A 56,095-nucleotide genomic window follows, 5' to 3' on the forward strand; every position below is an offset into this window, starting at 1 on the left:
CTGGCTACCTCGGGTACGGCACGGCGGCAATAACCACAGCGGTAATCCATGAATTCGACCAGTGTGATATCCCCGTCCGGGTTGCCGCCCACAAAGCTGTAGCCATCGTTGAACAGTTCTTCTTCATTGGCGGCGATCAGTTCCTTGTCGGCCAGCGCTTCGGCTGCGGCATTTCGCTGTTCAAGGATGTTGATCGCTTCGATGATCACTTCGGGGTTTTCAAGCAGATACTCTCGCACCTGCGCGCCGAATTCGGCCTTTTCGGCATCGCTCATTGCGTTCAAATCCAGCGCCTGCGCTGAAGTCGCAGCCATGGAAAGCCCCAGAAGGGCAGGTGCAGCATGTCTGAGGATCATTTCCGTTTCCTTTTACTTTTCTTGAATCGTTCTGACGCAATCAGCACGTCTTGTGCCCTTTGCCAACCCGGCGAGCCTTCGGGCAAGCGGGCCACAGCCCGTTTTGCGTGAATTCCGGCATCATCCAGCCGTCCTTGCAGCGCATATCGCTCTGCCGTCACGGTGGATGCCATTCCGTTGTTGCCAACCTTGGCATAGGCAATGCCCAAATCCTGCATCAGGCGCGCATTGCGAAAATCGCGGGATCGGGCCTTTTCCAACGCGGTCAAGGCTTGATCGGTGTTACCCTGCGCCAGCAGCGCACGACCATATCCTGCAAGGATCAGCGCATTGTTCGGGGCCATTTCCACCGCGCTCTGATACGCTTGAACTGCTTTGTTTATTTGCCTGTTTTCCAACAGAATTTGCCCCTTGAGTTCGTAATAGTAAGGGTCATTCGGGCGAATGGCCAGAGCCTCATCTATGGCGGCGCGAGCGCGGGACAAATCGCGGTTTTGATGATGCGCCGACGCCTCTCGCATCAGGCGAATGTCACGGTCGGTCTCTTCTTTGGCGCGCCGCAAAGTCCAGCTTGGAGACCGCAGAAAGGCGGATAGCTTACCTTTGACGCGGGCGAACCAGTAATCGGCGCTAGGGTTGGGGATAGCCTTGTCACCAAACTCGTCCAGAAAGGCCTCGGCGGCACGCAGACGGTCGCGGCTTGTCGGGTGCGAGCGCATATAGGGGTCCTGATTGGCAACGCTCAGCAGCTCCTGACCGGCGAATTTCCGATGCAGTTCGACCATGCCGCTGGGCGAAATCTGGGCCCATCGCAGATAACTTGCAGCGCTTCGGTCAGCCGAGGCTTCTTCTGCGCGGGTGTGGCCCAGAAAGCTGCGAAGGGCGGCGCCCTGGGTGCCGGCGGCAATACCAAGGGCTGCTTCACCACCACCCGCAGCAGCAGCCAGCAAGGCCAGAGCGGTGCCAAAGCCGGCATTGCGCTGCGCCGCTTTCAGGTTTTCGGCCCGCCGTGCCAGATGGCCATTCGCGATGTGGGCGGCTTCGTGCGCGATCACAGCCTGCAGCATTTCCGGGCTTTCGACGCTCAGGATCAGTCCGTAGTTCACGTAGATCGCGTTGTAGTCGATGACAAAGGCGTTGAACGTGTTGTCGTTGATGACCAGGATTTGAACGCGGTTGGTATTCAAACCGGCCGCGCGCAGGATGGGAAATGCCAGTTCACGCAGCCCATGCTCGATGTCGGGATCTCGGATCAGGCTTTGCGCATGGGCTTGAACCACTGCCGCAAGCCAGACGACAGCTGCAAGCATCAGAGCCGGGATTGACGCCAGCCTGGATACGCGTTCAAAAGCCATGGCTGCAACATGGGAGATGGGCATGAGAAACTCAACCCGGTCCGGGGTCGATCCGTTTATTGTGATGGACGTAATGGAGGCCGCGCGCAAAGCGGAAGAGGCCGGACGCCATATCATCCACATGGAAGTCGGCCAGCCGGGGACAGGGGCCCCCAAGGGCGCGAACGAAGCGCTGGCAAAGGCAATGGAGCAAGGCCCTTTGGGTTATACGGTGGCTTTGGGGTTGCCCGCGCTCAGGCAGCGGATCGCGCGGCTTTACGGCGATTGGTATGATGTTGACTTGAACCCGGATCGAGTGGTCATCACCCCTGGATCCTCAGGCGGGTTTCTGCTGACCTTCACGGCGTTGTTCGACAGCAGGGACCGGGTTGGTATCGGCGCGCCCGGTTATCCGTCCTACCGACAGATCCTTAAAGCGTTGGGGCTGGTGCCCGTCGATCTGCCCACTGCCCCTGAAAACAGGTTGCAGCCTGTTGCCGAGGATATTCAGGGAATGGACCTGAAGGGGCTGATGGTGGCCTCGCCCGCGAACCCAACCGGTACCATGTTGGATCATGCGTCCATGGGCGCGCTGATAGAAGCGGCGCAGGGGCAGGGGGCTTCGTTCATAAGTGACGAAATCTATCACGGGCTGGAATACGAAGCCAAAGCTGTCACCGCGCTGGAGCTGACGGATGAGTGTTATGTGATCAACTCATTCTCCAAATATTTCTCGATGACAGGCTGGCGCGTCGGATGGATGGTGGTGCCAGAAGATCAGGTGCGTGTGGTTGAGCGGATTGCCCAGAACATGTTCATCTGCGCCCCCCATGCCAGCCAGGTTGCAGCGCTGGCCGCGATGGATTGCGAAGACGAGTTGCAGGCCAATCTGGACGTCTATCGCCGAAACCGGGCGCTGATGCTGGACGGGCTGCCCAAGGCCGGGTTCGCGAACATCGCTCCGCCTGATGGCGCGTTTTACGTGTATGCCGACGTGTCTGACCTGACCAATGACAGCCGTGCCTTCGCGGCCGAGGTTCTTGAAAAGGCGGGCGTTGCGGTAACTCCGGGTCTCGACTTCGATCCACAGCGCGGTCACACGACCCTGCGTTTCTCTTACGCAAGGGCCACGGCTGATATCGAAGACGGTCTTGAGCGTTTACGCCTGTTCATGGCCGCGCGTGGCGCGATCAGGGAACAGGCCTGAAGCGTTCACAAAACGCAGCCAGTGGTATAGGCTGCGGGTCAAACGATCTCGGGAAAACTTGAGGCTATGAGCAGGATCTTCTTTTGCATCGCCCTGATTTGGGCGCTGGCGAGTGGTGCAGTTGCGCAGGAGTTCAGCGCGCTGGCGCGTATTCAGCCGGACCAGAGCCGCATAACAGATGTCGGGCGCACTGGCGTGCGAGTGGATATCGGCCTCAGCCAAGGTGTGCCGTACCGGATCTTCACCTTGCAGGATCCTTATCGGATGGTTTTGGATTTTAACGAGGTCGACTGGACAGGGTTGAATTCCTCGGACTTCCTGCAATCTGATCGCATCAGCGGTGTTCAGTTCGGGGCTTATGTTCCGGGCTGGTCGCGTCTGGTGCTGGAACTGGGTGCACCGATGGCGGTCGAGACAGCGCAGTTGTCGATCGCAGAAGACTCGGGCGCGGCTTTGTTGTCCCTGAACCTTAAAGGCACGGATTTCGACACATTCAACGCGACATCAGGTGCGCCACGCAATCCGGGTTGGGATCTGCCAGAACCTGCCAACTTGCCGCAAACAGCACCCCGCAATTCTGATCGACCCCTGCGCGTCATGCTGGACCCAGGCCATGGCGGCATAGATCCGGGGGCCGAGGTTGGTGGGGTTGATGAGAAGACCCTGATGCTGACCTTCGCACGCGAGCTGCGTGAAGTACTTTTGCGTTCCGGCGGATATGAAGTGGTCCTGACGCGGGTTGAGGATCAGTTCGTGTCGCTTGAGCGTCGGATTGCTTTGGCCCACCGGGCGGGTGCAGACCTGTTCATCTCACTGCATGCCGATTCCCTGTCCGAGGGGCAGGCCCATGGTGCGGCGGTCTATACTTTGTCTGATGATGCCTCGGACGTGGCGAGTTCGAAACTGGCGGAACGGCATGATCGCGGCGACCTGCTGTCTGGCGTCGACCTCAGTGGCTCGGATGATCAAGTGGCTGACGTTTTGCTGGACCTGGCACGGCAGGAGACCAAGCCGCGCACGCTGTCCCTCGCCACATCGATTGCCAACGGTATGACGCAGCAGGGCGGTCCCATGAACCGTAAACCCCTGCGCACGGCGTCTTTTTCGGTGCTTAAAGCCGCAGATATTCCTTCGGTTCTGGTCGAGCTTGGGTTTCTTTCCAGTCCTAGAGATCTGAGAAACCTCAAGGATCCAGAATGGCGGTCGAAAATGGCTTTGGGGATTTATCAGGGGCTTGAGGATTGGCGACAGCAGGATGTGATCCGCAAATCCCTGATTGGCCAGTGACCTTGCGGCGCAAACCGGCTAGAATGCGCTTGGTGTTTTGACCCTCAGGCGGTGCATCACTATATAGACGGCACCGCGAGAAAAAGGCAGTAACGTGATCCGGTTCATTCTTTCGTTTTTCGGGGCGATTTTCAGCCTCGTCACTTTGGGTATCTTTATGGTCGCACTGGTAATCGGTGCGGTGTTCTGGATGTATGGCCGCGACCTGCCCAGCCATGAATCTCTGGCCCAGTATAAGCCGCCCACCATCAGTCGGATTTATTCGGGCAAAGGGCAGCTGATTGATGAATTCGCGCAGGAACGACGCCTGTTCACCCCGTCCGAGGACATCCCCGATCTGGTGAAACAGGCTTTCATCTCGGCCGAAGACAAAAACTTTTACACCCATCAGGGGTACGATCCGCGCGGTATTGTTGCAGCCGGTGTTGAGGCAGTGCGCACCAAGGGCGAAACCGTGCGCGGGGCATCGACGATCACGCAGCAGGTAATGAAGAACTTTCTGCTGTCAGGCGACCGCCGAGCTGAACGCAAGATCAAGGAAATCATCCTCGCCACAAGGCTTGAGGATACCTTGGACAAGGAACAGATCCTCGAACTTTACATGAACGAAATCTTTCTTGGCCAGAACTCCTATGGCGTGACCGCTGCGGCGCAGACCTATTTCAACAAGACCTTGCAGGAGTTGGCCCCGCATGAGGCCGCGATGCTGGCTGCGATGCCCAAGGCACCTTCGGATTACCACCCGGTTCGTCAAAAAGAACGCCTGCTCGCCCGCCGCAACTACGTGCTGCGCGAGATGAACCAGAACGGTTACATCGATCAGGCGACCTATGAGACCGAAGTCGAGATGCCGCTGCGTTCGGTGCAGAACGGTGACTTTGAAAGTTTCCGCACCGCTTTGCCGCCGCGTGACTATTTCACCGACGAAATCCGTCGCCAGCTGAGCGAGGATTTTGGCGAAGGTGAGTTCTTTACCGGCGGCTTTACGGTCCGTGCGTCTGTGGACGAAGAAATGCAGATCGAAGCTGCCAAAGCTCTGCGCACGGCGCTGCAGAAATACGACCGATCGCGCGGCAGGTGGCGCGGTACGGGCGAAGTGATCCCGGAAGAAGCGCTGGCGGATGAGGCGCAGTGGCGCGAAGCTCTTTCTATCATGGAAATTCCACGCGATGTGGTGCTGCCGACCCGGTGGTATCCTGCCGTGGTTTTGGGCGTCTCTGACCAGCAACTCACGGTCGGGATCGAAAATGGACCCGCCGATGGCATTATCCCACGCTCGGACATCAAATGGATGCAGGGCGATTTTGCAGCAAACTTCAAACGCGGCGACGTGATCCTTGTGATGGCCGGGGAAGAGGGACAATGGTCTGCCCGTCAGGTGCCCGAAGTGCAGGGCGGCTTTGTTGCGATGGATGTGAACTCGGGCCGTGTTTTGGCGATGCAGGGCGGGTTCTCGTATCAGGACACCGTGTTCAACCGCGCCACGCAGGCGCAGCGTCAGCCCGGATCGTCTTTCAAACCTTTCGTCTATGCCGCCGCACTGGACAGTGGCTATAGCCCCGCAACCATAGTTGTGGACGCCCCGATTGAGGTGAACACGCCACAGGGTCTGTGGCGTCCCAAGAACTCGTCGAACAAGTTCTACGGACCGACGCCGCTGCGCACCGGGATCGAGCAGTCGCGGAACCTGATGACCATCCGTCTGGCGCAAGAGGTCACGATGCCGGTGGTTGCAGGCTATGCGGAACGCTTTGGCGTCTACGACCGGATGGGGGCATTCCTTGCCAACTCGCTGGGATCCGAAGAGACGACGCTTTACAAGATGGTGGCGGCCTATGCGATGTTTGCCAATGGCGGTCAGCGGGTCGAACCCACTCTGGTCGACCGTATTCAGGACCGGTTCGGCAAAACCATCTATCGCCACGACGACCGCCAGTGTCTGGATTGCGATTCCACATGGATGGCCCCTGATGAATCTCCGACCCTTGTGACGGACCGCGCACAGGTGATGGATGCGATCACGGCCTACCAGTTGACCTCAATGATGACAGGCGTGGTGGATCGCGGTACCGCCGCGCGCCATGTAAACTTGCCGGTGCCGACAGCGGGCAAAACCGGCACCACCAACGAATCCAAGGATGCGTGGTTTATTGGGTTTACCTCGAACATCGTTGCTGGCTGTTACATCGGCTACGACCGACCGCGTCCGATGGGGCGGGGGGCTTACGGCGGCACGATGTGTGGCCCTGTGTTCCAAAGCTTCATGGAAAAAGCTGTCGAGAAATACGGCGGCGGCCCGTTCGAGGTGCCGGAAGGTGGTCATTTCATCAAGATCGACCGTTTCAGCGGCGCACGGCTGCCTGACGATGCCAGCGGTGACTATGTTGTTGCTGAATTCTTCCGTGATGGCGTCGATGGCTTCATCGACCGCGTCTATGACGGCGGCTTTGCGATCGGTTCGGATCTGCCCTTGTTCGAGGAAGTGCAGCGCGCAGGCGTGCAGGTTCAGACCTCGACAGGTCAGACGGTCACTGTCGGGCCCAAAGCCACGCAGGGCGACCTGAGCACTGGCGGGCTTTACTGATCAGATAGACACAGAAGCAGATTCAAAAGGTCTGCTTCCGGATCGTTATCGATTGCACCGTCCGATCGCCAGTGGATGGACAAGGCGCATTTGGCGGCGGCCCATTGGGCCAGCCGTTCCTTTGGTACTCTCAGCACCTTGGAGTAGAGCGACAGGCAGGTTTCGATCTGCTGAGGACCACGCACCAAATCTGGCATCCCTTTTGGGTGTCGTAATGCATTTGCCAACTCAAACGCCGGATCTCCGACATACCCTTTGGCATCGAAAACCCGCGGGCCCGTCTCGGTCATGATAATATTGTCAGGGTGAAGATCCCCGTGAAGAGGCACGGACGCTGGCTGGCTATTCAACAGATGCCGGCCCATGGCCATGGCGGACAGTACGTCGTTGGGCAGAAGGGTTGGGCATGTTGGCGCAAAAGCGCAGTTAAACAACGGGGTGAAAACCTGGTCCAGGGGTCTCAAACCCTGAACCCGGACGGTGGGTTTTCCATGCAGACGCGCTGCAGTTTCGGCAAGGAATCTAGTGGTGTCATCGGGGCGTCCCGAACGCGCAATGTCACCCAATGACGGACCATCCAGCCACTCCATCAAAACAGCGTTCCGTTCTTCGTTGAAAATACGAACCGCACCCCGGTCTCGCCACGCATTCAGCAGCGCGCTGCCGGGTGCTTCGTTGCCGCGATCCGGTCTGCGATAGAGTTTCAACGCTGCGGGTCCGTGTTTCGACAACACTTTCCAAACCCGCACCTGACCGGTCTCGGCAACCAGCTCTGGCTGATGCAGGTTCCAATAGTCCAGAAACTCGTCGCATGTGCTTTGCATTCGCGTCCGGCCTGTCTTGTGGTGTCTCGCACCTCTTGCTATCACGCAGGCCTGATTGAGCAAGTTGGGACAAGACCATGCGCGCTGAAACCCAGAACATCGTGGCGGAAATCGAAAAGTCGCTTGAGCTGCTGGCGCAGCGTATGGACTATGAAACCGCACCGCATCGCCTTGAGGAATTCAATGCGCGTGTCGAAGATCCGAACCTGTGGGACAACCCCGAGAACGCGCAGAAGCTGATGCGCGAACGGCAGATGCTGGTCGACGCCATCGAGACCTATGAAACCATCAAGACCGATCTCAGCGACAATATCGAGCTGATCGAATTGGGTGAGATGGAAGAGGATGAAGAGGTCGTGCAGGACGCCGAAGCTGCGATCAAAGCACTACAGGGCAAAGCCGCCAAGAAAGAGCTTGAAGCGCTGCTGGACGGTGAGGCCGACAGCAACGACACGTTCCTTGAAATCAACTCGGGCGCGGGTGGAACCGAAAGTTGTGACTGGGCTTCGATGCTGGCGCGGATGTACGTTCGCTGGGCCGAGAAAAAGGGCTATACGGTCGAGCTTCAATCCGAGACCGCAGGCGAAGAGGCGGGCATTAAATCTGCCGCTTACAAGATTTCGGGCCACAACGCCTATGGCTGGCTGAAATCGGAAAGCGGTGTACACCGGCTTGTGCGGATTTCGCCTTTTGACTCGGCGGCGAAGCGCCATACCTCATTCAGCTCGGTCTGGGTCTATCCAGTGGTGGACGACAATATCGAGATCGAGGTGAACCCGGCCGACATCCGCATCGACACCTACCGGTCCTCCGGCGCAGGTGGTCAGCACGTCAACACCACGGACTCGGCGGTACGGATCACGCATATTCCAACCGGGATTGTGGTGACTTCATCAGAGAAGTCGCAGCACCAGAACCGTGACATTGCCATGAAGGCCCTGAAATCGCGCTTGTATCAACAGGAACTGGACCGTCGGAACGCGGATATCAACGCCGCGCATGAGGCCAAAGGCGATGCAGGCTGGGGTAACCAGATCCGGTCCTACGTCTTGCAGCCGTACCAGATGGTGAAGGATCTGCGCACCAACCACGAAACTTCGGATACCAAGGGCGTGTTGGATGGTGATCTGGACGGGTTCATGGCGGCGACTCTGGCTCTGAACGTTGCAGGCAAAAGCCGGTCCGAGGCGCAGGGCGACAGCTAAGGTGCATAGCCAGATCGCTTTTCTGAACGTGCTGAAAAGGTACTGGCGGCGTATCCTGATTACATGATTGGTCTTTCTTCTTTGCAGCACAACTGTTGTGCGGCAGCTGAAGATTTTGATTCTTTTTCTGAATGAGTTGGCCCATGCCGTTTCAATCCTGTTGACCGGTAGCGAGGTCGAGAAAAGATACATTTAGACAGTGGGTTTAAATGAGCTGAACCGCTCGCTAGGCTGTTGAAGACCAACAACAGAATGGCATGCAATGGACCTGACTCGGATATCGGCCGCAGAGCTTGTGAAACAACTGGCAACCCGACAGGTTTCAGCCACCGATGTAATGCGTGCCACCCTGGATCGCATCGCTAAGGTGAATGGCGATGTGAACGCTATAGTAGCGTTACGGGAAGAGAGTGCGTTGATGGCCGAGGCACAGAGATGCGATAGCGGTCCAATCACTGGCCCGCTGCACGGTCTGCCAATTGCGGTCAAGGATTTGGTCAATGTGGCAGGCGTGGTCTCGTCTCATGGATCGCCTTTGTTCAAGGACGTCGTGCCGGACAGCGACGATTTGATTGCCGCCCGGATGCGGGATGCGGGGGCTATACTTATCGGAAAAACCAACACGCCGGAATTCGGATTGGGATCGCACACATTCAACCCGGTCTATGGTGCGACGCGCAATCCGTATAACGCCGACCATACCTGCGGAGGATCGTCCGGTGGGGCGGCGGTGGCCCTGGCCACGGGAATGGTGGCGCTTGCAGACGGGTCCGACATGATGGGCAGTCTGCGTAACCCAGCGGCCTGGAACAATGTCTACGGCTTTCGCCCAAGCTGGGGCAGGGTGCCGTCTGATCCTGTCGGCGACAGCTTTCTGCATCAACTGTCCACACTTGGCCCCATGGCCCGCAGCCCCGAGGATTTGGGCATCTTGCTTGACGTTATCTCGGGGCCAGACCCGCGCCTGCCCTTGGCCTCTGATAGCGTTCCGGTGTCACCGGTGGAAATTGCAGATTTGCAGGGTCTGCGGATTGGTTGGCTTGGGGATTGGGGCGGGGCGTTCCCGACCGAGCCTGGAATTCTCGACCTGTGCAAAGATGCTTTGACCGTGTTTGAAAGCCTTGGCGCTGATGTGCAAGAAGTTGATCCGCCCTTCGATGCAGAACAACTTTGGACCAGTTGGATCACGCTGCGGTCGTTCAGCGTGGCGGCGGGGCTGGAGCCCTTGGCCTCGCAAAGGGATCATCTGAAAGATACGGCTCAATGGGAACTGGATCGTGGTCTGGCGATGTGTGCAATGGAGGTGCAGCACGCCAGCGTCATCCGCTCGGATTGGTTCCGGCGCGCTGCAGACCTGTTCAAACAGTTTGACGCATTGGTTCTGCCATCCGCGCAGGTCTGGCCCTTTGGGGTCGAGATACCGTACCCGACCAGTATCGCGGGCCGGACAATGGACACCTATCACCGATGGATGCACGTCACGGTGCCTGTCAGTCTGATCGGTTTGCCTTGTCTGGCCGCACCTGCGGGTTTCGGTTCAAACGGACTGCCGATGGGGTTCCAGCTGTTCGGTCCACGGGGCGCGGATCACAAACTATTGTCGGTTGGGGCGGCGTATCACGCCGAAACCAACTGGCCAAACAAGAGACCGGCGAGGTCATAACGCCGGATCGGGAGGAGGAGACAACATGGATAAGCCTTTTGGTGTGCCGGAAATGCGACCGGTGGATACCGCCATGCTGCGCACGGCATTGCAGCGCGCGTGGACTGATTTTCGCCGCGCACCGCTATTCGGGGTGATCTTTGCTGGCTTTTACGTGCTGGCGGGTTGGGCCATGGCGTGGGTGACTGTGCAGACCGGAACAACCTTTTGGCTGGTACTGGCGGCCATCGGGTTTCCGTTGATCGGACCTTTCGCAGCGGTCGGGCTTTATGAGGTCTCGCACCGGCTTGAGCAGGGTGAGCCCTTGGATTTTGGTGCGATCTTTGGCGTGGTACTGCAGCAAAGCCGCAGGCAGTTGCCTTCGATCTGTGCAATCATCGTTGTCGTCTTCCTGTTTTGGTTCTTTCTCGGGCACATGATCTTTGCCCTGTTTCTGGGCCTGGCCACGATGACGAACATATCGACGTCGACAGAGGTGTTCCTGACGTTGAACGGCCTGACCATGCTGGCCGTGGGTACGGTCGTGGGGGCGGTCTTTGCCACCATTTTGTACATGATCACCGTTCTTTCGATCCCATTGCTGCTGGATCGCGAGCTGGATTTCGTGACCGCCATGATCACAAGTTTTTCTTACGTGAAAGAAAATCTGTTTGTGATGCTTGGCTGGGGGGCCTTGGTCGCGATTTTGACATTCATCGCGATGGTGCCCTGGTTTTTGGGGTTGTTGATCGTTTTGCCAGTGCTTGGCCACGCCAGCTGGCATCTTTATCGGCAGATTACCCAGGTCGATGCCGCGCAGACACCCACAACTGCGGCAGGTTAGAACTGCTGTGCAAGATTGTTCGTGGACAGGCGCGCAGCGGCAAAAATAGCTGCAGAGTCGTGCCCCAGGTACTTGAGAACAACCGGTTCCGGGTTGGATGTATCCGCGGAATTAACCACCGATCCGCGCCAATGAACCGCAGTTCCGTTTTGATCGGGTGAGATCAGGTAGACCCGGCTGTTGTGGCCGCCCCGTTGGGATGTCAGCATATAAACGGTATCGCCGCTACAGGCGGCGATACCTTGGATTTCACGGTCTTGCGGTGTGGCATCTGGCATGGCAGTGCGTGATACATAGCCCCGTATCAAAGTGCACTGGGCCAGCGGTCGTGCGTGCAACAAGGTCATGCGGTGTGTATCCGAAAGGCTTTCGATGACGGCATAAAACCCAAGTGAAAAGGCGGACTTCCCGATCGCCTCTGCACCCGAACCCAGAAACTCAGTCAGAGTTTTGGTGGCCGGGTGGTTTTCTGATTTCTCGATCTCGTCCAAGGGCTGGAGAAGAATTCGGGCATCTACGTCGAAAAAGCGACAAATCCGATCCAGAACATCCGGGCGAGGAACGCTTTCGCCAGAAAGATATCTGTTAAACTGCGTGCGGTTCACCCCGAGCTTGCGGCACAGGGCTGAGACCGAGCGATGCTGCTGCGCCAAACGCCGAAGGTTCTCGCTGAACATCGCGCGTAACATTTCAGGGCTGCGGGTATCGTCAGTCATGGCCTTCCACGTATTGCTGTGTCTTCGAATGAAACCCATTGAACACCGAGGCAAAAACCGGCTGCACAAAAAGTAATCGTACAGAATAACCCCAAGCAACGTATCCCCACGCCGCGTTGCAGCTTCGACGCTAGCGCCGCAAAGCTCAATGGCAATAGGCTTTATGCGAAAAAGACTGATCTTTATCTGGAAAAACAAACCCTATGGCAATTATGGCGCAAAAGGCTCGTGTAGGTTGAGAGCGTGCTGCCTGACCAACCAAAGGTGTGCCCCCGCCCGGAAAGACGCTAAAACGTCAGCGGGCGGGGAACAGATTTTAGTCGCCGCGCAGCAAGGCTGCGACACCTGTACGGGCGATCTCGACCAGACCCAATGGGCGCATAAGGTCCGCAAAGGCATCGATCTTGTCCGGTGCACCGGTGATTTCGAAGATGAACGAATTCAGAGTGCTGTCGACCACATTGGCGCGGAAAATATCGGCCAGCCGCAGGGCCTCGACCCGCTTGTCGCCTTCACCCACGACCTTGATGATAGCCAGTTCGCGCTCGACCGAAGGGCCTTCGACAGTAAGGTCATGCACGTCGTGCACGGTTACAATTCGGCCCAGCTGCGCCTTGATCTGCTCAATAACCTGGGGGGTCCCGGTGGTGACGATGGTGATGCGGCTGAGGTGGCCTGTGTGATCAACTTCGGCCACGGTCAGGCTTTCGATGTTATAACCGCGCCCCGAGAACAATCCGATCACACGTGCCAGAACGCCAGGTTCGTTCTCGACCAACACCGCTATCGTGTGACGTTCCTGCACGTCCGAAAAGGTGGGTCGTAGGTTATAGGCCGAATGGCGGGTGGCACCTTTTTTGATATGTAGGGCAGACATTTATGTCCCTTTCATCATCCTTGATATATCGGGCGCGGCAAGGCGCCCGACCAAATCCGTCGAATTTTGTTAAACCAGAACCGAACCTTTGGAATCGATCACGCCCTGCGTTTCTGCTTCGCCCAGAAGCATCTCGTTATGGGCCTTGCCCGATGGGATCATTGGGAAGCAGTTTTCGTGCTTTTCAACCAGACAGTCGAAGATCACCGGACCGTCATAGTTGATCATCTCCATGATCGCGTCGTCCAGATCGGCAGGATCGGAACACAGGATGCCCTTTGCTCCGAACGCTTCGGCGAGTTTAACGAAATCAGGCAGGGCTTCGGACCAGCTGTGTGAATAGCGTTCGCCATGCAGCAGTTCCTGCCACTGACGGACCATGCCAAGGCGTTCATTGTTCAGGATGAACTGCTTCACGGGCAGACGGTATTGCGCGGCGGTGCCCATTTCCTGCATGTTCATCAGCCAAGACGCCTCACCAGCCACGTTGATCACCAATGCATCTGGATGCGCCATCTGCACGCCGATAGAGGCGGGGAAGCCATAGCCCATCGTGCCCAGGCCACCCGAGGTCATCCAGCGGTTGGGGTCTTCGAACCCAAGGTACTGAGCCGCCCACATCTGGTGTTGGCCCACTTCGGTGGTGATGTAGCGATCGTGCTTTTTTGTCAGCTCTTCAAGGCGTTGCAGCGCGTATTGCGGTTTGATGGATTTTTCGCTGTTGGCATATGCAAGGCAGTTGATCTTGCGCCATTCCGCGATCTGGTTTTGCCACTGCTTCACGTTCGCAGCATCCGTCTTGCGACCGCGAGACTTCCAGATCTTCAGAATGTCTTCCAGTACATGCGCCACGTCACCGACAATGGGTATGTCCACACGGATTACCTTGTTGATCGAGGACGGATCGATGTCGATATGCGCCTTTTTCGAGTTCGGCGAAAACGCATCGATGCGGCCGGTGATCCGGTCGTCGAAACGTGCGCCGATATTGATCATCAGATCGCAGTCATGCATCGCCAAATTGGCCTCGTAGAGACCATGCATGCCCAACATTCCAAGCCAGTTCTCGCCCGAGGCTGGGTAAGCGCCCAGACCCATCAGGGTCGAGGTGATCGGGATACCAGTCGCGTCCACCAGTTCACGCAGCAACTGGCTGGCTGCAGGGCCAGAGTTGATGACACCGCCACCGGTATAAAAGACCGGTTTCTTAGCGGTTTCCATGGCGGCAACCAGTTCCGTGATCTCTTCCAGGTCGCCTTTCAAAACCGGTTGGTAATGCGACGTTGAAGGCTTGGGGCTGGTGTACTCGCCCGAGGCAAACTGCACGTCCTTGGGAATGTCGATCAACACAGGACCGGGACGGCCCGAGGTGGCGACGTGAAAGGCTTCGTGCATCGTTTCCGCCAGCGAATCCGTGTCTTTAACCAACCAGTTATGCTTGGTGCAGGGGCGGGTGATGCCAACAGTGTCAGCCTCTTGAAACGCGTCTGAACCGATCATGAAGGTCGGAACCTGACCCGTCAGAACAACCAGCGGGATCGAATCCAACAATGCGTCGGTCAGGCCGGTGACAGCGTTGGTCGCGCCAGGGCCGGACGTTACAAGCGCAACGCCGGGTTTGCCGGTCGACCGGGCATAGCCTTCGGCGGCATGGATTGCACCTTGTTCGTGACGCACCAGAATGTGGCGAATGTCGTTTTGCAGAAAGATCTCATCATAGATCGGTAGGACGGCGCCACCGGGGTATCCGAATACCGTGTCCACGCCCTGATCCTTGAGGGCCTGAACCACCATCTTTGCGCCGGTCATCTCACGTGTCATCTGCTTTGCTCCGTTCGCGACATGTGTCTTGCGTTTTGCCAAAAAAAAGCCCCCGATTTTTCGGAGGCGCATGGGTTCGATTATGGTTTTCCGTTACCGGCCCATGCGCGTTTTTCCTACGATTACGACTAGCGCTTTCATCGCCAGAGGCTCCTTCTTTGCGTGCAGGGACATTATGGTCGGGGGGAAGGGGCGTCAACAGGCAATTGCACCAATTTTCTATCTTGGCGGCGGTTATTTGCGACATTTTATTGCGCAGATTGCCGCATGTTGGGAATTTCCGGGAAAACGATGTTCATTTCACTGGTTTTTTAGACGCATGTGAGGGTCCAAAAGCGTCAGGTCGATGTCTGAAACTGGCATGATCTGCCTATTTGACTGCGTCACGCTGACCCTGTGGGCGCGCATGAAGGAGGCGGAGAATGCTGCAAGACCTGTTGGACCTTGGACGGTATCCGATCGATCGCCCGGATTCGCCCGCGTATGTTCGATTGATCGAAGATTTGAGGCGGGAACTAGATCAAGATGGATGCGCGGTTCTGCCGGGTTTTGTCCATGAAAAGGGCATCGCTCTTTTGACTGAAGAGGCCGATGCCGTTGCGCCCAATGCGCATCGCTCTTTCAGCCGTACGAACCCGTATTTCACCAAGGACGACCCGCGGTTTGGCATCGGTCATCCTATCCGACAGTTCTATGATCGTTCGAATGCCTTTGTTCCAGCGGATAATTTTCCGCAATCGGGGCCTTTGCGGAGTATATATGAGTTTGAACCCTTTCTGCCGTTCGTTCGTGATGCCTTGAATGAGCCTGCAGAGCGTTTTTTCCGTTATGATGACCCGCTGGCCGATGTGATCATTAACGTGGTCGAGGAAGGGCAGGGCTTTCCATGGCATTTCGATACGAACAATTACACGGTGACACTGGCCATTCAGAACGGTGAGGAAGGGGGCGCGTTCGAGTACGCGCCAAATCTTCGCACAACGGAAGACGAAAACTTTGCTGAGGTCGCCGCAGTTTTGAACGGGGATATGACGTGCGTCCATCAGTTAGAGCTTCAGCCCGGTGATTTACAGATTTTCAAGGGGCGATATTCGCTTCACCGGGTAGCGCCGGTGACGGGGCCGCGCCGCCGGTATGTCGGTATCTTTTCATTTGTCGAAACCGAAGGCATGTGCGGCGGTATCGAACGGACTGAGCAACTGTATGGACGGGTTCTGCCACACCATTACGAACGCGCGGGGCTACGCAAAGATCAATTACTGGATTGAGACACCACACCGGTAAACTGAAGGTGCTTCCTTTTCGGAGATTCAGATGCCTGAGATTTTGCAGCTAACGCCGTTTGTGTTGTGTTCGTCTTTGCAGAACCAGATCGATTTCTATTGCAAGCGATTGGGGTTCACATGTGGGTTCAGGCAGGACAACTATGCTTTTCTGTCGCTGGGACCGGTGGCCATGCGCTTATTGGAATGCCCGCCGCGCCCGGATGGCAGGCCGTTGGGCGACGACCAGTCGTTTTACATTGATGTGGACGATGTGGATGGCCTGTATGAAAGCTGGCGCGCCGGGTTAGCCGATTTGCCCAAGGGGCGTGTACGACCGCCGTTTGACCAGCCTTATTTGCAGCGTGAGTTTCACGTTTTGGATGAAGACGGGACACTGGTGTTCTTTGGTCAGGACATTAGGCCCCGAGCGTGAACACTCCCGCCCATCGTCGACACGCCAGCGGCGCGTCTTCTCTGGTTGGGCAGGGCAGCGCGTGCCGCGCTGCGGGAGTATGCAGATCAAAAGCCGACGCCAGTGCCTTGCAGAACGCCGTGTTCCAGTGCATAGCGGGTCAGACCAGCTGTTGAGGAAATGCCAAGCTTGCGCTTGATGTTCTTCCGGTGGGTCTCGACCGTTCGCACTGAAATCTCCAGCTTTTGGGCAACCTCTTTGTTGGACTTGCCCTGTGCAAGTTCCAATAGGATCGTCTGTTCGCGCCCGGTGAGCGCCTCGCGCGCACTATCCTCTTTGGGTTTCAGGGATCCGCTGGCACCGGTGCACAGATATTGCTTGCCCTGCATGACAGCGTCGATGGCCTGCCTGATCTCTTCCGTAGGTACATCCTTGAGTACATAGCCTTTGGCACCGTGGCTGAGCGCGGTTGTGATGTATTCAGGACTGTCATGCATCGACAGGATCAGGATGCGCGTTTCGGGCAGACGTTCGAGGATGATTTCCGTCGCGCTGAGACCGCCCAGGCCAGGCATGTTCAGATCCATCAGGATCACATCAGGGGCCAGATCAACGGCCAGATCCACGGCCGCCTGACCGCTGCCCAGCGTGCCGACGACCTGGATATCTTCATAGCTTTCCAGAATCGACTGGATGCCCTCGGCCACCATCGGGTGGTCGTCAACGATGAGAACCCGGGTTCTGTCAGAGCTCATGTACCAGCCTTTCGGTTCGGAGTTGCGTCTTCCTGCGGTGGCAGAAGGTGGCTCAGCGGCAAGCTGGCTTCGATCACCGTCCCGCCACGCGGTCCGCGTGATGACAGAATCCGCAAGGACCCGTCAAGCTGTTCGATACGTTCCTGCATGTTACGCAGCCCGATGCCTGTGGTTGCTGTTCCGGGCTCAGTGCGCAACCCACGGCCATTGTCGGTGATCCGCATAGTTGCACCTTTCTTATGTCCGCGCAGGTCTATGGTAACATGAGTGGCCCCCGAATGGCGTTCGATATTGGTCAACGCTTCTTGCGCAATTCTATAAAGGGCGATCTTGCTGTCCTGATCCAGCCGGTTTCGGAAGACCACGGTGGAGAATTCGGTCTCGATCCCGGTACGGTCTCGGAAATCGTCGGTCAGGGCCTTCAACGCGGGACCAAGGCCCAGATCGTCCAACACGCCCGGACGCAGGTCACGGCTGATGCGCCGCACCTCGGTAATGGCGGCCCCCAGGTTGTCGATCCCTTTTTCCAGCGGAGCGAGCGCACCTTCGTCATCACCCCGAGTCAGACGCCGCCGCGCGTTGTCCAAAGCATATCGAACGCCGACAAGAATTTGGCTGATCCCGTCATGTAATTCACGTGCGACCCGGCCCCGTTCTTCTTCCTGTGCGTCAAACACACGCTGGGTCAGTTCCTTCAGCTTAGCATCGGCCAACCTGCGCTCGCGAATGTTCAGCAACATGCCCGACGCAAAAACGATGAGGACAGCGGCCAGTACAATCGCGCCGATATACATGAATGTGCGCTGTACGCGGGCTTCGACTTCGGCCCGTGCGTTGGCAACGGTGGCCACGATGTCATCGATGAACACCCCGGTCCCGACGACCCAGCGCCAGTCCTGAAGGCCAACAACATAGGCGATCATCTGCGCTTCTTGCCCCGTTGAGGGCTTCTGCCACATGAAACTGTGCCATCCTGCCCCTTGGCGAGCGAGGCGAATGAACTCGTTGACGATTGGCGTGCCTTCGCTATCCGTCAGACCTTCCCAATTCTGGTTGATGAATTGCGTCTGGCGGGGGCTGACAAGGTTGTTTCCGTCATAGTCATACACAAAGAAGAACCCGTCCTGACCATAGATCATCGCCGACAGGATCTGCGTGACGAGGTTTTTGGCCACTTCATCATTTGGTTCAGCCCGACCATAGATATAGGCAAAACCGTTGCGCGCCTGCGTTACGTAGTTGCGCAGCTCTTCCTTCTTGGCTTCGATCAGACGGCGTTCCAGGGCCTCGATCTCGCGCTCAGCGGTGGCGCGCGCCTGATAGGCGACCAACACGGCAATTGCCGCAACAGCGACGACCAATGGTATGGCCGCAACCAACGACAATTTCTGCGCATAAGTCAGCGAAACCAGGTTTCTAAGTCTGTGCATGGTCGAATCGATACGCAAGTGGCAGCAAAAATGCAAAAAGATTGAACATTTCCATACCCAAAGGACGTCAAAAGCCCGGCTGAACTGGAACTCACCAAGGGTTTTCTCGCTAAAAAAGGTCAGAAACCCGGCTTTCTACGCAGTAGTAGGTATTCCCATTCACAACACTGTCATTAGTCTGACGCGCACTGAATACGACAGGTCCGGCTGTGCCGGATTATGACTATGAAGGGGAGGAACACTCATATGGATCGTCGTTCATTTTTGAAAAAATCCGCGCTGGGCGGATCGGCAGCTGCAGCAACCGCTCTGGCGGCGCCGGCTTATGCTCAGGGCCAGCGTACCCTGACCATGGTGACGTCGTGGGGCCGTGGCTTGGCGGGCGTGTTTGACAGCGCGCAGCGCTGTGCCGACAGCATCAACGCGATGTCGGACGGAAGCCTGAATGTTGAGATCAAGGCCGCTGGTGAGCTGGTTGGCGCGTTTGAGGTTTTTGACGCGGTGTCGTCCGGTCAGGCCGATATGTACCACGCGGCGGACTATTACTTTGTGGGTCAGCACCCGGGCTATGCCTTCTTCACTGCTGTTCCGTTCGGCATGACCGCGCAGGAACTGGTGAACTGGTATTACCACGATGGCGGCATGGAGCTGCATGACGAGCTGGGTTCGATCTTTGGCCTCAAGTCTTTCCTGGCCGGGAACACCGGCGCGCAGGCGGGTGGCTGGTACTCGAAAGAGATCAACAGCCCCGAAGATTTCCAGGGCCTGAAGTTCCGTATGCCGGGCCTGGGTGGCCAGGCGCTGGGTAAGCTGGGCGCGTCGGTTCAGAACATTCCGGGTTCGGAAGTGTATCAGGCGCTGTCTTCGGGTGCGATTGACGGAACCGAGTGGATCGGTCCCTGGGCCGACGAAAAGGCGGGCTTCCAGGAAATCACCAAGACCTACTATACTGCGGGCTTCCATGAGCCAGGCGCGGGTCTGTCGCTGGCCACAAACCGTGACGTCTTTGACGAACTGACACCTGCACAGCAGAAGATCATCGAGATCGCAGCGGCCGAAGCGCACCAGTGGAATCTGGCGCAGTTCCTGGCCAATAACGGTGCAGCCCTGCAGCGTCTGCAGTCGGGCGGCGTGAAGGTCATGGAGTTCCCGGACAGCGTTTGGGATGCATTTGGCCAGGCGTCGCAAGAGGTTCTGGACGAGAACATGGGCGACGAGCTGTTTAAGAAAATCCACGACAGCGCAATGGCGTCTATGGCGGCTTCGTCTGCTTGGATCAACCTGTCGTCGGGTGCCTACACCGCTCAGCGCGACCGCGTTCGCGGCTAAATTCGAGCCAAATGAGCAAACGGTTTCCCCGCATCAGCGGGGAAGCCTTTCCTGTTGCATATGCGCGGACCCATCATGCCGCTATAATCAGCAATGCAACTGACGAGACCCGGGGACAACATGCAGGACGACAACGGTATTTCGTTTTTCGGCGCCCTGTGGAATGGACTGATCTGGTTCATTCAGAACATTGCCGAAGCCTTCTATAATTTCGGATACGCTATCACGCATCCGCAGCTCTGGCTGAACTGGTCCGACAAAGAGGCGATCATGCGCTTTGTCTACTACGGAGGCTCGGTCGAGTTCTTCTTCGTGGTTTTCACCTTCTTTCTGGTTCTGACCGCGATCGGGCTCTACTACCGGAACTTTATGTGGGCCATCGTGCGCGGGCTGGAGGGGTTTGCAAACACCACCGGCCGTTTCTTTGCGTGGGCAGGTCTGCTGATGGTGATCCAGCAGATCGTGATTGTCTTCATGCAGCGGGTGTTTACGCGCCCTGATATGTCGTTCGGCTTGGGGATCCCGTTCCAGATGGACATCAGCTGGTTTGCGGAAGAACTGAAACTTTACAATGCCATGGTGGTTTGTCTGTGCTGTACCTACACATTTGTGCAGGGCGGGCATGTGCGCGTTGACCTGATCTACGCCGGCATCAGCCACCGCGCCAAGCGCGTGGTTGATATGTTAGGCGCGGTGTTGTTCATGATGCCCATGGCTGTGCTGACCTGGATGTATGGTTGGTACTTCATGTGGCGGCACCTGATCGTGCCGAAACCTTCGGCCAGTGACACGCTGGATCGTCTGGTGGCCAAGTCCCGCGCGCTGCGCTGGAATGTGGAGACCATCGGGTTCAGCCCCAATGGCTTTAACGCATACTTCCTGTTCAAGATCCTTCTGGTTGCCTTTGCGGCCATGGTGTTCCTGCATGCCATCGCATTCCTGTACCGGTCGTATCTTGAGTATGTGGAAGGGCCGGAAAGCACCGGAAAATACCTCGACAAGGACAGCCTTGGTGAGGGTGAAGAAGCCTATGAAGGCGCGCATTAAGGACGGAGAACCAGACAATGCTATTCGGACTTGATGGCGTCGAGATAGGCCTCATTATCGTATTCTTCTGCCTCTTCGGAGGCATTCTTTCCGGGTTTCCGGTGGCTTTTGCCATCGGTGGGGCCGGGGTCATTTCTTTCGGGATCATCGCTGCGCTCGACAGTGCGGGTCTGTTGATCCACCAGGCGATAGACACGGGCTCGCAAGCCTATCGGGATATCGTGAACTCGGGGGTGAAACCCGACACGATATCCGTGTTCCGATACCCTGATTTGCCAAGGATCGCCGAACCGGTCTTTGTGCAAGGCTGGGAAACGGCGCTGGATCGCAACGTCTCCTTCATCGTGAACCGAATGAACGAACGCGTTCTGGCGGGTCAGTCCATCGAGACGCTGTTGGCCGTGCTGATGTTCGTTCTAATGGGTATTACGCTGGAACGCTCAAAGATTGCCAACGACCTGCTGACCACGATGGCGCGTGTCTTTGGCCCGCTGCCGGGCGGTCTGGCCGTATCGATCGTGGTTGTGGGTGCTTTCCTTGCCGCGTCGACCGGGATTGTGGGCGCGACGGTTGTGACCATGGGCCTTTTGGCACTGCCGACCATGCTGCGAAACAACTATGCGCCCGAACTGGCAACCGGTGTCATCGCTGCATCGGGTACGCTGGGGCAGATCATCCCACCGTCGATTGTAATTGTTTTGCTGGGTACTCTGGCCGGGGACTTGTATTCGACCGCACAGGAAACGCGCGCAATTGAGGCGGGGTGTACTGATGCTTTGACCTTCCTGGGCGAGCCTGCTGTTGTTTCTGTCGGGACGCTCTTCCAAGCGGCCTTGTTGCCGGGGATCATGCTGGCCTTGCTCTATGCGCTTTATGCCTTTGGCTATGCGTTACTGAACCCGCACAAAGCACCGGCGGTGGAAATTTCAGGCGGGTCAGGCGAGACAATCACCCGGTCCGAGGGACTGACCTGGCTGCTGGGCGCTCCGGCTGCTCTGATTGTCGGGGCAGTTCTTCTGGGCAATGTCGGCGTGATTGGAAGTCAGAACATTGCGGTCTCAGCCTTCTCGGACGTTGGACAGAGTGCCTCGCTGCGCACGAACGTGTCAGAAGAATGCAAAGCCTCGATGATCGAGCTGCACGGTCAGTCAGCCTGGGATCAGGCTGTTGTCGAGCAGGAAGCAATCGATGCCGCAGGAGGTGTTGCGGATGCTCAACGCCTGAGTGAAGAGGAACTGGCGGCCGCACAGCAAGAGAAGATCGCCGCAGCGGCCCCGATTGGAACGGGCGTGGCAGTGACCATTGTTCTTTTGGGGCTGACACTGGTTCTGGGCCGCGGGATCGCGCCTTCGCGTTCACCGCAGCCGCTGATCCTGGGGGCAATTGGCCTGTTGCTTATGGCTTTGGTCGATATCCTTTTGATTTCGCCGACAACCTCTTCGGGGGCCACTTTCCTTCTGCTGGCTTTGCCATTTGCACTCGCCATCTACGGCTGCAAGGAAGCTGCCGCACGATGCGCCACCAACGATCTGATCCGCGTTGTGTTTCCTCCGTTGGTTCTGATCATCGCGGTGCTGGGGTCGATCTTGGGGGGCGTGACCAACCCGACACCGGCGGCTGCGCTGGGCGCGGGTGGTGCGATCATGCTGGCGGCGTATCGCAAACTTCAGGATCAGGGCCGGTCGGGCAAGGTGATCATCTGGGCAACCTTTGCCGTGATCATTGCCTTGCTGATGGGGGTTAACTTTGATCTGCGCATTTCGCAGGGCAGTGTTTCATTTGAAACTTGGGTTGCGTTTATCGTCGCTTACGGCGCTTACCTTTTTGCCCTGTTCGGCTTGATTTACGGCTGTTGGGTGCTGTTTTCGAGCGGTGTTCTGACGCCTGTTGTTCGCGAGACAGCCAAAGTAACCTCGATGGTCTTCACCATTCTGATCGGATCACAGTTACTGAACCTTGTGGTGATCTCGTTTGGAGGTGAGCACTATATCCAGCAGTTCCTGAAGAGCTTTGACAACGAGTTCACGGTCTTCCTGATCGTGATGCTGGTGCTGTTCATTCTGGGTTTTGTACTGGATTTCCTCGAGATCATCTACATCGTGATCCCCATTGTGGGGCCGGTGATTTATGGTGGATCTTTCGATCCGAAATGGGTGACGATCATGGTGGCTGTGAACCTGCAGACCTCGTTCCTGACGCCGCCCTTTGGCTTTGCGTTGTTCTACCTGAGGGGGGTCGCGCCAAAAGAGGTCACGACGGGTCATATCTATCGCGGGATCATACCGTTTGTGTTGATCCAGGTGGTCGGCATTGCGATCTTGTGGTTCTTCCCCTCGATCGTCACGATCGTCCCGGACCTGATCCCGAATTGATCCCGGTTACCAAAATGCAAAGGGGGCCTAATGGCCCCCTTTTCTTGTTTGTACCGGAGAAGGGGCCAGCCCCTTCTTGGCCTGCGGCCAATTCATCCCCGAGGTATTTTGGGCCAGATGAAGCTGCGGATCAGCTGAACTGGATCAGGTCCCACCGATTGTCGAAGGGATCGCGCCAGACGGCAACCTGGCCATAGGGTTCGGAACGTGGGGCCTCTTCGAATGTGACACCTTGCGCCAGCATGTCAGCATGATCGCGGTCGAAATCATCGGTTTGCAGGAAGAAACCCACACGACCGCCGGTTCGGTTGCCAATAGCGGCTTTTTGGTCGGGGCCGTCGGCTTTTGCCAGAAGAAGGGCGCTGCCTGTCGATCCGGGCGGGGCGACCAGTACCCAGCGTTTGCCGTCGCCGAGCGCGAGGTCTTGCAGGAGCTGGAACTTGAGCGTTTTGGTGTAGAATGAGATCGCGGTATCATAGTCGGGCACCACAAGGGCAACCGCATGCAGGGACTGCTTCATTATTTGGTCAGCTTTTGGTAGGGTGGCGGTCAGGTAGCTGAATATTCGCTACTTGTTCGGCTATGGGCGCAGATGACAACGGGTGATGCGATGCATCGGAATAGGCACCTGGGTCTTTGATCTTTCGCCATTGCCCCTGAATATAGGCTTCAAGCCCTGTGAACTTGGCCTTGTAACCCATTTTGGGACTGCCGGGGACCCAGTAGCCTAAATAGATATAGGGAAGCCCGGCTTCTCGCGCGATCTCAATATGATCCAGGATCATGTAAGTGCCCAGAGAGTTCTGGGGTTGGTTGGGATCGTAGAAGGAATAGACCATACTCAGCCCGTCATCGAGCACATCGGTCAGGCTAACGGCGATGAGGTTGCCGGTTTCCGGGTCGGCATACTCCACAACGCGGCTGCGGATCGGGGTTTCTTCAATCATGGCGGCAAACTCGAACACATCCATGTCGGCCATGCCCCCGTCGGCGTGCCGTGTGTCAAGATAACGGCGGAACAACTCGTATTGTTCGTCTGTGGCCCAGGGTGACGTTGCGCGGCGTTCCAGGTAGCCGTTGCGCTTGGCTGCGCGTTTCTGGCTTTTGGTGGCGCGAAAGGCCGACACATCGATCCGAGCGGACAGACAGGCCGCGCAATCGGTGCACGACGGGCGATAGAGCACATTCTGCGACCGACGAAACCCCTGTTGAGACAGGGAATTGTTCAACTGTTCCGCGCCTTCACCTTGAAGGGCTGTGAACAGTTTACGCTCCATCCTGCCGTCGAGATAAGGGCAGGGTTGCGGAGCGGTAACATAAAACTGTGGCGCTATTGGCAGCGTGTGTCGCATGAAGTTCCCATCTGGCCTCGGGACGGATGATAGCAACCGTTTCCGAGACCGCCAAGTGATTCACACAATTGGTTTTCACGCCCTTTGATTGATCATCACAGTCCCCAGGAAACTGTCGGTCAGACCCTGACCACGGGCGCTGGTCAGCATCATGATGATCGAAATGATCTGGACCACGAAAAACGCCATACTGACGAAATAACCGGCAGTATGGGCGATGGCTTTGCCCATATCCATCCGCTCGCCGAATGCGTCACGCAGTTCGATGCCCATGAAGCGCATACCCAGCGTAGCTGAGCCGTTCGAGATGGTGATGACCCGATACGCAAAGCTGATCACAGCGTAAATCAGCGGAAGGAAAAACAGCCCCGCACCGAAGGTCAGGAAGACGGGCACGATGCACAGCAGCGAGATGAAGGCGATATCGAACAGCCACGCGACAAAGCGCTTGGTCGCAACCGAGCTGTAGAATTCTGGTTGAGTATCCGGGTTGGGCAGGTGGTTCATTCGTCACGTCCGAAAGATAGGGTTGGTGCACCCTGACCCGAATAACCGGGGCAGGGCAAGGGCTATCAGGCAGGTGCGCCTGTGCCGTTTTCTTCGTGGTTTTCGCGGGCGCGTTCGTCCATGAACTGGTCGAATTCAGCCTTGTCTTTGGCTTCGCGAAGACGGCGCAGGAAAGCTTCAAAATCCTGCTGTTCGCGCTCCAGGCGGGCCAGAGTGTCAGCCTTGTAGGCGTCAAAAGCGCTGTTACCCGAAGGCTTCATTGCGCTCATGTGGCTGTGCCAGGATTTGCGGCGGCTGCAGGACTTGCTGAACATGCGTTTGCTCCAGATCATGTAGGCCAGAAGGGCAAGGCCAACAGGCCAGAAGAAGATGAAACCAAGGACCATGGCGGCGATCCAGGCCCCTTTGCCTTTGTCATCCAGCCAGGCCTCAATTCGGTAAAGCCATCCCGGATTGGCGTGGACGGCGGGGTCGGACAGTGCAGTCATGAAAGCTCTCCAGGGTTGATGTAAACTGTTTTCACATTGTCTAGATGGGGGCGCCTTCGGGTGATACAAGGGGTAATGTGAAAAAGATTTACATTCCACTATACAGTTGATGGTGAATGTCTCTGACGGCAGGGTGCGGCCATGAATATGACTGAAAACAAAACGGCTCCTTCGCTGAATGACATTCTTGACCTGGAAAAGCAGGTCTGGACCGCGCTGGTTGAAGGAAATGCAAGCGCAGACCGCGCTTTGCTGAGTGCGGATTTTCTGGGAGTTTACCCAACCGGGTTTGCCAACCGAGCCGATCACGTCGGTCAGTTTGCGGATGCGCCGACGATGGCAGAGTTTGATCTCAGTGATGCGCGGTTGCGTGTGCTGACACCTGACATTGTATTGTTGTCCTGTCGGGCCGATTACCAGAGACCGAGTGCAACCGGAGGCGACGCAATGCTGATTTCCTCGCTCTGGGAAAGGCGCAACGACGCTTGGGTCAACAGTTTCAGTCAGGATACACCCGTTCAGGATATCTGATCAGAATACCCCATTGACGATGGCGCATGACGATGCGCAGGGTGCGCGCATGACTGACGCTCTTTCCATTACCCGGCTTCCGCGTGCTTTTGATCCGTCTCTGGGGGATGAAGCGCGGGCCCTGATGCCAGATTTGCCGCAGGAAATGGGTGAGCTCGTGGCGGGCACTGCCGGGTCCAGCCCTTATCTGAAAGGTCTGATCGAGCGTGAGAAAGGCTGGTTGCCTGAGGCATTGGAGCAGCCGGATCAGGCCCTAGCGAACGTTATGACTGCAGCGCGTGATCTGCCGCCCGATCAGTTGAAACCCGGCTTGCGTCAGGCCAAGCGACGTTTGGCGCTGCTTACCGCCTTGGCTGATATTGCAGGTGCGTGGCCGCTGGAAAAGGTCACGGCGGCCCTGACGGATTTCGGAGCACTGGCCGCGGATGTTGCGGCCAAGGCCGAGATCGCTGCGTTGATCCGGCGCAAGAAACTGCCCGGAATGACTGAAGATGATGTCGAAAACGCAGCTGGGCTGGTCATTCTTGCGATGGGCAAGATGGGCGCGCATGAGCTGAATTACAGCTCGGACGTTGATCTGATTGTTCTGTTTGACGAGACGCGTTTTGACCCCGACGATTTCTACGAGGCCCGTCAGGGCATGGTCCGGGCAACGCGGAATTTCTGCGCGACGCTCAGTGACAAGACAGCAGACGGGTATGTGTTTCGGACCGATCTGAGGCTGCGCCCAGATCCCGCCGTGACCCCGGTTTGCATGGCGATGGAGGCGGCTGAACGATATTATGAAAGCCTTGGTCGTACCTGGGAACGGGCCGCCTATATCAAGGCGCGGCCCTGTTCCGGGGATTTGGGGGCGGGTCAAAGGTTCCTGGACAGCCTGCGCCCCTTTGTCTGGCGCCGCCATCTGGACTTTGCGGCCATTCAGGACGCCCATGATATGCGTCTGCGTATCCGCGAAAACAAAGGAACTGGTGGGTCTTTGTCCATCCCCGGCCACGACATGAAGCTGGGTCAGGGCGGCATCCGAGAGATTGAGTTTTTTACGCAAACCCGCCAACTGATCGCTGGTGGGCGTGATGCGGACCTGCGCGTGCGGGGGACTGTTCCGGGGCTGTCGGCGCTGGCGTCAAAAGGCTGGGTGCCAGAGGACGTGGCTGAGAAACTGACCGATCACTACCGGGCGCATCGCGAGGTCGAGCATCGTATTCAGATGATCCACGACGCGCAGACCCACAAGGTGCCAAATTCACCCGATGGGATCGAACGCGTTGCCTGTCTTATGGGGATCAGCAATGCAGAGTTGACACAAGACCTCATGCGCCGCCTGACCGAAGTGCATGAGTTGACCGAGGGGTTCTTTGCGCCGGGTCAATCACCGGCCTCTACGCCGGTGCAGAACGTCGAGTTTGACAAGAATATACTGGCGCGCTGGACGACATACCCGGCGCTGCGAAGCCAGCGGGGCGCGCGGATTTTCGAACGCCTGCGGCCCGAATTGCTTTCGCGCCTCGCCAAGACAGCCAAACCGGACGAGGCGCTTATGGCTTTAGACGGGTTTCTGGCGGGTCTTCCCGCCGGGGTGCAACTGTTTTCCTTGTTCGAAGCAAACCCGCATCTGATTGACCTCTTGGTCGATATTGTTGGCACATCCCATGCGCTTGCTTCGCACCTGTCACGTAATGCGTCTGTATTTGACGCGGTGATCGGGGGCAGTTTCTTTACCGATTGGCCGGGGCAAGAGGCGCTGCAGGGCGAACTGGCACAAGCCCTTTCGGAAGAAACGGATTATGAAACCCAACTCGATCTGGCGCGGCGCTGGTGCAAGGAATGGCATTTTCGCATTGGGGTGCATCATCTGCGCGGCCTTATTGACGGAGCGCAGGCCGGTCAGCAATATGCAGAGCTTGCTCAGTCGGTGATTGCAGCCGTACTTCCCTATGTCACCGAGAACTTTGCCCGCAAACATGGTCCCGCGCCCGGTCGTGGAGCCGCCATTTTGGGTATGGGTTCGCTTGGCGCGGGGCGTATTAATTCGCAGTCCGATCTGGACATGATCGTGATCTATGATCCGCAGGACGAAGAGATGTCAGACGGTCCGCGCCCATTGGCCACGCGCACCTATTACGCGCGCTTTACTCAGGCGCTGATCACTGCACTTTCGGCACCGATGTCGCAAGGGCGTTTGTATGAGGTCGATATGCGATTGCGCCCCTCGGGTAATCAGGGGCCGGTGGCAACAAGCTGGGCCAGCTTTACCAACTATCAGCAAAACGAAGCCTGGGTGTGGGAACACTTGGCTCTGACTCGCGCGCATGTCGTCGCTGGAGACGCAGGGCTGGCCGAAGATATTGAATCCTTCCGGGCCGAATTCCTGTCGCGGCCAAGGGAACAGAGTAAAGTGCTTCGCGAAGTCGCCGAAATGCGCGCGCGCCTTGCTGCCGCCAAGGCACCTGCGGGCATCTGGGATGCCAAGAACGGACCGGGGCGTCTGATGGACATCGAACTGATGGCCGAAACCGGCGCTTTGCTGGCAGGCTCGGCGCAGCGCGATGTATCATCGGGTCTGGATGGGGCCGTCGCAGCCGGATTGCTGGATGTCGCGCAGGCGCAATCGCTGAAAGACTGCTATGATTTATGCTGGTCTGTGCAATGTGCCGCCCGACTGCTGTCGGGCAAGGTCATCGAGGCCGACAAAATAGGCGAGGGCGGCGCGGCGTTTTTGTGCCGCGCGACCGGGTTCGAACATGTCGAGGCCCTACAGGCAGCATTGCAGGAAAGTTACACGACCGCAGCCGATCTGATCGGAGGCGTGATCAACGAGGGCGAAGATGACGCGCAGCACTGATCCCAACGACCATAAGGGTCTGATCCGCGAAGCTTACCGCATTGAGGGCATTACCTTGCCCGAATGCCGCAGCATCTTTCTGGACTGGGCGCTCAGCCTGCCTGCCGATCGCGATCAGAATACAGCGCTGGCGGAATTGCACGCAGGCTACATGGACCAAAACCCCGATCATCCCATGACACATGTCCTGAGCGAGGGTCTTCAGGCGGCTCAGACCCCCAAACGTCGAGGCGGATGGCGGTCTCGTAACCGCTAGGGGTTTTCGACCGGCGCGTTCCTGACTATGAGAGCGCCATGACCCAATCTGCCGACCGCCCCCGTATCCGCCTGAAACCCAAAGCCAATGCGCGCGGCTTGCGCCATGGCTTCCCCTGGGTCTATGCCAATGACATCGTCACCGACCGCCGCACGCGCAAGATCCCGGCGGGCGCTTTGGCCGTGCTTGAGGATGAAAAACGCGCGCCCATCGCGCTGGTGGCGGTCAACCCCGAGTCCAAGATCATGTGCCGGGTGCTGGACCGTGATATTGACGCGCAGCTTGATGCCGCTTGGTTCGAAACCCGCCTGCGGCGCGCCCTCGAGATGCGCGAACGCCTGTTTGACGCCCCGTACTACCGCCTGCTCCATGCCGAGGCGGATGGCTTTCCCGGCGTGATCATCGACCGCTTCGGTGACGCCTGCGTTATCCAGCCGAACTCGGCCTGGGCCGAGGCACACCTGGACCTGCTGACCGATGCTTTGGTCAAGGTGACTGGCGTGATCACGGTGCTGAAAAACGCCTCAGGCCGCACACGTGGGCTGGAGGGGCTGGACGACGTCAACCAAACCCTGCGCGGCACCACACCCGATGCACCGCTGCCGGTGCCGATGAATGGCGCGACTTATATGGCCGATTTGACCGGCGGGCAGAAAACCGGCCTGTTCTATGACCAGCGTCCCAATCATGCCTTTGCCGCGCGGCTGGTACATTCGGGAGCGCACGTGTTGGACGTCTTCAGCCATGTGGGCGGTTTTGGTCTCGCCATGCTGGCAGGCGGTGCAGGGCAGGCGCTGTCTGTGGATGGCTCTGCCGCGGCACTGGAGTTGGCGGCAAAGGGCGCTGAGGCTTCGGGCCTTGCTGACAAGTTCCAAACCCGGCAGGGCGACGCGTTCGACGTGTTGGCCCAATTGGGGGAAGAGGGCGCGCAGTTTGACGTCGTAGTCTGCGACCCGCCTGCTTTCGCACCGTCGAAACAAGCGCTGGATGCAGGGTTGCGCGCCTATGAGCGGATCGCTCGACTGGCCGCACCTCTGGTCAAACCCGGCGGTTATCTGGGGCTGTGCTCATGTTCGCACGCTGCGGATCTGGGGCGGTTCCGCGATGCCTCATCCCGCGGGATTGGTCGGGCCGGACGGCAGGCACAACTGATCCACACCGGGTTTGCGGGCCCGGATCACCCGCAATTGCCGCAACTGGCGGAAAGCGGCTATCTCAAAGCAGTGTTCTATCGCTTATGAAAGCCGTTCTCGACACCTGCGTGATCTACCCCACGGTGATGCGCGAGATGCTGTTGGGGGCTGCGCGTCTGGGTCATTTCACCCCGATCTGGTCTGCACGCATCCTCGAGGAATGGGCCCGCGCCGCCCGCAAACTTGGCCCAACGGGTGAGGCACAAGCCCGTGCCGAAATCTCACTGACACAAGCCAATTGGCCGGATGCCGAGCGCGCGCCGAACGAAGGGTTGCAAAACCGCCTTTGGCTGCCGGATGCCGCAGATATCCACGTGCTGGCGACTGCAGTTGCGGCTTCCGCCGATGTAATCGTGACGGTGAACGCCAAGGATTTTCCCAAGAATATCCTGGCCGAAGAAGGCCTTGAGCGCCGTGACCCAGACAGCCTGCTTCACGGTTTCTGGCAAGCAGACGCAATCGGGATGAACGCACTCGCGGCTCAAGTCCTTGCCGAGGCTAACCGTCTTTCAGGTGATCAATGGACCTTGCGCACATTGATGAAAAAAGCCCGCCTTCCACGTTTGGGTAAAGCCCTTACCACGTAAAAGCGATCCTGCTTCATCTGGCTAAAAATACCTCGGAGAGCGCGAGAGGCTGGCCTCTCGCTGCGCGCCCTCAGCCACGCGCCCAACGCTGTTCAAGTTTTTCAAGGGCTGCAATCCGCTCATCCGTCTTGGGATGGCTCATCAACCACGCAGGAACGACCCCGGCGCGCTGCTGCGTCAGGTCCTCCAGCTTGTGAAACAGCGATTTTTGCGGTCCAATTCCGATACCGGCCTTGGTCAGCAAAGCAGCCGCATATTCATCGGCTTCATATTCATCTCCACGTGACAGACGTGAGGCCAATAGGGCGGTCAAAGCATTGGCAATCATCGCGCCGATGAACGGGATGAACCGGTTCAGTACCAATATCAACGCCGTCCGCATTGCGTTCTGACCGGAAAAATCAATCATCCGCCGCCGCGCATGTCCCAAGGCGACATGCCCCAGCTCATGTGCGATAACGCTGGCCATTTCCTCGGCCGAGACCTCGCCATTGCGGAACTTCCGATAAAACCCGCGCGTAATGAAAATCCGACCGTCTGGGGCTGCAAGACCGTTCACCGGGTCGATCTCGTAGATAAAAACGGGCACCCGATCGATACCCAAAGCGGCCGCCAGACGGTCCGTCATACGTTTCAATGCAGGGTCAGCCAGTTCCGTCGATTTCGCATCCAGTTCCCGATGGGTACGCCAGACGGAAATCCGGTACATCACAAGACCATAGGCAATGGCCAGCAGGATCGGGGTGAAACGCAACATGGCTTAGATATGGGGCCGCAACGGCGTCAGGGCAATACAAACTTTACTGCAGTCAATAGAAGGATCAGGACAGGGCTGAGCTGCGCCTCGTGCCGTTTCATTCAGAAATGTGGTTGATATTCATAAACGTCAGAACATCACCGGCGCGAGGGGCCCGGATATCCAAAACAAACCCTTGATCCATCACCGCTTGAAACACCCGGGCCAGACCTTTTTGGCCATAAATCCCCGGATGGACCTCGATGACAAGGCGGGACACAGAACGCAGGTCGCACTGTTGGAACAGGTCTGCCTCACCACCTTCAATGTCACATATGATCAGTGTTGGGGCAAACTTTGCGACAATGTCATTGAAGTCCAAAATCGGCACATCGACTTTTTCGGTATAGGCTCTTTCCTCGCCACTCAGGGATGAGGCCCAGAAATTCTTGCGGATATAGAAATCGACAGTGTTGCCATCATTTGTTTGCCCAAGGATGCCATGAAGACATTCGGCTTTGTCGGACACATCGTTTTCTTCAAAGGTTGCTTGTATCACGTCGATCAGGGCCGGGTTTGCTTCGACCGAAACAACTTTGTCGACACCCTCGATCTGGGCGATCTTTGTGGACAAAAAACCGACCCCGGCTCCGATATCCAGAACCCGCTCGCCTTGTTCGATGCACCGTTCGGCATGGCGCAACTCGGCTGTTTCGTAACGTCCCAGCCTCATGGATCTCAGAATTCTGCGGGTGAACAAACCGGGCTTTTTGTGAATTCTGACGCCGCGATAACAGACCGAGCCACCGTCTTCAGCGAATTCTGTTGCCATGTGCGAACCTCAAGTCTTGCGTGGATGAGCGTCTGCCCCGAAACCCGGGCGGGAATGCCACTTTTCCAGATGCACCTTAGACTGTGTCTCAAGGTGATAAAACCTTAAATTCCAGCAGCCTATTGCAGTGCAATAATCAGTGGCACGCGTTTTTTTTCTTTCATTTTCGGGGAACGACCTACCGCGTCAGTTCCCGCATGCCCTGTTCCAGTCCGGCAAGTGTCATGGGCACCATGCGATCTTCGAAGATCTCTTGGATCATGCCGATTGAATGGGTGTATTCCCAATACTTCTCGGGCACCGGATTGATCCAGAGGTTGGATGTCCATTGGTCCCGCGCGCGTTGTAGCCAGACTTGCCCGGCTTCCTGGTTCCAATGTTCATTGGCACCGCCGGGATAGGCGATTTCGTACGGGCTCATCGAGGCGTCGCCAACAAAGATACACTTATAGTCGCCACCATAAGTGCGCAGAACTTCGTGGGTGGGGGTCTGTTGATCCCAGCGACGGCGGTTGTCGCGCCAAACACCTTCATAAAGGCAGTTGTGGAAGTAGTAGTATTCCAGATGCTTGAATTCAGTACGGGCGGCGGAAAACAGTTCCTCGACTACCTTAATATGCGGGTCCATTGATCCGCCCACGTCCAGAAACAACAGCACCTTGACCGCGTTGTGACGCTCGGGGCGGGTCTTGACGTCGAGATAGCCATGTTCAGCCGTGGCGCGGATGGTGCCGTCCAGATCCAGCTCTTCAGCCGCCCCTTCACGGGCCCAGCGGCGCAAACGCTTCAAGGCGACCTTGATGTTGCGGGTGCCCAGTTCAACTGTGTCGTCTAAATTCTTGAATTCCCGCTTGTCCCAGACTTTGACGGCGCGCTGATGGCGGCTTTCCTTTTGACCGATGCGGACGCCTTCGGGGTTATATCCATACGCACCAAACGGAGATGTTCCGGCTGTGCCAATCCACTTGTTGCCCCCCTGATGGCGGCCTTGTTGTTCCTTCAGACGCTCGCGCAGGGTTTCCATCAACTTGTCGAACCCGCCAAGCGCTTCGATTTCGGCCTTTTCTTCGTCCGACAGGTGCTTTTCAGCCATCTTGGCCAGCCAATCGGCGGGGATATCGACAGCTTCCAGAACCTGATCGAAACTGATTTCGTTCAGTCCTTCGAAACTGGCTGCAAAAGCACGGTCGAATTTGTCGATGTTGCGCTCATCCTTCACCATCGACACGCGGGCGAGATAGTAGAACGCTTCAACATCATAGGTGGCCAAGCCCTTCTTCATACCCTCCAGAAAGGTCAGATACTCCCGAAGTGAGACCGGGATGCCTGCTTTGCGGAGGTTTTCGAAAAAGGGCAAAAACATCGCGTCACGCCACCATGCGCACCAGAATCAACGAGATTACCAGCCCAAGAAGCGCAAATGCGATCCCGTAGCCAGCAGCATACTGCGCCATGTCAGCCCCGTTTCCATTGCGTTTTTTTGCGGTCAAAGCGCCCAGGATCGCCCCTAGGATCGCCATTCCCAAAACTAGCACCATTTGTGATTCACCCGTCTGTCCTGCTGCCCGAGCTCCGCTGGCCTGCGCTTTCAACCAAAGACTGGGCCACCAGTTGCGAACCAAACCCGTATCGCGCCCAACCAATGCTGTCCAGCCTGACCGAACGGGCCTGCTGAAGCTGTCCGGCCTGTCTCAAGGCTTCAGACTTCAACAGCAACAATGTGGCCAAAATCGAGGCATTCTCGGCCCTGGTCATCACGTTGATGGCATTGTCAAGCTCGGGCAAAACACGCGGTCCCTGATCTTGAGCCAGCGCAAATGCGGCAGTCTGAGTGGTCACATAGGCTTGATGAACCTCGGTGCCAGGCGTCGCCTTCAGAAATTGCTGGGCAATCTGAAACTGTCTAAGCGCTTCGTTTGGGTTGCGGAACTGTTCCATCCGGCCAAGCAGATAGTGGGGATAAGCGCGACGGTGATCCGTCCATCCCAATTGCTGACCAATGCGGGCGGCCTTCTTGGCGGCGCGCATTTGCCGCGGTGATCCCGGCCCGGGACCCAGCGATTTTTGAATGGCGTCTACCCATTCACGGGGTGTTTCAGTAGCGGGTTGAACGGCCAGCCGTTCGCCACGCGGGTTCAGGCGGCTCAGCACGCCGGGGATCACGGCTTTCACCTGTTCCTGGCTCATGCCTGTACGCAGCTCTGGCGCATAGGTGGCACGCAGTATCAGCATGTCAAACCCGGTTAGAACGGTGTGAATATTGTCGTCGTTGAACACCGAATCCGGCAAATGATAGAGGTCATTCAGAGGACCCAGCGCCTGCGCCAACTCCTCATGAAGGCAATCACGTATTTCCTGAGGGCTGACATCATAAGGAATGAATATCCCTAGCCTTTCGCGTCGGCGCAGCTCGGTCCAACTGCTTTTGGCCTTGCGGCGGTCACGGCGGTATTCGTCCAGGCTTGAGGCATTCGGTACCACGAAACACGCGGCGTTGGGCAGAATCCGCAGGATGTCTTCCTGACTGACCGCCTCGATCGTGATATTGGCCTGACCGTCTTGGATCTGCCGAATATTGATCCCGGCTTCACGTTTCAAACGGTTCAGCAGGCGCGTCAGATCCTGCTGCATACTGGCGGTCGGCGCCCCGGTCAGCCGTACTGTGACCGGTGTTTCAAACCGGGTAAACACCGGCAGGGCAGCGCCGCTTTCCAGCGCGAAGTGCAGCGACACAAAATCCTCGGCGATGTTCTTGTTGGATCGGGCGGGTGGCCATGGACGGGGAGCGCCGAAGGATTTGGTGGGTGGCAGTGCCGCCTCAACCGAGCGGATCTCGTCGGATACCGGAACGGTTTGAATAGGTTCAACCGATGTGCAACCCGCCGCAAACAACGCTACAACAAGAGCGGACCAACGCATCATGAGCGGGAATACTTGATGAACGGTGTGATCGTTCCGATGCGGTCATAAAGTTGCCGCGCGGTTTGGTTGAACTCCTGCGTCAGCCAATAAACCGACGGCGCACCTTGCCGGTCGGCCTCGTCGTAAACCGCCTGGATCAGTGCTCGGCCCACGCCTGTGCCACGGGCTTCGGGTCGGGCAAAAAGGTCTTGCAGGTAGCAGACCTTTTCGATCTTCCAGGCATGACGGTGAAACAGGTAATGCGTCAGCCCGACCAGATTGCCATCCTGCTCGGCGACAAAACAGGAAAAATCCTGCGGATCACCGCCCAACAGTCTTGAAAACGTCGTCTCGTAGATTTCTGCGGGCAGGGCGGTTTCATAAAACGCCAGATAGTCCCGCCACATGTCAGCCCACTGATCCTTGTCTTCGGCGCGAAGGGGGCGGATTTTCAGTGTGTTCGCCAAGCGATCTGTCCAATTCTGTGAGGTTGATCCGGTCACTCCTGCGATGCTGACACCCGGGGTGAAGCAACGCAAGCCAAGATCACCAATTTGTTCAGGTTTAAGCTACCGTTTGCCGCGCGCCATGAAGGCCAGCCGTTCGAACAAATGCACATCCTGTTCATTTTTAAGCAATGCGCCATGCAGCTTCGGCAGGGCATTGGCCCCATCGCGCTTGAGGTCGTCGGCGGTCAGGTCTTCGGCCAGCAGCAGTTTCAGCCAGTCCAGAACCTCGGAGGTCGAAGGCTTTTTCTTCAAGCCCTGTGTCTCGCGGATTTCATAAAACTGGGTCAATGCGGTGGTCAAAAGCGCGTCCTTGATACCTGGGTGGTGCACTTCGACAATGCGGCGCATTGTGGTCTCATCAGGGAAGCGGATGTAGTGAAAGAAACACCGGCGCAGAAATGCGTCGGGCAGTTCCTTTTCGTTGTTCGACGTGATGATGACGATGGGCCGGTTCTTGGCCCGGATCGTGTCGCCGGTCTCGTAGACATGGAACTCCATCTTATCGAGTTCCTGTAAAAGGTCGTTGGGAAATTCGATGTCCGCCTTGTCGATCTCATCGATCAGAAGAACAACTTTTTCATCGGCCTCAAACGCCTGCCACAGCTTACCCTTGCGGATATAGTTTGACACGTCATGCACGCGCTCTTCGCCAAGCTGGCTGTCGCGCAGGCGGCTGACCGCGTCGTATTCGTAAAGGCCCTGTTGCGCGCGTGTCGTTGATTTCACGTTCCACTCGATCATCCGCAGACCCAGTGCACCGGCGACCTGTTTGGCCAGTTCGGTCTTGCCGGTTCCGGGTTCCCCTTTGACCAACAGAGGGCGCTCGAGTGTGACGGCGGCGTTCACGGCAATGGTCAGATCGTCTGTGGCGACATATTCGGCTGTACCTTGAAAACGTGCTGTCATGGGCCTCTCGTGTGGTTGTGCGGTATGGTCGGGCAAACTGTGTTTTCCGGGTTACAGAGCGGCAAGGTTTTTGACAACCCGCGTCCCTGCGTCGGTCAACAGGAATTTTACTGCGTCTCCAAGCGCTTTTGATTGATTCGTCCGTCGCCGACACCGGCGCATCACGCGACGTGCCTCAAAAAAGCCTGGTGAATTTCATATAAAAACAAGGTTTTCCTGATGTTTGTCTCATATTTAGACAAATCCGCGCGGGCGACTGTGGATGCAACGTTTGTGTAGTGACATTCCACGGCCCGTCGGCTAAACGCTGCGCAGAAGGGAGAGCCAAATGTCAGGTGAAACAACCGCGACCGACGTTTCTGGCCATACCGAGGGAGCAAATATGAAGCAGGAAGTTTTTCTGCCGGAGGACTACCGTCCGGCCGAAGATGAACCTTTCATGAATGATCGTCAGCTTGAGTATTTTCGTCGCAAGCTGCTGGATTGGAAGACAGAACTATTGGCAGGCAGCCGCGACACGATCGAAGGTTTGCAGGACAATACCCGTAACATTCCGGACGTCGCAGACCGCGCAAGCGAGGAAACCGACCGTGCACTTGAACTGCGCACGCGGGATCGTCAGCGTAAGCTGGTCGCCAAGATCGACTCGGCCCTGCGCCGTATCGAAGAGGGCGAATACGGGTATTGTGAAAAGACCGGCGATCCGATTTCGCTGAAACGTCTGGACGCGCGTCCGATTGCCACAATGACGCTTGAGGCACAGGAACGCCACGAGCGCCGCGAAAAGGTCCACCGCGACGATTGATCGCCGGATTCTGGGTAAAAACTCAAGCGCCGGGGCCTGTGGCTCCGGCGTTTTTGCGTTATGGCAGGGGCATGAATATCCATGGTTTGAATTTCTGCGTTATTGGTGGGGGCATCGGCGGCCTGGCTGCCGCGCTTGCATTGCAAGTCAGGGGCGCACAGGTCACTGTGCTCGAACAGGCTAGCGAACTGACCGAAGTTGGCGCTGGCCTGCAAATCAGCGCCAATGGCATGACTGTGCTGAGGGCTCTTGGCGTTGCACAAGGCAAGCCCGCGTTCGCCCAGAAATCGTTTGGTACGGTGCTGCGTGATTACCGCAAGGGGCGGGTGATCAGCCGCGTACCCAGTCCCGCCGCCGGACCAACTTATTACTACCACCGCGCTGACCTGCTTGATTTGCTGCATAAAGCCGCCGTGCGTGCAGGGGTGGAGTTACGTCTGGAATCGCGCGTCACCGAAGTGCTCAAACACCCCGGAGAGGCCGAGATTGTTCTGGAAAGCGGCGAAAGACTGCGGGCTGAATGTGCCATTGCGGCAGATGGGGGGCGCAGTGTGATCCGGCCGATCCTCAACGGCCTCGAAACACCCGCGTTCACCCATCAAGTTGCATGGCGGGCCACGATTCCGTGGAGACATTCTGACCAGACGCCGCGTGCCGCGCTGACCATGGGGCCCAGACGTCACGTGGTGACTTATCCTCTGCGCGATCAGAATCAGATGAACATCGTTGCGGTCGAAGAACGATCAGACTGGCACGAGGAGGGATGGCGTCAGGAAGGAAATCCAGACGACTTGCGCGCGCGGTTTGCGGATTTCGGTGGGGAAGTTGGCACGATTCTGGCGCAGGTCGAACAGGTCAATATTTGGGCTTTGTTCCTGCGACCGGTTGCCGAGAAATGGCAAAACGGTCGCATCGTCTTGCTGGGGGATGCGGCACATCCGACGTTGCCCTTCATGGCGCAAGGGGCCTGTTTGGCGTTGGAGGATGCTTGGTGCCTTGCCCGCGCATTCGAATTGGAGTCCGGGATCGTTAAGGCTTTGGCTGCTTATGAAAGTGCCCGAAAACCGCGCGCTCGCAAAGTCGTAGCCGCCGCAGGGTCAAATGCTCGTAACTTTCACCTGAGCGGCCCGATGCGTCTGGCTGCTCAGGCCGCCTTGATGGCGCTAGGTCCAAAGCTGGCGCAGCGATACGAGTGGATATACAGCTACGATCCGACGGTTTGAGAGTTTACAGATCTAGATCAACCCAAACCGGCACGTGGTCCGAAGGTTTTTCATGTCCCCGGATTTCAAAGTCGATACGGCAATCGCGCATCAGATCGGCAGCCTGAGGGGTCAACAGGAAATGGTCGATCCGAATGCCGTCATTCCGGTTCCAGGCACCGGCCTGGTAGTCCCAGAATGAATAATGTCCGGGGCCTTGGGTCGTGGCCCGGAACGCCTCGGTGAATCCAAGATTCATGACTTTGCGAAATGCTGCGCGGCTTTCGGGCCGGAACAGCGCGTCCTCTCGCCATGCCCCAGGACGTTTGGCATCTTCGGCCTGCGGGATGATATTGTAGTCGCCCGCCATGAGTGCCGGCTCTTCACTGTCCATCAGATCACGCGCGCGCTGGTACAGTCTTTCCATCCAAGCCAGCTTATAGTCGTATTTCGGGCCGGGCACCGGGTTGCCATTTGGTAGGTACAGACCGCAGATTCGCAGCGCTTTTTTGCCGATGACTGTCGCCTCGATCCAGCGTGCTTGTTCATCATGGTCATCCCCCGGCAGACCGCGCGAGACATCTTCCAACGGCAGCTTCGACAGGATTGCCACGCCGTTGAAGCTCTTTTGCCCATGGGTTTCCACGTTGTATCCACGCTCTTCAAACATCTCGTGTGGAAAATTTTCATCGATGGATTTGATTTCCTGCAAAAGAACGACGTCGGGTTGCGCGTCATCCAGCCACCGGGGAAGGGCCTCGGCCCGCGCTTTGATGCCGTTGATGTTGAATGTGGCGATTTTCATGCGCGATCCTCCGAAGCCATTGGCAACCTATCGCTTAGAATGAACCCAGCGGCAAGGTGGAGGGCAGGTTTGCGAGGCTCTGCCTCGCGCTCCGAGGTATTTTCAGCCAGATGAAGAAACGGATTCTTAACCAACTCGATCAATGCTGCTGAAGCGGTGCAGGCGGAGGCGCCGATGACCGCGCCAGGTGAAGCTCTCTGATCGTTGGGTCAGAGAGCGGATCCCTGCTTCGTCTGGCTAGAAATACCTTGGGGGTGTGGGGGCAAAGCCCCCACCGGTTTCACATCGAAAAAGACGTGCCGCATCCGCAGGAGGATGTCGCGTTTGGATTGTCGATCACAAAACGCGCGCCGATCAGCTCTTGTGTGAAATCAATGACTGCGTTCTCAAGGAAAGGTAGCGAGATAGCATCAACGATAACTTTCTGGCCTTTGCCTTCTAGGATCAGGTCATCCTCTCTTGGGGTGTCCAACGCGATTTCGTATTGAAAGCCCGAGCAACCGCCGCCTTCCACTGCAACACGCAGGGCCTGACCCTGGTCTGCGGCGCCAATCTCGGCCAGACGCTCAAAGGCGCGTTCAGTGACTGTTGGGGGCAGATTCATGCCGCTCTCCAAAGGTTTATTTCCTTAGCGTCCTACAATATATGGAACCCAAGGACAGGCGACAAGGACTAGACCTTTGGTCAGAGCGAGTTTTGCCTCGGATCCGGTGCGCGCAAGAGGGCGGCTGGTGCCTGAGGACGAGAGCAGTTTCCGGTCATGCTTTCAGCGCGACCGGGACAGGATCATTCATGCCAGTGCCTTTCGGCGGCTCAAACATAAGACGCAAGTCTTTGTTGAGCATGAGGGCGACAGCTATCGCACCCGTCTGACCCATTCCATCGAAGTGGCTCAGGTGGCGCGAACCATCGCCGGGGCGTTGGATCTGAACCCCGAACTGACCGAGGCTGTGGCTCTGGCCCATGACCTCGGCCACACGCCATTTGGTCATACTGGTGAAGACGCCTTGCACGCCTTGATGGAGCCTTATGGTGGTTTTGACCACAATGCACAGGCTATTCGGATTGTGACCAGGTTAGAGCGTCATTACGCTGAGTTCGACGGCTGCAACCTGACATGGGAATGTCTGGAAGGGATCGCCAAACATAACGGCCCGGTTGTGGGTGATTTGCCCTGGGCGTTGGCCGAATGCAATCGGGGCTTTGACCTTGAACTCCACACCCATGCCAGTGCAGAGGCACAGGTAGCGGCGCTATCTGACGATATTGCGTACAACAATCATGATCTTCTGGACGGGTTGCGCGCAGGGCTTTTTGAAGATGATGACCTGCGCAATCTTCCCATTGTAGGGGCTTGTTATGCGGATGTAGACGCAAAGTACCCGAAGCTGGACCTGTATCGCAGGCGTCACGAAGCGCTACGGCGGGTGTTTGGCGTTATGGTTTCTGATGTAATCAACTCCTCCCGTGAGTTGATTGAAAATTCGGGGGCGCAGTCTGTCGAGGATATCCGCCATCTTGGCTATCCCGTCATACAGTTTTCAAATGGGGTTTGGGAGCAACTTCGTGAAATCCGGGCGTTTCTGTTCACTCGGATGTATCGTGCGCCCAGTGTCATGAAGGTACGAGCCGAAGTCGCAACGATTGTAGAAGACCTGTTCCCCATTTATCTGAATGACCCGAAACAGATGCCTGCACGCTGGCACAATGACATTGAAGCTGCCACGGATGAGACCGCCTTGGCACGTATTGTTTCGGACTACATTGCGGGTATGACTGACCGGTTTGCTCTGCAGGATCACGCCCGGCTGACAGGCTGATCACTTCACAGCGATGTAAGCGATGACCCAGACTTGCTGACCCGCTTGTTTCGTCGATTGGTCAGCGTCGTCTGTTGGCGGGAATACGATCATCGTGGGGCCATACCCTCCGATCCCTATAAGAAAACCAACAGCGTGCGTGGTGATGGTTGGTTTGTCGGTGGCAATACTGTCCCAAGCGATTTCGGCCTGATACTCTTCTAACGCCCTGGGAAGTGCTGTTTTACCGTCCGCACCGGCCATGATCATGACCTCGAAAAGAAGGGGCCCTTAAAACGCATAGCCCCGCTGGTTGCCCGGTGGGCCGTCGGGGATCGTGATCTCAAACTGTTCCAAGGCGTCCATTGACCTTGCCGTGCTGCGTGGTAAACCGCCGGACAAGCAAGAGGACATCCGAAATGAACCTGTTTTCCGAGATCCGCGGCCTTGTATTGGACGCGCTGGCACAGATGCAGTCCGAAGGCGCGCTGCCGGAAGGGCTGAGCTTTGACAACGTGGCGGTCGAACCCCCGCGTGATGCAGCGCATGGCGACATGGCGACCAATGCGGCGATGGTGCTGGCGAAACCGGCCAAGATGAAGCCGCGCGATATTGCCGATGTGCTGGCTGGCAAACTGGCGGCGGATAACCGGATCACCAGCGCCGAGGTTGCCGGACCGGGCTTCCTGAACCTGCGCCTTGCGTCCGCAGTCTGGCAAGGCGTGCTAACGGCGGTGCTGGAGAAGGGCACCGACTATGGCCGTTCGACCATGGGGCAGGGACAAAAGGTCAATGTCGAGTATGTCTCGGCCAACCCGACCGGTCCGCTGCATGTGGGGCATACGCGGGGGGCCGTGTTCGGAGATGCTTTGGCAAGCTTGCTGGCCTATTCCGGCCATGATGTGACTCGCGAATACTACATCAACGATGGCGGCGCGCAGGTGGATGTACTGGCGCGCTCGGCTTATGAGCGCTATCGCGAAGCCAATGGCCTGAGCCCCGAGATCGCGGAAGGCCTGTATCCCGGCGATTACCTGATCCCGATCGGTGAGGCGCTGAAAGAGAAATACGGCGACAGCCTGATCGACAAGCCTGAAAGCGAATGGCTGGAAGATCTGCGCAACTTCGCCACGGATGCGATGATGGACCTGATCCGCGCTGACCTGAAGGCGCTGGGCGTTGAAATGGACGTGTTCTTCTCGGAAAAGTCGCTCTATGGCACAGGCCGGATCGAAGCGGCGCTGCAATCGCTGACCGACAAGGGTCTGATCTATGAGGGCGTGCTTGAGCCGCCGAAGGGCAAGAAGCCCGAGGATTGGGAGCCGCGTGAACAGACCCTGTTCAAATCGACCGAGCACGGCGATGATGTGGACCGCCCGGTCAAGAAATCGGATGGCAGCTGGACCTATTTCGCGCCCGACATCGCCTATCACTATGACAAGGTGAGCCGTGGCTTTGACGCGCTGATCGATGTGTTCGGCGCGGATCATGGCGGCTATGTCAAACGGATGAAGGCAGCGGTGTCGGCCCTGTCCGATGGCAAGGTGCCGCTGGATATCAAGCTGACGCAGTTGGTGAAGTTGTGGAAGAATGGTGAGCCATTCAAGATGTCCAAGCGCGCCGGGAACTTTGTCACCTTGCGCGACGTGGTCGATCAGGTGGGCCCTGATGTGACCCGTTTCGTGATGCTGACCCGCAAGAACGATGCGCCCTTGGATTTCGATTTCGACAAGGTGTTGGAACAAAGCCGTGAGAACCCAGTGTTCTATGTGCAATACGCTCATGCCCGTGTGATGAGCGTTCTGCGCCGTGCTGCTGAGGCCGGGATTGCCGCAGATGACGCGACCCTCTCTGGTGCTGATCTGAGCAAGAACGACCATGCCTCGGAACTGACCGTTGCCAAAAAGCTGGCCGAATGGCCGCGTCTGGTGGAAATCGCCGCGCGCACCAATGAACCGCACCGCGTTGCTTTCTATCTCTATGAACTTGCAGGGGATTTCCACGCGCTGTGGAACAAGGGCAATGACGAAACCCAGTTGCGCTTTATCCAGGATGGCGATGTTGCCACAAGCCAGTCGAAAATCGCATTGGCCCGTGCCGTTTCTGTTGTGATTTCAGCGGGCTTGGGTATTCTTGGCGTTACTCCGGCGCAGGAGATGCGGTAACAAATATCGCCCGAACCGCCGGTACGAGGTAGGCAAGAAATGACCCGCGCGCCTTATTTTCAGGTGCGAAACGGGCAGTGAGGCGGACATGGCGAGTTACGATTACTCGGGGCAGCAAAGCCCCGAGCAGATGCATTACCCGAATCAAGCGTATTCTGAGGATGCGTATGATTACCCCGACGATATGCAAGATTATGACGCACCGCGCGGCACGTATGGGCTGGGCCGGGTCGTAAACGTTCTTGGGGCCGTCGCCTCATTGGCGTTGGTCGCTGGTGTAGGAGTATGGGGCTATCAACTGGTCATGCGGGATGTGAGCGGCGTGCCCGTGGTACGTGCCGCCGAAGGTCCAATGCGCGTCCAACCGGAAAACCCGGGCGGGACGCCCGCAGATCACCAGGGTCTGGCCGTCAATGCAGTTGCCGCCAGAGGCACCGCCGCGGCCCCGGCTGATCGCCTGATCCTTGCACCGCGCCCCGTGTCGCTGACCGATGAAGATTTGCCTGGCAGCGATCTGAAGCCAACTCCGGCGCTGCATGTGGTGGAAGAGCCGATCACGACCCAGGAAGCCGCGCGTCTGCGCCAAAGTGCGGTGGACGCGTTGGTGGCTGAACTTGCGGGTGAGGCGGCCAAGACCCAGCAGGAATTCGAAGACGGGACGCAAGTGGCGTCACTGGCCACGCCCGAGGAAGAGCCGGCAATTGATCCTGTTGATTTTGCAGCGGCTTTGCCGGATCCGGCTCTTGCTGAATTGCCAGGGGTTCGCAGGTCTTTGCGTCCGGTTAAACGCCCTGCGCGCAGTCAAATCTCGCCCAGCGAGGCGTCTGAGGGCGCCATCAACGCCGCCGTCAAGGCTGCGGTTGGGTTGGATGTTGACCCCGACACGTTGGCCAAGGGCACCCGACTGGCGCAGCTTGGCGCCTATGACAGCTCGCAGGTGGCGCAGGCCGAATGGGATCGCCTAAGTGGTCGATTCGGGGAATATATGGCTGACAAACAACGGGTTATCCAGAAAACCTCAAGCGGCGGTCGAACCTTTTACCGCCTGCGTGTTTTGGGATTTGAAGACCTGAGCGACTCGCGCCAGTTCTGTGCCGCGCTGGTCGCACAAGGGGCAGACTGTATCCCGGTCGCCGTCCGGTGAAGTTTGGCGCCACGATCACCGATGCCGAAGGGCTGCGTCTGACGCAGGAAGAAAGGGACCTGTTTCGCCAAATGAACCCCTTCGGGTTCATACTGTTTGCCCGCAACATCGAAAGCGCCGATCAAGTCCGCGCCTTGTGCGATGATTTCCGCGAGACGGTCGGGCGCAATTGCCCCATCACTATTGATCAGGAAGGCGGGCGCGTGCAGCGTTTGCGCGCGCCCTTGGCCCGCGAATGGCTGCCACCCTTGGATCATGTGACCCGTGCAGGCGATCAGGCCGAGCGAGCCATGTATCTGCGCTATCGCCTAATCGCGGATGAATTGTTCAGTCTTGGGATCGACAGCAACTGCGCCCCCATGGTCGATGTGGCACGGTCTGATACGCACGCTTTTCTCAAGAATCGCTGTTACGCTTCTGATCCTGAACAGATTTCCAAAATTGGCAGGGCCGTAGCAAAGGGGCATTTGCACGGGGGCGTTTTGCCTGTAATCAAACACATGCCAGGACATGGCCGTTCCACGCTGGACAGCCACTACGACTTACCTCATGTCGATCTGTCATTGGACGAATTGGACAGCAGTGATTTCGCGCCGTTTCGTGCACTGAACGATTTGCCGATGGGGATGACCGCACATCTGGTCTACGATCAAATCGATCCCCAACCAGCCACGATTTCAGCCACCATGATGCGTGTGATCCGCGACAAGATCGGCTTTGAAGGGCTGATCATGACCGACGATATCGGGATGAAAGCGCTGAGCGGTACACCGTCGGACGTGTCACGTCAGGCCATTCAGGCAGGCTGTGACGTTGTTCTGCACTGCAATGGCAGTTTTGCAGATCGTGCCGCAGTGATGGAAAGTGCCGGAGAGATGACCGATCAGGCACAAGCCCGCGCAGAACGGGCGCTGGCGATGCGCAAACCTCCTCAGGAACTTGACATCCCCGCCGCCGAGGCGGAACTATCTGCCCTAATGGGCGGGCAGGTATATGAACGATAACCTCTTTAGCGAAGACCCTGTCTCGGTCGCGGATCGTCTTGCGGCCGAAGCGCTGATTGTTGATGTCGACGGGTTCGAAGGACCACTGGACGTTCTGCTGACCTTGTCGCGTACGCAGAAAGTGGACTTGCGGAAAATCTCGGTTCTGGCGCTGGCGCAGCAGTACCTGGCTTTTGTAGAAAAGGCCCGTGCGCTGCGGATCGAACTGGCCGCCGACTATCTGGTGATGGCCGCGTGGCTGGCCTTTCTCAAATCCCGGTTGCTGTTACCTCCGGACCCCGATGACGAAGGTCCATCGGGCGAGGAACTGGCTGCGCATCTGGCGTTTCAGCTGGAACGCCTTCAGGCCATGCGCGATGCGGCTGCGCGGTTGATGGCACGCGATCAGTTGGGCCGCGATTTCTTCAAGCGCGGGCAGGGCGAAGATATCACCCGTATCCGCACTGTAACCTATTCCGCCACGCTGCTGGATTTGATGCAGGGTTACGCCCGTATCCGCACCCGCGACGAATTCCGCCCCTTTGTGATGGATCGCGACTCGGTCTTCACGATGGAACAAGCGCTGGAACGGATGCGACCGTTGATTGGCTTTGCCGGAGCGTGGACCGACATGGAGACGTACCTGCCGGAGGGCTGGGACGCCGACCCGGTGCGCCGCAGGTCCGCAACGGCGGCAACTTTTGCGGCCTCGTTAGAGCTGGTGAAAGAAGGACATATGGAGATGAAACAGAGCGAGACATTCGCTCCGATCCATCTGCGAAAGAGGACCGAGACACGTGACTGACGCCCCTGAAGAGACCGGTACTCTGTTCGAAGCTCCTCCGCTGGCGGAACAGGAACGCATGGTCGAGGCTGTTCTGTTTGCCAGTTCTGAGCCGGTGACAATTGCGGATCTGGAGGCCCGGATGCCCCACGGAAGCGATGCGGCGCAAGCGGTTGAATTGCTTCAGAAACGCTATGAAGGGCGTGGCGTGCGCGTGGTGCGTGTGGGCGATGCCTGGGCCATTCGGACTGCCCCGGATCTGGGTTTTCTGATGCAGAAGGAAACGGTCGAGACCCGCAAGCTGAGCCGCGCAGCGATCGAAACTCTGGCCATCGTCGCCTATCATCAGCCCTGTACACGGGCCGAGATTGAGGAAATCCGTGGGGTTTCGGTTTCGCGCGGAACCATTGATCAGCTTTTGGAGATGGAGTGGATCAAGCTGGGCCGCCGTCGTATGACACCGGGTCGTCCTGTGACCTTTGTTGTAACGCCAGAATTCCTGGATCACTTTGGTCTGGAAAACGCGCGTGACCTGCCTGGCCTGAAAGAACTTCGGGCGGCTGGGCTTCTCGAAAACCGGCCTCCGCCGGGTGCCATTCCCCTGGGTGAAGGGCGTGAGGACGAGGCCGACGAAGATCAGACCGAGCTGTTCGAGGAAGAGTGATTGCGCAGCCCTTTTGTTGCCGCATAAAGCGCCTATCTTTAACCCTGAGGACAGGGAGTTGAGCAATGAATGCAAATCGGATCATTGATATGATTGTGCGTCAGGTCATGCGCCGACTGGTCAACAAAGGCGTGAACAAGGGCATTGATATGGCCAGTCGCATGGGCAAGGGCGACGCCACATCCAAGGGGCCAAAGCACGCCAATTCATCTGATCATGCCCAAAAGCTTCGGCAGGCCGAGAAGATGAGCCGGCAGATGCGCAGGTTCATGAAATTCTAGAACTTACCCAACAGCCTTGAAGTGCTTGGACAGTTTCAAGCCCTGACCCTGATAGTTTGATGCAATGCCCGCGCCGTACAATTGCGTCGGCATTTCGGCCATTTTCTCATAGACCAGACGCCCGACAACTTGTCCGTGCTCCAGCACAAAAGGTGCTTCGTGGCAGCGAACCTCTAAAACACCGCGCGATCCGGCCCCGCCGGCGGCGGTATGGCCAAAGCCGGGGTCAAAGAACCCGGCATAGTGCACCCGGAATTCGCCAACCATCGCCAGATAAGGTGCCATTTCAGCGGCGTACATTGGCGGGATATGTACTGCTTCACGGCTGACAAGAATATAGAACGCACCAGGATCAAGGATAATACAACCATCCTTGGTGCGCACTTCTTCCCAATAGTCCTGCGGGTCGTATTCGCCGATACGATCCAGATCGATGACCCCGGTGTGAGGCTTGGCGCGGTAGCCAACCAGATCGGTCTCGGGAAGCTGCAGATCCACTGAGAAACCTAGTCCGTCCTGAATAACAGCAGGGCCGTCGACCAGTGGCGATTCAGCATGTAAGGCTTTCAATTCAGCGTCCGAGAGCACGGCTTGACCCTGACGGAAGCGAATCTGATTCAGACGCATGCCCGGACGCACCAGCACCGAGAACGAGCGCGGGCAGATTTCAGCATAGAGTGGGCCTGCGTATCCAGCAGGCACCCGGTCAAACTCGGTGCCGCCATCGGTGATAGTCCGGGTCAGAAGGTCCAGCCGTCCGGTCGAGCTTTTGGCATTTGCAACAGCGCTCATATGGTCTGGCAGGGCGATTGATTCCATTAACGGAACTAAATAGACGCAACCTTTTTCCAGAACGGCCCCGTCCGTGATATCGATGCGGTGCATCTCGAACTCGGTCAAACGATCTGCGACGGTTCGCCCTTCGCCTGCAAGAAACGAAGCGCGGACGCGGTAAGCGACTGTTCCCAGACGTAAATCAAGGCTTGCTGGTTGAATCTGAGCAGGCAGAACGTCCGGGCTGGCCGTGATCTCGCCGCGCGCGATCATCGCCTCAATCTGTTGGTTTGGGCAAACACCTGTCATCTCGATCCCCTCTGGTGCCAGAGCGGGATCTGGCCTGTGTGCCATAAACGTCGGTGTGATTTGGTCGGGCTAGCAGGACTCGAACCTGCGACCTTCCGTCCCCCAGACGGACGCGCTACCAGGCTGCGCCATAGCCCGACGTTGGGGTGTTCATAAAGATTTTCCCGGCAGGGGCAAGAGGAAAACACTGCCTTTTTTCCTAACCCGTCGCCTGTGTCTCGACACGATCCAGCCAGTGGCGCAGGTCTTTTGCAATCGGGGCGATTCGGCGCAACAGGTCGTCGTCAAACTCTGCCCGGTTCCACGCCAACGAGGCGATTCCCCCCAAGATCGGAGAGGCGTCAAGCTGGGGCTCTGCAACCGGCTGCTGGTTGGCAGCTGGTGCCGCGTCGATCTGAGCATCTTCTTTTACCTTGGGCGCAGTTGTTTCGCCCAAATCCATATGAATCTGTTCGGTAACTGGTGCAGGTTTCGGTTCGAAAGGCACCACGGTGTCTTCAACGGGCGAGGATGGAGCCGGGGACGGGTCGTCCAAGGATTGCGACAGCGACGCAACATGCGCCACGCCTTGCTCGCGCAGAATGCGCTGAACGCCTTTGATCGTGATTCCGTCTTCGTGGAGAAGCTTTTTGATCCCGCCCAAAAGCCGCATGTCATTGGGGCGATAGTACCGGCGTCCACCCGCCCGTTTGACCGGTTTCACCTGCGTGAACCGGCTTTCCCAGAAACGCAGAACATGGGCCTGAACACCAAGCCAATCCGCAACTTCGCTGATCGTGCGAAACGCGTCGGGAGACTTGCTCATATCCGCGCGACCTCGGGGTTACTTGCGATTCCCGGCAGCGACGCGATCCTTCATCAGATGCGACGGGCGGAAAGTCAGCACGCGGCGCGGCTGAATTGGAACTTCTTCACCGGTTTTAGGATTGCGACCAACACGGGCGGTCTTGTCGCGTACACTGAACGTGCCGAAGGATGAAATCTTGACCTGCTCACCGCGCACCAGAGCGTCGGACATGTGGTTCAGAACACTTTCAACCAGCTGTGCGCTTTCGTTTCGTGAAAGCCCAACCTCGCGAAAGACGGCTTCGCTCAGATCCATTCGAGTCAGTGTTTTATCGCCCATGCCATTTCCCCTGTTGATATCAAAGCATATGGGTATGGCAAATTCGCTGTCAATATCAATGAATTGCGGGCGGCTGTGTAAGCTGGTTTGCGCCGGTTACCAGCGCAGAACAACCGCGCCCCATGCCAAGCCGCCGCCAATAGCTTCGGTCACGATCAGGTCGCCAGGCTTGATCTGCCCACGCTGTTTGCCCACCGAAAGTGCCAGCGGAATCGATGCGGCCGAGGTGTTGCCATGATCCTGAACCGTCACCACGACGTTCTCCATAGGCAAGCCCATTTTCTTGGCGGTGCCCTGAATGATGCGGATATTGGCCTGATGCGGCACGATCCAGTCTACGTCCGAGTTGCCCAGACCCGCGCGTTCGAGCGCAGTTTCAGCAGTTTTTGTAAGTTTTTCAACAGCATGGCGGAACACTTGGTTGCCTTGCATACGCAAATGCCCTGTGGATTGCGTTGAAACACCGCCATCGACATACAGCAGATCCTTGTAGCGACCGTCCGAGTTCAGATCGGTTGCCAGAATGCCGCGATCTTCCGAAGTGCCGTTGCCTTCCTGAGCTTCCAACACCAACGCCCCGGCTCCGTCGCCGAACAGGACGCAGGTGGAGCGATCCGTCCAGTCCATGATCCGAGAGAACGTCTCGGCGCCGATAACCAGCACGCGTTTGGCCTGACCCGAAACAATCAGCGCATTCGCGTTGGAAAGTGCAAAAACGAATCCCGCGCAAACGGCTTGTACGTCAAAGGCAAACCCCTTGGTCATGCCAAGCCGGGCCTGAACCATGGTTGCCGCAGACGGGAAGGTCAGATCAGCTGTCGATGTCGCTACGACGATGGCGTCAATGTCATCCGCACTCAAATCGGCATCTGCCAAAGCCGCCTCGGCAGCTTTTGTCGCCAGATCCGAGGTCGTTTCACCCTCGGCTGCGAAATGGCGGCGTTCAATGCCCGATCGCGTTCGGATCCACTCGTCGGTTGTGTCCAGCGTTTTCTCAAACTCGGAATTGGGAACAATGCGTTCCGGCAAATAATGCCCGACACCTACTACAACTGAACGGCCTGCCATGTTGGGGTACTGCCTTTTTGATTATTTTTCGGTCTGCGGCGCAGCTTGCGCGGCATCTTGTGCAAGCTGGGCTGTGGATGCAACCCGCGCGGCCAATTTTTCGGAAAAGCCCGATTGCGCCAACGTAAAGGCCAGCTTGATTGCGGCCGACACACCGGTCGCATCTGCGCCACCATGAGATTTCACCACGGTGCCGTTCAGCCCAAGAAAGACGCCGCCGTTTACACGCCTTGGGTCGATCCGTTTCTTTAGACGGTTTAACGACGTGATGGCCAGGATCGAAGCCAGCCGGGACAGCGGAGAATACTTAAAAGCCTGGCGCAGCAGGTCACCGATCAGGCTGGCTGTACCCTCACCGGTCTTAATCGCAACATTGCCGGTAAACCCATCCGTGACAATGACATCCGCCTTATCGCCCGGAATGTCGCTGCCTTCGACAAAGCCCACAAACTCGAAATTTGCCTGCTCTGCAAACTCGGTGATCATTGCGTGCGCTTCTTTCAGCTCGGCGCGGCCCTTGTGTTCTTCGGTGCCGACATTCAGCAACCCAATGCGGGGCCGTGCAAGCGCCATGCCATTGCGCGCATATGAAGCGCCCATCAGGGCATATTGCAGCAAATCCTTGGCGTCGGCGCGGACGTCGGCGCCTACGTCGAGCATCACGTTGAACCCCTGAGGGTTGCGCGAAGGCCACAGAATCGCAATGGCCGGGCGGTTCACGCCCGGCAGTTTGCGCAGGCGCATCATCGACAGCGCCATCAGCGCACCGGTGTTTCCACAAGACACCGCACCATGTGCCTCGCCCTGGCGCACAGCCTCCAGCGTGGACCACATCGAAGTTTGCTTGCCGTTGCGCACAACCTGACTTGGCTTGTCCTCCATCGTGACGACGTCCGGACAATCACGAAAAACGACGCGCCCCTCAAGGACACGCCGTTTTGCGACTAGCTTTCGCAGGACCTGCTCGGGACCGTGCAGCAAGAACCCAATATCCGGGTTCTTGTCAGCCGACTTTGCCAGACCGGCAACAACAACTGCGGGACCCTCGTCCCCACCCATGGCGTCGACCGAGATGGTGATCCGTCCGGCGTGCGTGGGCTGTTCAGTCATGCCTCGGCCTGCGCTCAATCAGGCTTAGGCTGCGTCTTCGTCCAGGTCGATTTCGTCGGCCTGTGCGACGACTTCACGATCATCATAGTGGCCGCAGGATGCGCAAACGTGATGCGGGCGCTTCAGCTCGCCACAGTTGGGGCATTCGTTCGGGTTTGCAGCAACCAGAGCGTCGTGTGCGCGGCGGTTGTTGCGACGCGACTTGGAAACTTTGTTCTGTTGGACGGCCATGGTCTCAACCTTTGTCTACTGAGGGTCAGCAGATTCGCCGCCGACCGGGTTTCATATTTCGTTTTATCGTGGTTTGACGCGCGTTTAGGCGACCAGCCCCGCAATGTCCAACCCAAAATCCGATGAGCGCGCGAAAATACTGCGATTCTCGTCATGTTCAAGCGATTTTTCTGGCCGCCTGCTATGACAGGAAATCAGCCCCCTGTCACTCGTCTTTTTTCAGCGCGTCGCGCAAACCCGCCAATCCGGCAAATGGCTTGACGTCTTCGTCGGTCATGGCCTGTTTGCCTGGCTCTGTATAGTCGACCTGGCCCAGTTCTGCCCCGTTCTTGCGTGGGTATTGCGGCAATGCCAGCGCCAGCGCCTCGACCATGACCAGTGCCGGATCAATCTCGGGACCCAGCGGTTCGGATTCGTCATCTTCAGGGATCTCGAACTCGGGTTCATCAGGATCGGTCCAATCGGCCAGAAAGGTGCGATGAACCGGGACATCAATACGGGTTGTGACAGGGTCGAGGGTCACGACGCAGGGCTGGATGACAGTGGCCCCAAGCTTGCCGTTGAGAACCCAGTCGCGCTTGCCCTGCGCTCGGATCTCTCCGACAAAGCTGAGCTTGCGCAAACCCAGCAATCCCAGATCTTGCCGAATCTCGTCTAACGAAGCGGCAGAAGGGCGCAGATCGAACGGAGTTGGAGCGTTCTGAGGCAGATCGGCCACCCGAAGTGATGTAAGGTTGCTCATTTGTGAGCCTTTCTATGTGTTGAACCGTGGCAGCGGTTTCTGTAATCGGATAGAAGCCGCAGAAGGCCAAGGCAAGAGGGTGCGCATGTTGAAGGTAATGAACCGGTTGAAACCAGCGACGAAATCGCTTGTGTTTGTTGCCTGTCTGGCCGCGATCGGGGCCTGTACGCCAATCTTCAAGAATCACGGTTACGTGCCGCCGGCCGAGGATCTGGCCGAAATCAAAGTTGGTGTCGATACGCGCGACACCGTGGAAGAAGCCATCGGCGCTCCGGGCGCTTCGGGTGTGGTGAGGGATTCAGGCTTTTACTATGTCCGCTCGCGGGTGCGCCACTACGGCCCGAAACGGCCCGAGGTTGTATCACGCGAGTTGGTCGCCATCAGCTTTGACCAGCGTGGCGTCGTCAGCAATATCGAGCGCTTTGGCCTTGAAGACGGCCTGGTTATTCCATTGGAGCGCCGTGTGACCGATTCCAACGTTCAGGACAAAGGCTTCCTGCGACAGCTGCTTGGCAATATCGGCAACTTCAACCCGGCCAATATTCCGGGCGCCAACTAATTTTGTCTTCTGCAGTGTGCGGGTCACAAGACAGTCACATGTCTTGTGTTAGCGAGGTCACGACGACAACAATGGGTCAGCAACCGTGGAGGATGCGACCGTGGCGACAGCGGTACTGTTGAGCAAAGGGCGCTATCGCGCCCGATTGGCGCAATCGGCTGTGGATATCGACGCCGCGCAGGCGTTGCGTACATTTGCGTTTGGCACGCAACAATTAGACAGCGACGCATTCGACGGGCGGTGTTGCCACGTCTTGGTCGAGGACATGCGCGATGAAGAGCGGTTGGTGTGCTGTTTTAGGATGCTGATCATCGATCACGGGCGCGAGATCGGGCGCAGCTATTCGGCACAATTCTATGATCTCTCTGCGCTGGCTGGTTTCTCCGGTCGTATGGTCGAGATGGGCAGGTTTTGCGTCCACCCCGATTGTAACGACGCAGATATCCTGCGAGTCGCTTGGGGGGCGATGACGGCATATGTGGACCAAAATGGTGTTGAGATGCTGTTTGGTTGTTCCTCTTTTGCAGGAACCGAGACCGAGCACTATCTGGATGCTTTTGCCATGCTAAAAGACCGCCATCTGGCTCCTAAACGCTGGTTGCCGCGGGTGAAGGCTCCGGATGTGTTTCGCTTTGCTGCGCGTCTGCGGCGCAGACCGGATGTGAAACGGGCCATGTTACGGATGCCGCCCTTGTTGCGAACTTACCTGTTGATGGGCGGCTGGGTCAGTGATCACGCGGTTGTAGATCGGCACATGAACACGCTGCATGTGTTCACCGGGCTGGAGATTGGGGCGATTCCCCCGGCGCGGAAACGTTTGCTGAGGGCGGTGGTCGAATGATTCCGTATTTTTGACGAGAAGAAGCAGGGGCGTTGACGCGCCTGCCTAGCCGGTTTAGCTGGCGGGCATGGCGAGAATTCCTTTGTTGCAGATGTCCGGCATTTCCCTGACCTTCGGGGGCGATCCGGTGTTTTCCGACCTTGATTTGGTAGTCCAGCCCGGCGACCGCGTTGCCTTGGTGGGGCGAAACGGGTCTGGGAAGTCGACTCTGATGAAAGTGATGGCGGGTCTGGTCGAAGCCGATCAAGGTGAGATCGTTGTGCCGCCGGGAAAATCCGTGGGGTATATGGAGCAAGACCCAACCATGGAAGGGTTTGCGACGCTGGGGGATTATGCGTCCAGCGGTTTGGAACTGGGCGAATTGTACAAGGTTGAGCGCGCTGGCGAAGGGTTGAAATTTGACCCGTCTCGCCCTGTTGAGACGGCATCGGGTGGTGAACGGCGGCGGGCGGCCTTGGCCAAGTTGATGGCTGAAGCGCCGGATCTGATGTTGTTGGATGAACCGACCAACCATTTGGATATTGAAGCCATTGCTTGGCTTGAGCGCGAGCTTGGCGCAACACGCGCCGCCTTTGTGCTGATCTCGCACGACCGGGCCTTTTTACGGGCGTTGACGCGGGCAACGCTTTGGATCGATCGCGGCGCGGTGCGGCGGCGAGAGCAGGGCTTTGACGCTTTTGAGGCCTGGCGGGACAAGGTGTGGGAAGAAGAGGATCAGCAGCGTCACAAGCTTAACCGGTTGATCAAGTCTGAAGCCAAATGGGCGGTTGAGGGCATCAGCGCCCGACGCAAGCGCAACCAAGGCCGGGTTAGGGCACTGAAGGCTCTGCGCGCCGAAAAGGCTGCGCAGATCAAGCGTCAGGGTTCGGCTGCCATGACGCTGGAGGCCGGGCCGAAATCGGGTCGTAAAGTGATCGAGGCCAAAGGGCTGTTCAAAGGGTTTGACGACAAGCAGATCGTTCGGAGTTTTGATCTGCTGGTGCAGCGCGGTGATCGCGTGGCCTTTGTTGGGCCAAACGGGGTGGGTAAGACCACGCTGCTGAAGATGTTGTTGGGGCAGGTCCAGCCGGACGAAGGTACGGTGTCGCTGGGCACGAATCTTGAAATTGCGGTGTTTGATCAGACGCGTGCTCAACTGGATCCCGAGATGTCCCTTTGGGACAGCCTGACCGGCGACCCCGAAATGCGGGTGTCGGGTAAGGCCGATCAGGTGATGGTGGGCGGACAGCCAAAGCATGTTGTGGGGTATCTCAAGGAATTCCTGTTTGACGAACGGCAGGCAAGAGCGGCCGTTAAGTCCCTGTCTGGTGGTGAAAAAGCGCGGCTGTTGCTGGCGAAGCTGATGGCGAAATCCTCGAACCTTCTGGTGCTGGACGAACCGACCAACGATCTGGATGTCGAAACGCTGGATTTGTTGCAAGAGCTTCTCGACGATTACGACGGCACGGTTCTGTTGGTCAGCCACGACCGGGATTTTCTGGATCGGGTGGCCACGACGACCATTGCGATGGAGGGCAATGGTCGTGCCACGGTTTATGCCGGTGGGTGGTCGGATTACAGCGCGCAACGGGGTGATGTGGTCGGAAAAAAAGAAGAGAAAGCAAAGGCCTCAAAGCCAAAGGTCAAGCAAGAGGCTAAGCCGAAGTCGGGTTTGTCTTTCTCGGAAAAGCACCGGTTGGACAAATTGCCTGACGAGATTGCGCGTCTTGAGGCCGAGATCGCCAAGCTGGAAGAACTGATGTCTGACCCCGAG

Annotated in this window: 57 protein-coding genes and 1 tRNA gene (2 of these 58 running past the window's edge); 28 read left to right on the plus strand and 30 right to left on the minus strand. The window is 57.6% G+C overall.

Features of this window, described 5'->3' with window-relative positions; all coding sequences use genetic code 11:
• Window positions 1-356, minus strand: partial view of a DsbA family protein gene (locus GS630_RS05150; RefSeq protein ID WP_171179700.1) — the beginning only. 403 nt of this gene lie to the left of the window's left edge; 356 of the gene's 759 nt are visible here — the first part of the coding sequence; its start codon is at window positions 354-356; the stop codon falls past the left edge of the window.
• A complete protein-coding gene (locus GS630_RS05155; protein ID WP_171179702.1) occupies window positions 353-1,735 on the minus strand; it encodes a M48 family metalloprotease in 1,383 nt (460 codons plus the stop codon). The genes GS630_RS05150 and GS630_RS05155 overlap by 4 nt, the downstream gene beginning before the upstream one ends.
• Between GS630_RS05155 and GS630_RS05160 the strand changes: the two genes are divergently transcribed.
• The 3 genes from GS630_RS05160 (at window position 1,734) to GS630_RS05170 (ending at window position 6,768) form a co-directional block, all read left to right on the plus strand.
• Window positions 1,734-2,897 carry a pyridoxal phosphate-dependent aminotransferase gene (locus GS630_RS05160; protein ID WP_171618804.1) on the plus strand — a complete coding sequence of 388 codons (1,164 nt, stop codon included), beginning with the start codon at window positions 1,734-1,736 and terminating at the stop codon, window positions 2,895-2,897. The genes GS630_RS05155 and GS630_RS05160 overlap by 2 nt on opposite strands.
• 66 nt (window positions 2,898-2,963) lie before the next feature.
• Entirely contained in the window at window positions 2,964-4,184 is a 1,221-nt protein-coding gene (locus tag GS630_RS05165; protein WP_171179706.1) for an N-acetylmuramoyl-L-alanine amidase, read from the plus strand.
• Window positions 4,185-4,278: 94 nt separating this feature from the next.
• On the plus strand, window positions 4,279-6,768 hold the full coding sequence (locus GS630_RS05170; protein WP_171179708.1) for a PBP1A family penicillin-binding protein: 2,490 nt from the start codon (window positions 4,279-4,281) through the stop codon (window positions 6,766-6,768).
• On the opposite strand, the gene GS630_RS05175 is transcribed toward GS630_RS05170, so the two are convergent.
• On the minus strand, window positions 6,762-7,592 hold the full coding sequence (locus GS630_RS05175) for an aminoglycoside phosphotransferase family protein (RefSeq protein ID WP_171618806.1): 831 nt from the start codon (window positions 7,590-7,592) through the stop codon (window positions 6,762-6,764). The genes GS630_RS05170 and GS630_RS05175 overlap by 7 nt on opposite strands.
• A 77-nt stretch (window positions 7,593-7,669) precedes the next feature.
• Here GS630_RS05175 and prfB point away from each other — a divergent pair, with 77 nt between their 5' ends.
• The 3 genes from prfB (at window position 7,670) to GS630_RS05190 (ending at window position 11,283) form a co-directional block, all read left to right on the plus strand.
• Window positions 7,670-8,797, plus strand: a complete 1,128-nt coding sequence (gene prfB / locus GS630_RS05180) for a peptide chain release factor 2 (protein ID WP_171090621.1) — start codon at window positions 7,670-7,672, stop codon at window positions 8,795-8,797.
• Between the two features lie 262 nt (window positions 8,798-9,059).
• On the plus strand, window positions 9,060-10,460 hold the full coding sequence (locus GS630_RS05185) for an amidase (protein WP_171179712.1): 1,401 nt from the start codon (window positions 9,060-9,062) through the stop codon (window positions 10,458-10,460).
• Between the two features lie 25 nt (window positions 10,461-10,485).
• Window positions 10,486-11,283, plus strand: a complete 798-nt coding sequence (locus GS630_RS05190; RefSeq protein ID WP_171179714.1) for a DUF2189 domain-containing protein — start codon at window positions 10,486-10,488, stop codon at window positions 11,281-11,283.
• On the opposite strand, the gene GS630_RS05195 is transcribed toward GS630_RS05190, so the two are convergent.
• The 3 genes from GS630_RS05195 to GS630_RS05205 all read right to left on the minus strand — a co-directional run bounded on the left by GS630_RS05195 (window position 11,280) and on the right by GS630_RS05205 (window position 14,697).
• Window positions 11,280-11,999: a helix-turn-helix domain-containing protein gene (locus GS630_RS05195; RefSeq protein ID WP_171179716.1), complete on the minus strand. Its 720-nt coding sequence runs from the start codon at window positions 11,997-11,999 to the stop codon at window positions 11,280-11,282. The genes GS630_RS05190 and GS630_RS05195 overlap by 4 nt on opposite strands.
• Window positions 12,000-12,315: 316 nt before the next feature.
• Window positions 12,316-12,876: an acetolactate synthase small subunit gene (gene ilvN, locus GS630_RS05200; RefSeq protein WP_171179724.1), complete on the minus strand. Its 561-nt coding sequence runs from the start codon at window positions 12,874-12,876 to the stop codon at window positions 12,316-12,318.
• Between the two features lie 69 nt (window positions 12,877-12,945).
• Window positions 12,946-14,697 carry an acetolactate synthase 3 large subunit gene (locus GS630_RS05205; RefSeq protein WP_171179726.1) on the minus strand — a complete coding sequence of 584 codons (1,752 nt, stop codon included), beginning with the start codon at window positions 14,695-14,697 and terminating at the stop codon, window positions 12,946-12,948.
• 422 nt (window positions 14,698-15,119) lie between these two features.
• On the opposite strand from GS630_RS05205, the gene GS630_RS05210 reads away from it, so the two are divergent.
• Together GS630_RS05210 and GS630_RS05215 are read left to right on the plus strand one after the other, a co-directional pair.
• Window positions 15,120-15,965, plus strand: coding sequence for a 2OG-Fe(II) oxygenase (locus GS630_RS05210; protein WP_171179728.1), 846 nt, complete (start codon window positions 15,120-15,122; stop codon window positions 15,963-15,965).
• A 46-nt stretch (window positions 15,966-16,011) separates the two neighbouring features.
• Window positions 16,012-16,395: a VOC family protein gene (locus tag GS630_RS05215; protein ID WP_171618808.1), complete on the plus strand. Its 384-nt coding sequence runs from the start codon at window positions 16,012-16,014 to the stop codon at window positions 16,393-16,395.
• Between the two features lie 86 nt (window positions 16,396-16,481).
• Here the strand turns inward: GS630_RS05215 and GS630_RS05220 are convergent, their stop codons facing one another.
• Complete coding sequence (locus GS630_RS05220; RefSeq protein ID WP_171179732.1) at window positions 16,482-17,129, minus strand: response regulator transcription factor; 648 nt, start codon at window positions 17,127-17,129, stop codon at window positions 16,482-16,484.
• Window positions 17,126-18,559, minus strand: a complete 1,434-nt coding sequence (locus tag GS630_RS05225) for a cache domain-containing protein (protein WP_171179734.1) — start codon at window positions 18,557-18,559, stop codon at window positions 17,126-17,128. Before GS630_RS05225 ends, GS630_RS05220 begins: the two co-directional genes overlap by 4 nt.
• A 246-nt stretch (window positions 18,560-18,805) precedes the next feature.
• Between GS630_RS05225 and GS630_RS05230 the strand changes: the two genes are divergently transcribed.
• From GS630_RS05230 to GS630_RS05240, 3 genes are all read left to right on the plus strand, one after another.
• Window positions 18,806-19,888, plus strand: coding sequence for a TRAP transporter substrate-binding protein (locus GS630_RS05230; RefSeq protein ID WP_171179737.1), 1,083 nt, complete (start codon window positions 18,806-18,808; stop codon window positions 19,886-19,888).
• Window positions 19,889-20,008: 120 nt separating this feature from the next.
• Window positions 20,009-20,935 (plus strand): TRAP transporter small permease subunit, encoded by a 927-nt coding sequence (locus GS630_RS05235; RefSeq protein WP_171179739.1) that lies wholly within the window; start codon window positions 20,009-20,011, stop codon window positions 20,933-20,935.
• Window positions 20,936-20,952: 17 nt separating this feature from the next.
• Entirely contained in the window at window positions 20,953-23,307 is a 2,355-nt protein-coding gene (locus GS630_RS05240) for a TRAP transporter large permease subunit (protein ID WP_171234465.1), read from the plus strand.
• A gap of 130 nt (window positions 23,308-23,437) precedes the next feature.
• On the opposite strand, the gene GS630_RS05245 is transcribed toward GS630_RS05240, so the two are convergent.
• From GS630_RS05245 to GS630_RS05260, 4 genes are all read right to left on the minus strand, one after another.
• Window positions 23,438-23,827, minus strand: a complete 390-nt coding sequence (locus GS630_RS05245; protein ID WP_171618810.1) for a VOC family protein — start codon at window positions 23,825-23,827, stop codon at window positions 23,438-23,440.
• A gap of 7 nt (window positions 23,828-23,834) precedes the next feature.
• Entirely contained in the window at window positions 23,835-24,659 is an 825-nt protein-coding gene (locus GS630_RS05250) for an arginyltransferase (protein WP_171179745.1), read from the minus strand.
• Window positions 24,660-24,734: 75 nt separating this feature from the next.
• The gene (locus tag GS630_RS05255; RefSeq protein WP_171179746.1) at window positions 24,735-25,166 is read right to left on the minus strand and encodes an RDD family protein; all 432 of its coding nucleotides are present in this window, start codon (window positions 25,164-25,166) and stop codon (window positions 24,735-24,737) included.
• A gap of 65 nt (window positions 25,167-25,231) precedes the next feature.
• Complete coding sequence (locus tag GS630_RS05260) at window positions 25,232-25,654, minus strand: DUF2852 domain-containing protein (protein WP_171618812.1); 423 nt, start codon at window positions 25,652-25,654, stop codon at window positions 25,232-25,234.
• Window positions 25,655-25,795: 141 nt separating this feature from the next.
• On the opposite strand from GS630_RS05260, the gene GS630_RS05265 reads away from it, so the two are divergent.
• From GS630_RS05265 to GS630_RS05285, 5 genes are read left to right on the plus strand one after another with little or no spacing between them, the layout of a single operon-like run.
• Window positions 25,796-26,185: a nuclear transport factor 2 family protein gene (locus GS630_RS05265; protein ID WP_171237747.1), complete on the plus strand. Its 390-nt coding sequence runs from the start codon at window positions 25,796-25,798 to the stop codon at window positions 26,183-26,185.
• A 49-nt stretch (window positions 26,186-26,234) separates the two neighbouring features.
• Complete coding sequence (locus GS630_RS05270) at window positions 26,235-29,030, plus strand: glutamine-synthetase adenylyltransferase (RefSeq protein WP_171618814.1); 2,796 nt, start codon at window positions 26,235-26,237, stop codon at window positions 29,028-29,030.
• The gene (locus GS630_RS05275) at window positions 29,014-29,286 is read left to right on the plus strand and encodes a hypothetical protein (protein ID WP_171179754.1); all 273 of its coding nucleotides are present in this window, start codon (window positions 29,014-29,016) and stop codon (window positions 29,284-29,286) included. The genes GS630_RS05270 and GS630_RS05275 overlap by 17 nt, the downstream gene beginning before the upstream one ends.
• A 38-nt stretch (window positions 29,287-29,324) precedes the next feature.
• Window positions 29,325-30,527 (plus strand): RSP_2647 family RNA methyltransferase, encoded by a 1,203-nt coding sequence (locus GS630_RS05280; RefSeq protein ID WP_171618816.1) that lies wholly within the window; start codon window positions 29,325-29,327, stop codon window positions 30,525-30,527.
• Window positions 30,524-31,066, plus strand: coding sequence for an RSP_2648 family PIN domain-containing protein (locus GS630_RS05285; RefSeq protein ID WP_171179758.1), 543 nt, complete (start codon window positions 30,524-30,526; stop codon window positions 31,064-31,066). Before GS630_RS05280 ends, GS630_RS05285 begins: the two co-directional genes overlap by 4 nt.
• 70 nt (window positions 31,067-31,136) lie before the next feature.
• Here GS630_RS05285 and GS630_RS05290 read toward each other — a convergent pair whose 3' ends face one another.
• From GS630_RS05290 to GS630_RS05320, 7 genes are all read right to left on the minus strand, one after another.
• Window positions 31,137-31,823, minus strand: a complete 687-nt coding sequence (locus tag GS630_RS05290; protein ID WP_171179760.1) for a M48 family metallopeptidase — start codon at window positions 31,821-31,823, stop codon at window positions 31,137-31,139.
• Window positions 31,824-31,920: 97 nt separating this feature from the next.
• Window positions 31,921-32,634 carry an FkbM family methyltransferase gene (locus GS630_RS05295; RefSeq protein WP_171618818.1) on the minus strand — a complete coding sequence of 238 codons (714 nt, stop codon included), beginning with the start codon at window positions 32,632-32,634 and terminating at the stop codon, window positions 31,921-31,923.
• A gap of 178 nt (window positions 32,635-32,812) precedes the next feature.
• The gene (locus GS630_RS05300; RefSeq protein WP_171179764.1) at window positions 32,813-33,997 is read right to left on the minus strand and encodes a VWA domain-containing protein; all 1,185 of its coding nucleotides are present in this window, start codon (window positions 33,995-33,997) and stop codon (window positions 32,813-32,815) included.
• 4 nt (window positions 33,998-34,001) lie between these two features.
• Window positions 34,002-34,172, minus strand: a complete 171-nt coding sequence (locus GS630_RS05305; protein ID WP_171618820.1) for a hypothetical protein — start codon at window positions 34,170-34,172, stop codon at window positions 34,002-34,004.
• A 7-nt stretch (window positions 34,173-34,179) separates the two neighbouring features.
• A complete protein-coding gene (locus tag GS630_RS05310) occupies window positions 34,180-35,556 on the minus strand; it encodes a DUF2927 domain-containing protein (RefSeq protein ID WP_171618822.1) in 1,377 nt (458 codons plus the stop codon).
• A complete protein-coding gene (locus GS630_RS05315; protein WP_371809064.1) occupies window positions 35,553-36,002 on the minus strand; it encodes an N-acetyltransferase family protein in 450 nt (149 codons plus the stop codon). Before GS630_RS05315 ends, GS630_RS05310 begins: the two co-directional genes overlap by 4 nt.
• A 102-nt stretch (window positions 36,003-36,104) precedes the next feature.
• Window positions 36,105-36,950, minus strand: a complete 846-nt coding sequence (locus tag GS630_RS05320; RefSeq protein ID WP_171179770.1) for a MoxR family ATPase — start codon at window positions 36,948-36,950, stop codon at window positions 36,105-36,107.
• Window positions 36,951-37,332: 382 nt separating this feature from the next.
• Here GS630_RS05320 and dksA point away from each other — a divergent pair, with 382 nt between their 5' ends.
• Both dksA and GS630_RS05330 read left to right on the plus strand, forming a co-directional pair.
• Window positions 37,333-37,755, plus strand: a complete 423-nt coding sequence (gene dksA / locus GS630_RS05325; RefSeq protein WP_050602554.1) for an RNA polymerase-binding protein DksA — start codon at window positions 37,333-37,335, stop codon at window positions 37,753-37,755.
• 71 nt (window positions 37,756-37,826) lie between these two features.
• Window positions 37,827-38,978, plus strand: coding sequence for an FAD-dependent monooxygenase (locus tag GS630_RS05330; RefSeq protein WP_171180059.1), 1,152 nt, complete (start codon window positions 37,827-37,829; stop codon window positions 38,976-38,978).
• A 4-nt stretch (window positions 38,979-38,982) separates the two neighbouring features.
• On the opposite strand, the gene xth is transcribed toward GS630_RS05330, so the two are convergent.
• Both xth and GS630_RS05340 read right to left on the minus strand, forming a co-directional pair.
• On the minus strand, window positions 38,983-39,762 hold the full coding sequence (gene xth / locus GS630_RS05335; RefSeq protein ID WP_171711893.1) for an exodeoxyribonuclease III: 780 nt from the start codon (window positions 39,760-39,762) through the stop codon (window positions 38,983-38,985).
• A 280-nt stretch (window positions 39,763-40,042) separates the two neighbouring features.
• Window positions 40,043-40,366, minus strand: coding sequence for an iron-sulfur cluster assembly accessory protein (locus GS630_RS05340; protein ID WP_171179775.1), 324 nt, complete (start codon window positions 40,364-40,366; stop codon window positions 40,043-40,045).
• Window positions 40,367-40,442: 76 nt separating this feature from the next.
• Here GS630_RS05340 and GS630_RS05345 point away from each other — a divergent pair, with 76 nt between their 5' ends.
• Window positions 40,443-41,582: a deoxyguanosinetriphosphate triphosphohydrolase gene (locus GS630_RS05345; protein WP_171618828.1), complete on the plus strand. Its 1,140-nt coding sequence runs from the start codon at window positions 40,443-40,445 to the stop codon at window positions 41,580-41,582.
• Here GS630_RS05345 and GS630_RS22260 read toward each other — a convergent pair whose 3' ends face one another.
• Complete coding sequence (locus GS630_RS22260) at window positions 41,583-41,825, minus strand: hypothetical protein (protein ID WP_216599743.1); 243 nt, start codon at window positions 41,823-41,825, stop codon at window positions 41,583-41,585.
• Window positions 41,826-41,980: 155 nt separating this feature from the next.
• On the opposite strand from GS630_RS22260, the gene argS reads away from it, so the two are divergent.
• From argS to GS630_RS05380, 6 genes are all read left to right on the plus strand, one after another.
• Window positions 41,981-43,726, plus strand: a complete 1,746-nt coding sequence (gene argS, locus GS630_RS05355) for an arginine--tRNA ligase (RefSeq protein WP_171234446.1) — start codon at window positions 41,981-41,983, stop codon at window positions 43,724-43,726.
• 88 nt (window positions 43,727-43,814) lie between these two features.
• Window positions 43,815-44,870 (plus strand): SPOR domain-containing protein, encoded by a 1,056-nt coding sequence (locus GS630_RS05360; protein ID WP_171234445.1) that lies wholly within the window; start codon window positions 43,815-43,817, stop codon window positions 44,868-44,870.
• On the plus strand, window positions 44,867-45,874 hold the full coding sequence (gene nagZ / locus GS630_RS05365; protein WP_171618830.1) for a beta-N-acetylhexosaminidase: 1,008 nt from the start codon (window positions 44,867-44,869) through the stop codon (window positions 45,872-45,874). The genes GS630_RS05360 and nagZ overlap by 4 nt, the downstream gene beginning before the upstream one ends.
• Window positions 45,864-46,658, plus strand: coding sequence for a ScpA family protein (locus GS630_RS05370; RefSeq protein WP_171179786.1), 795 nt, complete (start codon window positions 45,864-45,866; stop codon window positions 46,656-46,658). Before nagZ ends, GS630_RS05370 begins: the two co-directional genes overlap by 11 nt.
• Window positions 46,651-47,301 (plus strand): SMC-Scp complex subunit ScpB, encoded by a 651-nt coding sequence (gene scpB / locus GS630_RS05375; protein WP_171179788.1) that lies wholly within the window; start codon window positions 46,651-46,653, stop codon window positions 47,299-47,301. Before GS630_RS05370 ends, scpB begins: the two co-directional genes overlap by 8 nt.
• Before the next feature lie 65 nt (window positions 47,302-47,366).
• Entirely contained in the window at window positions 47,367-47,582 is a 216-nt protein-coding gene (locus tag GS630_RS05380; RefSeq protein ID WP_171090541.1) for a hypothetical protein, read from the plus strand.
• Window positions 47,583-47,585: 3 nt separating this feature from the next.
• Here the strand turns inward: GS630_RS05380 and GS630_RS05385 are convergent, their stop codons facing one another.
• From GS630_RS05385 to GS630_RS05420, 8 genes are all read right to left on the minus strand, one after another.
• Complete coding sequence (locus GS630_RS05385) at window positions 47,586-48,665, minus strand: 2'-deoxycytidine 5'-triphosphate deaminase (protein WP_171180061.1); 1,080 nt, start codon at window positions 48,663-48,665, stop codon at window positions 47,586-47,588.
• Between the two features lie 61 nt (window positions 48,666-48,726).
• A tRNA-Pro gene (locus tag GS630_RS05390) sits at window positions 48,727-48,803 on the minus strand.
• Window positions 48,804-48,864: 61 nt separating this feature from the next.
• Window positions 48,865-49,470: a MerR family transcriptional regulator gene (locus GS630_RS05395; protein WP_171179791.1), complete on the minus strand. Its 606-nt coding sequence runs from the start codon at window positions 49,468-49,470 to the stop codon at window positions 48,865-48,867.
• A gap of 18 nt (window positions 49,471-49,488) precedes the next feature.
• Window positions 49,489-49,791 carry an integration host factor subunit alpha gene (gene ihfA, locus GS630_RS05400; protein WP_152458234.1) on the minus strand — a complete coding sequence of 101 codons (303 nt, stop codon included), beginning with the start codon at window positions 49,789-49,791 and terminating at the stop codon, window positions 49,489-49,491.
• Between the two features lie 96 nt (window positions 49,792-49,887).
• Window positions 49,888-50,859 carry a beta-ketoacyl-ACP synthase III gene (locus tag GS630_RS05405; protein WP_171090537.1) on the minus strand — a complete coding sequence of 324 codons (972 nt, stop codon included), beginning with the start codon at window positions 50,857-50,859 and terminating at the stop codon, window positions 49,888-49,890.
• Window positions 50,860-50,880: 21 nt separating this feature from the next.
• Window positions 50,881-51,969, minus strand: a complete 1,089-nt coding sequence (gene plsX / locus GS630_RS05410; RefSeq protein WP_171090535.1) for a phosphate acyltransferase PlsX — start codon at window positions 51,967-51,969, stop codon at window positions 50,881-50,883.
• Between the two features lie 24 nt (window positions 51,970-51,993).
• Window positions 51,994-52,200, minus strand: coding sequence for a 50S ribosomal protein L32 (gene rpmF / locus GS630_RS05415; protein ID WP_008756996.1), 207 nt, complete (start codon window positions 52,198-52,200; stop codon window positions 51,994-51,996).
• A gap of 205 nt (window positions 52,201-52,405) precedes the next feature.
• The gene (locus GS630_RS05420) at window positions 52,406-52,942 is read right to left on the minus strand and encodes a DUF177 domain-containing protein (protein ID WP_171711895.1); all 537 of its coding nucleotides are present in this window, start codon (window positions 52,940-52,942) and stop codon (window positions 52,406-52,408) included.
• Between the two features lie 85 nt (window positions 52,943-53,027).
• On the opposite strand from GS630_RS05420, the gene GS630_RS05425 reads away from it, so the two are divergent.
• The 3 genes from GS630_RS05425 to GS630_RS05435 form a co-directional block, all read left to right on the plus strand.
• A complete protein-coding gene (locus tag GS630_RS05425; protein ID WP_171179795.1) occupies window positions 53,028-53,501 on the plus strand; it encodes an outer membrane protein assembly factor BamE in 474 nt (157 codons plus the stop codon).
• Window positions 53,502-53,601: 100 nt separating this feature from the next.
• The gene (locus tag GS630_RS05430) at window positions 53,602-54,342 is read left to right on the plus strand and encodes a GNAT family N-acyltransferase (RefSeq protein ID WP_171618832.1); all 741 of its coding nucleotides are present in this window, start codon (window positions 53,602-53,604) and stop codon (window positions 54,340-54,342) included.
• A 67-nt stretch (window positions 54,343-54,409) separates the two neighbouring features.
• A protein-coding gene (locus tag GS630_RS05435; protein ID WP_253285846.1) for an ABC-F family ATP-binding cassette domain-containing protein crosses the window boundary here: on the plus strand, window positions 54,410-56,095 show its 5' portion. Its footprint extends 123 nt past the window's final position; 1,686 of the gene's 1,809 nt are visible here — the first part of the coding sequence; its start codon is at window positions 54,410-54,412; the stop codon falls past the right edge of the window.

The organism is Ruegeria sp. HKCCD7303 (assembly GCF_013111185.1).
In the GTDB taxonomy this organism is placed as follows: Bacteria; Pseudomonadota; Alphaproteobacteria; order Rhodobacterales; family Rhodobacteraceae; genus Ruegeria.

Bases quoted from the DNA above. Each gene is read 5' to 3' on its own strand.
- GS630_RS05160 (WP_171618804.1), top strand. From the start codon at position 1,734: ATGAGAAACTCAACCCGGTCCGGGGTCGATCCGTTTATTGTGATGGAC.
- GS630_RS05155 (WP_171179702.1), bottom strand. From the start codon at position 1,735: ATGCCCATCTCCCATGTTGCAGCCATGGCTTTTGAACGCGTATCCAGG.
- GS630_RS05165 (WP_171179706.1), top strand. From the start codon at position 2,964: ATGAGCAGGATCTTCTTTTGCATCGCCCTGATTTGGGCGCTGGCGAGT.
- GS630_RS05175 (WP_171618806.1), bottom strand. From the start codon at position 7,592: ATGCAAAGCACATGCGACGAGTTTCTGGACTATTGGAACCTGCATCAG.
- prfB (WP_171090621.1), top strand. From the start codon at position 7,670: ATGCGCGCTGAAACCCAGAACATCGTGGCGGAAATCGAAAAGTCGCTT.
- GS630_RS05185 (WP_171179712.1), top strand. From the start codon at position 9,060: ATGGACCTGACTCGGATATCGGCCGCAGAGCTTGTGAAACAACTGGCA.
- GS630_RS05190 (WP_171179714.1), top strand. From the start codon at position 10,486: ATGGATAAGCCTTTTGGTGTGCCGGAAATGCGACCGGTGGATACCGCC.
- GS630_RS05195 (WP_171179716.1), bottom strand. From the start codon at position 11,999: ATGACTGACGATACCCGCAGCCCTGAAATGTTACGCGCGATGTTCAGC.
- ilvN (WP_171179724.1), bottom strand. From the start codon at position 12,876: ATGTCTGCCCTACATATCAAAAAAGGTGCCACCCGCCATTCGGCCTAT.
- GS630_RS05205 (WP_171179726.1), bottom strand. From the start codon at position 14,697: ATGACACGTGAGATGACCGGCGCAAAGATGGTGGTTCAGGCCCTCAAG.
- GS630_RS05210 (WP_171179728.1), top strand. From the start codon at position 15,120: ATGCTGCAAGACCTGTTGGACCTTGGACGGTATCCGATCGATCGCCCG.
- GS630_RS05215 (WP_171618808.1), top strand. From the start codon at position 16,012: ATGCCTGAGATTTTGCAGCTAACGCCGTTTGTGTTGTGTTCGTCTTTG.
- GS630_RS05220 (WP_171179732.1), bottom strand. From the start codon at position 17,129: ATGAGCTCTGACAGAACCCGGGTTCTCATCGTTGACGACCACCCGATG.
- GS630_RS05225 (WP_171179734.1), bottom strand. From the start codon at position 18,559: ATGCACAGACTTAGAAACCTGGTTTCGCTGACTTATGCGCAGAAATTG.
- GS630_RS05230 (WP_171179737.1), top strand. From the start codon at position 18,806: ATGGATCGTCGTTCATTTTTGAAAAAATCCGCGCTGGGCGGATCGGCA.
- GS630_RS05235 (WP_171179739.1), top strand. From the start codon at position 20,009: ATGCAGGACGACAACGGTATTTCGTTTTTCGGCGCCCTGTGGAATGGA.
- GS630_RS05240 (WP_171234465.1), top strand. From the start codon at position 20,953: ATGCTATTCGGACTTGATGGCGTCGAGATAGGCCTCATTATCGTATTC.
- GS630_RS05245 (WP_171618810.1), bottom strand. From the start codon at position 23,827: ATGAAGCAGTCCCTGCATGCGGTTGCCCTTGTGGTGCCCGACTATGAT.
- GS630_RS05250 (WP_171179745.1), bottom strand. From the start codon at position 24,659: ATGCGACACACGCTGCCAATAGCGCCACAGTTTTATGTTACCGCTCCG.
- GS630_RS05255 (WP_171179746.1), bottom strand. From the start codon at position 25,166: ATGAACCACCTGCCCAACCCGGATACTCAACCAGAATTCTACAGCTCG.
- GS630_RS05260 (WP_171618812.1), bottom strand. From the start codon at position 25,654: ATGACTGCACTGTCCGACCCCGCCGTCCACGCCAATCCGGGATGGCTT.
- GS630_RS05265 (WP_171237747.1), top strand. From the start codon at position 25,796: ATGAATATGACTGAAAACAAAACGGCTCCTTCGCTGAATGACATTCTT.
- GS630_RS05270 (WP_171618814.1), top strand. From the start codon at position 26,235: ATGACTGACGCTCTTTCCATTACCCGGCTTCCGCGTGCTTTTGATCCG.
- GS630_RS05275 (WP_171179754.1), top strand. From the start codon at position 29,014: ATGACGCGCAGCACTGATCCCAACGACCATAAGGGTCTGATCCGCGAA.
- GS630_RS05280 (WP_171618816.1), top strand. From the start codon at position 29,325: ATGACCCAATCTGCCGACCGCCCCCGTATCCGCCTGAAACCCAAAGCC.
- GS630_RS05285 (WP_171179758.1), top strand. From the start codon at position 30,524: ATGAAAGCCGTTCTCGACACCTGCGTGATCTACCCCACGGTGATGCGC.
- GS630_RS05290 (WP_171179760.1), bottom strand. From the start codon at position 31,823: ATGTTGCGTTTCACCCCGATCCTGCTGGCCATTGCCTATGGTCTTGTG.
- GS630_RS05295 (WP_171618818.1), bottom strand. From the start codon at position 32,634: ATGGCAACAGAATTCGCTGAAGACGGTGGCTCGGTCTGTTATCGCGGC.
- GS630_RS05300 (WP_171179764.1), bottom strand. From the start codon at position 33,997: ATGTTTTTGCCCTTTTTCGAAAACCTCCGCAAAGCAGGCATCCCGGTC.
- GS630_RS05305 (WP_171618820.1), bottom strand. From the start codon at position 34,172: ATGGTGCTAGTTTTGGGAATGGCGATCCTAGGGGCGATCCTGGGCGCT.
- GS630_RS05310 (WP_171618822.1), bottom strand. From the start codon at position 35,556: ATGATGCGTTGGTCCGCTCTTGTTGTAGCGTTGTTTGCGGCGGGTTGC.
- GS630_RS05320 (WP_171179770.1), bottom strand. From the start codon at position 36,950: ATGACAGCACGTTTTCAAGGTACAGCCGAATATGTCGCCACAGACGAT.
- dksA (WP_050602554.1), top strand. From the start codon at position 37,333: ATGAAGCAGGAAGTTTTTCTGCCGGAGGACTACCGTCCGGCCGAAGAT.
- GS630_RS05330 (WP_171180059.1), top strand. From the start codon at position 37,827: ATGAATATCCATGGTTTGAATTTCTGCGTTATTGGTGGGGGCATCGGC.
- xth (WP_171711893.1), bottom strand. From the start codon at position 39,762: ATGAAAATCGCCACATTCAACATCAACGGCATCAAAGCGCGGGCCGAG.
- GS630_RS05340 (WP_171179775.1), bottom strand. From the start codon at position 40,366: ATGAATCTGCCCCCAACAGTCACTGAACGCGCCTTTGAGCGTCTGGCC.
- GS630_RS22260 (WP_216599743.1), bottom strand. From the start codon at position 41,825: ATGGCCGGTGCGGACGGTAAAACAGCACTTCCCAGGGCGTTAGAAGAG.
- argS (WP_171234446.1), top strand. From the start codon at position 41,981: ATGAACCTGTTTTCCGAGATCCGCGGCCTTGTATTGGACGCGCTGGCA.
- GS630_RS05360 (WP_171234445.1), top strand. From the start codon at position 43,815: ATGGCGAGTTACGATTACTCGGGGCAGCAAAGCCCCGAGCAGATGCAT.
- GS630_RS05370 (WP_171179786.1), top strand. From the start codon at position 45,864: ATGAACGATAACCTCTTTAGCGAAGACCCTGTCTCGGTCGCGGATCGT.
- GS630_RS05380 (WP_171090541.1), top strand. From the start codon at position 47,367: ATGAATGCAAATCGGATCATTGATATGATTGTGCGTCAGGTCATGCGC.
- GS630_RS05385 (WP_171180061.1), bottom strand. From the start codon at position 48,665: ATGACAGGTGTTTGCCCAAACCAACAGATTGAGGCGATGATCGCGCGC.
- GS630_RS05395 (WP_171179791.1), bottom strand. From the start codon at position 49,470: ATGAGCAAGTCTCCCGACGCGTTTCGCACGATCAGCGAAGTTGCGGAT.
- ihfA (WP_152458234.1), bottom strand. From the start codon at position 49,791: ATGGGCGATAAAACACTGACTCGAATGGATCTGAGCGAAGCCGTCTTT.
- GS630_RS05405 (WP_171090537.1), bottom strand. From the start codon at position 50,859: ATGGCAGGCCGTTCAGTTGTAGTAGGTGTCGGGCATTATTTGCCGGAA.
- plsX (WP_171090535.1), bottom strand. From the start codon at position 51,969: ATGACTGAACAGCCCACGCACGCCGGACGGATCACCATCTCGGTCGAC.
- rpmF (WP_008756996.1), bottom strand. From the start codon at position 52,200: ATGGCCGTCCAACAGAACAAAGTTTCCAAGTCGCGTCGCAACAACCGC.
- GS630_RS05420 (WP_171711895.1), bottom strand. From the start codon at position 52,942: ATGAGCAACCTTACATCACTTCGGGTGGCCGATCTGCCTCAGAACGCT.
- GS630_RS05425 (WP_171179795.1), top strand. From the start codon at position 53,028: ATGTTGAAGGTAATGAACCGGTTGAAACCAGCGACGAAATCGCTTGTG.